This window comes from Microbacterium proteolyticum (genome assembly GCF_014192415.1).
Taxonomy (GTDB): Bacteria; Actinomycetota; Actinomycetes; order Actinomycetales; family Microbacteriaceae; genus Microbacterium; species Microbacterium proteolyticum.
The window spans coordinates 57,384-114,815 of the sequence record NZ_JACHXY010000003.1; the positions used below are offsets into that span (position 1 = coordinate 57,384).

The following is a 57,432-nucleotide window of genomic DNA, read 5'->3' on the forward strand; positions in this document are numbered from 1 at the left end:
GAGGGCATCTCGAGCTTCAAGATGTTCATGGCCTACCCGGGCGTGTTCTACGCCGACGACGCGCAGATCCTGCGGGCGATGCAGGTGGCCGCCGACACGGGGCTCTTGACGATGATGCACGCCGAGAACGGGCCCGTCATCGACGTGCTCGCCGAGCAGCTGATCGAGAAGGGCAAGACGTCGCCGTACTTCCACGGCGTCGCCCGCGCGTGGCAGATGGAGGAGGAGGCCACGCACCGCGCGATCATGCTGTCGCACCTGACCGGCGCCCCGCTGTACGTCGTGCACGTGAGCGCGAAGCAGGCCGTCGAGCAGCTCGCATGGGCGCGCGACAACGGTCAGAACGTGTTCGGCGAGACCTGCCCGCAGTACCTGTATCTCTCGCTCGAAGATCAGCTCGGCGCCTCGAGCGAGGAGTGGGGCGACTTCGAGGGTGCCAAGTGGGTGTGCTCCACCCCACTGCGCTCGAAGCACGAGGGCCACCAGCACCACATGTGGCAGGCCCTTCGCACCAACGACATCCAGATGGTGTCGACCGACCACTGCCCCTTCTGCATGAAGGACCAGAAGACTCTCGGTCAGGGCGACTTCCGCGCGATCCCGAACGGCATCGGCTCGGTCGAGCACCGCATGGACCTCATGTACCAGGGCGTCGTCACGGGCCAGATCACCCTCGAACGGTGGGTGGAGCTGACCAGCACCACCCCCGCGCGCATGTTCGGCATGTACGGCAAGAAGGGCGTCATCGCGCCCGGCGCCGACGCCGACATCGTCGTCTACGACCCCGCCGGGCACACCTCCATCGGCCTCGGTACGCGGCCGGACGGCTCGCCCACCGGCAGGTCCCACCACATGAACATGGACCACTCCGCGTGGGAGGGCTACGAGATCGACGGACACGTCGACACCGTCATCTCCCGCGGAAAAGTCGTCGTCGACGACGGCGCCTACGTCGGCGCGCCGGGCGACGGCCGGTTCGTCAAGCGCGGCCTGAGTCAGTACCTGATCTGAGAGGAGACCCCATGGACTTCGGTGTCGTCCTGCAGACGAATCCCCCGGCCGCCCGCACGGTGCAGCTCTCGCAGCTCGCCGAGGCGCACGGCTTCAGCCACGTGTGGACCTTCGACTCGCATCTGCTCTGGCAGGAGCCGTACGTCATCCACTCCGCCATCCTCGCGGCCACCCGCCGGGTGACCGTCGGCCCGTTCGTGACCAACCCGGCGACCCGCGACTGGACGGTCACGGCGTCCACCTTCGCCACGCTCAACGAGATGTACGGCAACCGCACCATCTGCGGCATCGGCCGCGGCGACTCGGCGGTGCGCGTCACCAACGGGCGCCCGACCACTCTGAAGGCGCTGCGCGAGTCGATCCACGTCATCCGCGAGCTGGGCAACTCCCGAGCGGTGGAGTACAACGGCGCGACGCTGCAGTTCCCCTGGAGCCGCGGGTCGGAGCTCGAGGTGTGGGTCGCGGCCTACGGCCCCCTCGCGCTGAAGCTCACCGGCGAGGTGGGCGACGGCTTCATCCTGCAGCTGGCCGACCTCGACATCGCCGAGTGGATGATCGCGACGGTCCGCGCGGCGGCGGAGAACGTGGGACGCGACCCCGACGAGATCGCGTTCTGCGTCGCCGCACCCATGTACATCGGCGAGGACACCCCCGAGTCGCGCGCGCACATGATCGAGCAGTGCCGCTGGTTCGGAGGAATGGTCGGCAACCACGTCGCCGACATCGTCTCGAAATACGGAGGCGACTCCTCCGTTCCCGCCGCGCTGACCGACTACATCGCGGGGCGCACCGGATACGACTACAACTCGCACGGCAAGAGCAACAACGACCACGTCGACTTCGTGCCCGACGAGATCGTGGAGCGCTTCTGCGTCCTCGGCACCGCCGAGGAGCACATCGCCAAGCTCGAGAAACTCCGCGCGCTGGGGGTCACCCAGTTCGCCGGCTACCTCCAGCACGACAACAAGGAGGAGACGATGCGGGTCTACGGCGAGACCGTCATCCCGGCGCTCACTCCCCCGGTGACGGCGAAGCGGTGACACGCCCGTGACCGACCAGGTGATCGCCCCCGGTACGGCAGCGCCCGTCGAGACGGCGGACGACGGGCGGATGCCGGGGGCTTCCGGCATCCGCCCCTCCCGCACCCGCGCCGCCGCGGTGCGCGCGGGATGGGGCATCGCCGGGATCGCCGTCGTCGTCACGCTCTGGGAGCTGTACAAGACGTTCGGCCCCGCCGACGGCCTCACGGTCGGCAGCGACGGATCGGCCGGGTCCGGTGTCATCCTGCTCCCGCGCACGAACGAGCGCGCCATGCCGCACGTCTGGGACATGATCACGCGCATGTTCGCCCCGACCAGCGGCGGCGACACCCCGCCGTTGATCGTGTCGGTCGCGGGAGCGGCCGGGATGACGCTGGGGCTGGCCGCCCTCGGTTGGGTGATCGGCGTCGTGGTCGGCTCGCTCCTGGGCATCGCGATGCAGCGGTGGCGCCTGGTCGAGGCGGGGCTGCTGCCCTGGATCGTGGTCAGTCAGATCGTGCCGCTCATCGCCTTCGCACCGGTGGTCAACGCCATCGGCACCCAGGTGGACCGCTCGGGCTTCCCCTGGCCCCCGTGGTTGTCGGTGGCGCTCATCGCGTCGTACCTGGCCTTCTTCCCCGTCGCCGTCGGCATGCTGCGCGGCCTCTCTTCGCCCGACGCCCTGCACCTCGACCTGATGCGGGCGAACTCCGCCGGCTGATGGCAGACGCTCGTGCGGCTGCGCCTCCAGGCGGCCGTGCCGCACCTCCTGCCCGCGCTCCGCCTCGCCGCCGCCTCCGCGGTCGTCGGCGCCGTCGTCGCCGAGGTCTCGATCGGCCTCCGGGGCGGCATCGGGCGCATGCTCATCCAGCTCGCCGGCCAAGCCTCATCCGACCCGGCCGCCCCCTGGGCTCCCACCTTCGGCACCGTCGCAATGGGACTCGTCGCAGCCTTCGGCGTCACGCTCGTCGGGGTCGCTCTGCACCGTTTCCGTCGCGGGGAGGACACCGCATGACCACCCAGACCGCCACCGACCTCGCCGTCCGCGCCACGGGCGTCGGCAAGGTGTTCCCCAGCGCCGGCGGCGAGGTGAACGCCCTCACCGGGGTCGACCTCACCGTCGCCGCGGGCGAGTTCGTCTCGCTCATCGGGCCCTCCGGCTGCGGGAAGTCGACGCTGCTGCGGCTCATCGCCGACCTCGACAGCCCCACCGGCGGCGAGCTGACGCTGTACGGCAAGTCGGCGCGTCAGGCGCGCCTCGACCAGGACTACGGCATCGCCTTCCAGCAGGCGGCGCTGCTGCCCTGGCTGACCGTGGCCGCGAACATCGCGCTCCCCCTCGACCTGCATAAGTGGCCGCGCGCCCGCCGCGACGCCCGCGTGGCGGAGCTCGCCGAACTCGTCGGACTCACCGATTTCGTCGGCCGCTACCCCGACCAGCTCTCCGGCGGCATGCAGCAGCGCGTCGCCATCGCCCGCTCCCTCGCCGCTCAGCCGAAGCTGCTGCTGATGGACGAGCCGTTTGGCGCGCTCGACGAGATGACCCGGGAGCGGCTGCAGTCCGAACTCGCGCGCATCGCCGCCGAGACCGGGGCCGCCGTGGTGTTCGTGACCCACTCCATCCCCGAGGCGGTGTTCCTCTCCGACCGCGTCGTGGTCATGAGCCCCCGGCCCGGACGGATCACCCATGTCGTCGACACCCGCCCCGACCGCGAGCGCGACGACGACCTGCGCGAGTCGCCGGAGTTCTTCGCGCGGGTCACGGCCGTACGCGAGGCTCTGCACGGAGCCCCCGTCCAGCGGGCGAACGAGCGATGAGCGGGGTCCGACGCGCGGCGCGACGGCCCGCGGCATCCGCGATCCCCCGACGGAGCACGGATGCCGTGTGCGGGCGCGCCGTGGCATCCGTCACCGTGGGAGGTCGGCGATGAACGCCACGCCCCTGCCCGGCTGGGCGCGTCTGGCCGCCCCCGTCGTCGTGGGGCTCGCGGGACTGCTCGCCTGGTACGCGTTCGTCGCCTCGGGCAGCGCGCCCCGGATGCTGCCCGATCCGATCGCGGTCGCGACCGAACTCGTGGAGCGCTTCCCCCTGGTGTGGGAGGCGGCCGGCATCACGGGCACCAACGCCCTGGTGGGACTGCTGGCCGGAACCGTCGTCGCCGTGCTGCTCGCCGCCCTCGCCGCGACCTGGCGGCCGGTCGACGGAATGACCGCACCGCTCGTCGCCGCCCTCGCCGTGGTGCCGATCGTCGCACTCACCCCCATCCTCAACACGATGTTCGGAGCCTCCAGCCAGTTCGGCCGGCAGGCCGTGGCCGGGATCGCCGCTTTCGTGCCGGTGTTCGTCAACACGCTCCGCGGCCTCCGACAGACCCGCCCGGTGCAGCGCGACCTGTTCCGGGCCACCGCCGCGACCGGCGGGCAGACGTTCCTGCGCCTGACCCTCCCCACCGCGCTGCCCTACCTGCTCACGGGCGTGCGGGTCGCGGCATCCCTCGCCGTCATCTCCGCCCTGGTCGCCGAGTACTTCGGCGGCCCCGCCGACGGAATCGGCACCGCCATCGCCACGTATGCGAAATCGGGCCGCGCGGCCCTGGCCTGGGCGTTCGTCGGCGGAGGCATCGCGATCGGCCTCGTCTTCTTCGTCGTCACCGCCCTGCTCGAACGCGTCGTCGCGAAGCGACTCGGCGCCCTGCGCACATGACCGCGGCCCCACCCGGAACCTGCACCACCCGACACGCGCTCCACACGAATCGGAAGGACCTTCCATGAGACACAGCACCCGTCGCGCCGTCAGCGCGATCGCGGGGGTCGCGGCCGCGACCCTCGCCCTCTCGGCCTGCTCGGGCGGCGGTTCCGAACCCGCGGCGTCCGACGGCGATTTCACGCCCCTCACCTCGGTGAAGCTGCAGCTGCAGTGGCTGCCGCAGGCGCAGTTCGCCGGCTATTACGTCGCCCTCGACCAGGGCTACTTCCAGGAGGAGGGCTTCGACGACGTCGAGGTGCTGCCCTCCGGCGGCGACATCGTGCCGCAGGACGCCCTCGTCGCGGGCGACGTCGACTTCGCCGTCGCATGGGTTCCCAAGGTGCTCGGGACGCTGGAGAACCAGGGCGTCGAGCTGACCGACATCGCGCAGGTGTTCCAGAAGTCGGGCACCACCCAGGTCTCCTGGAAGGACTCGAGCATCACGGGCGTCGACGACTTCGAGGGCAAGCGCATCGGGTCGTGGGGCTTCGGCAACGAGTGGGAGATCTTCGCGGCCATGGCCGACCAGGGCCTCGACGCGTCGACCGTGCAGATCACGACGCAGGACTTCTCGATGAACGCCCTGCTCGACCGCGACGTGGATGCCGCCCAGGCGATGACCTACAACGAACTCGCGCAGCTGTTCGAGACGGTGAATCCGGCCACCGGCGAGCTCTACACGATGGACGACGTCGATGTGATCTCGTACGAGGACACCGCCGGTGCCATGCTGCAGGATGCCATCTGGGCCGACACGCAGCGACTGGCCGACGATCCCGCCTACGCCGACGCCGCCACACGCTTCCTCAAGGCCGTCGTGAAGGGGTGGGTGTACGCCCGCGACAACCCCACCGAGGCGGCCGAGATCACCTACGCCGCGGCGACCGCCCCGGGTGTCGACGCGTTCCCCGTGGGCCCCACCCATCAGCTGTGGCAGATGAACGAGGTCAACAAGCTCATCTGGACCGGCGGCGAGTTCGGCATGATCGACTCCGCCGCGTGGGACAAGACGGTCGAAGGGGCGCTGAAGGCCGTCAACCAGGACGGCCTCAACCTCATCACCGAGGAGCCGGGCGAGTCGGCGTACTCGAACGTCTACATCGAGCAGGCGCTCTCCGCGCTGAAGGACGAGGGGATCACCGTCGACGGCGAGTACACGCCGATCGAGGTGACGCTCACCGAGGGCGGCAAGTAGTCCGCGGTACGCGACGGTGGGGCGGTCTCGACTCGGGGCCGCCCCACCGTCGCGTCGGTGTGGCTGTGCCCAGCGGCGCGGTCACCTCGCACACCCGACCCGCCGTCGTGTCCGTGCGGCGGTGTCCGGCGCCCCGGGTCTGCAGTGCGCTCCGCGGCCGCGAGGCGGGCGCCGCGCGGGAGATCCCGCACGCCGAGCCGCCCGCGGTCGACCGTGATTGACTACCCCCATGCCCGTCACCCCTCCGGCCCACCACGCGCGGCGCCGCCCCGACTCGGGCGTGCGGCGCGGTCTGAAGCTGGCGGCGATCGCCCTGGCCGTCCTCGTGGTGGCATCCGTCGCCGTCGGCGGGTTCTACGCGTGGTCGCTCACCCAGCGCCTGCAGGAGGCCGCGGTGCCGCTTCCGGACGCGCCCGCCGAGCCCCCCGCGCTCAGCGCCTACTCAGGGCCCTTCGCGGTGCTGGTGGTCGGAACCGACGAGTGCGACGACGTCGTCGCCGGAGCGTTCGGCGACCGCTGCTCCGACCCCGAGAACGCCGGCACCCGCAACGACGTCAACATGCTCGTGCACGTCTCCGCCAACCCCCGACGCGTCACCGTCGTGTCGTTCCCGCGCGACCTGCAGGTCGAGATCCCGGAGTGCACGGCCGAGGACGGCAGCGCGTTCCCGGGCGCCTTCAAGGCCTCGATCAACACCGCCTTCGAAGCCGGGGGGTTGACCTGCGTCGCCGAGACGGTATCGGAGCTGAGCGGCCAGAGCATCCCGTTCGCGGCCAAGGTCAGCTTCGGCAACGTCGTCAACATCACGGATGCCATCGGCGGTGTGGAGGTCTGCATCGGCGGCGACGGGATCGACGACCCCGACGCCGGCATCCAGTGGGCGGCGGGACCGCGCACGGTGAAGGGTTTCGACGCCCTGGCGTTCCTGCGCACGCGCAAGGGCATCGGCGACGAGAGCGACCTCGCCCGCATCGGCAACCAGCAGCAGTACCTCTCGCGTCTGCTCAACAAGCTGCGCAGCGACGAGGTGCTCTCCAACCCCGGAACGCTGCTCGGACTCGCCAACACCGCCGTGAACAACATCACGCCGAGTGAGAGCCTCGCCGACCCGGTGCGGATCGCTCAGCTCGCCTACACGTTGAAAGACGTGCCCTTCGACGACGTCACGTTCGTGCAGTACCCGGTCAACGACGATCCCGACGACAACAACCGTGTCGTCCCCGACGAGACCTCGGCCGACGTCCTCTGGGCCGCCCTCGACAGCAACGCGCCGATCACCCTCACCGGCGACGCGGGCCGGGGCGTGATCGCCGACCCGTCGGTGCCGACCGAGGCACCGTCCGAGGCGTCCACCGAGCCCGGCACCCCCGCTCCGGATGCCACGGATGCCGCGGCGGCCACGCCCGCGCCGGAGGCGGTCGAGCTGCCCAGCAACATCAACGGCTCGAAGGCCACGCAGGCCACGTGCTCGCTCGGGAACGGCTGAGGTCCGGCGGCGGCGTCCCCGACGTCAGCGATCTGCGTAGAACCAGTCCCTCCGCACCGCATTCGCCGAGGGTGCGCAGATCGCGGAGGTCACGCGGATCGCGGAGTTCGCGCAGATCGCCGAGCCTGCGCAGATAGTCAGCGACGCAGAGCCCGCCGAGACCGATGAAGGACTCGGCATCCGGGGGTCCGGCCCCCGTGGTCGGAGATCCATCGGTGAGGAGTCGGGACCAGCGGCGGTCGACGCGGCGGCGCAGTCACGCGCCGGGATCGTTCAGGCCCATGAGCGAGCATCGAGGGGTGAAGAGTCCCGCGCGTCCGACCACCCTGCTGCTGCTCGCGGCGCTGACGCTCACCGCGTGCGCGCCCACGCCGGCGCCCGCCGTCTCGCCGACCGCGACGATCACGCCCACACCGTCGCGTACACCCACCCCGACCCCTCCCCCCACGCCCGACCCGCTCGCGGGCATGAGCGTGGCCGACAAGGTGGGCCAGATGTTCATGGTCGGAACGTCCGTGGACGGCGCCGACCCGACCACGCTCGCCGCCGTGGCCGACGACCACATCGGCGGAGTCTTCCTGCACGGGCGATCGGATGCCGGAACCCCCGCGATCACACAGCTGGTGGCCCAGTTCACCACGGCGATCGGTGCCGACCACCCCGAGCTGTGGGTGGCCACCGACCAGGAGGGCGGCACGGTGCAGGTGCTCTCGGGGCCGGGCTTCGACGGCATCCCCTCGGCCGTCGAGCAGGCCACGCGACCCGACGACCAGCTCCGCGCGAGCGCCGCCGTCTGGAGCGGGCAGCTCGCACAAGCGGGGGTGAACATGAACCTCGCGCCGGTCGCCGACGTCGTGACGAGCCCGGACTTCGCGGCATCCAATCCTCCGATCGGCGAGCTCGCGCGGGAGTACGGATACGACGGCGCCGCCGTGACCGCGAAGGTCGGCGCGTTCGCGGCGGGCATGCGCGACGGCGGGGTGCTGCCGACGCTCAAGCACTTCCCCGGCCTCGGACACGTCACCGAGAACACGGACACCCGCACGGGCGTCACCGACGAGACCGTCACCTCCGACGGTCCGGACGTCGGGGTGTACGCCGGCGTCCTTCCGCAGGGCGACGCGATCGTCATGATGTCGACCGCGACCTACGCGCTCATCGATCCGAGCGCCCCCGCCGCCTTCTCGCCCGCCGTGGTCAACGTGCTCCGCGACCGGGTGGGCTTCGACGGCGTGATCACCGTCGACGACCTCTCGGCGGCTCGCCAGGTGCAGCCGTGGTCGCCCGCCGACCGTGCGACCCTCGCCGTCGACGCGGGAGTCGACCTGTTGCTGGTGTCGGCCGACCCGTCCGTCTACCCCGAGATGCACCAGGCGGTTCTCGCTCGCGCGCAGAGCGACCCCGCGTTCGCGGCGAAGGTGGATGCCGCGGTCACCCGCATCCTGGCTCAGAAGGCGTCGATGCCGTGAGACCCGGCGCGCGTCACGTCGTCGCGGGTGATCGAGAAACGCGTTCTGCGGCGAGACACGGCACGACGTGGCGTTTCTCGCGCGAGGAAGCGTTTCTCGATGGCGATACGACGACGACGACGCGCGCCCCCGGGCGCGGCTGCGCGATAAGCTGAAAGGCTGTGTCTGTCGAACCCGTCATCGTCTACCCGCCCGAGCTGCCCGTCAGTGCCGCGCGGGAGGAGATCGCGCGCGCCATCCGCGACCACCAGGTCGTGATCGTCGCGGGTGCCACCGGCTCCGGCAAGACGACGCAGCTGCCGAAGATCTGCCTCGAACTCGGCCGCACCTCGATCGCCCACACGCAGCCCCGCCGCATCGCGGCGCGCACGATCGCCGAGCGCATCGCCGACGAGATGAAGGTGCCCCTCGGCTCCACCGTCGGCTACAAGGTGCGCTTCACCGACAAGGTGTCGGCCGACACCCGAGTGGCGTTGGTGACCGACGGCATTCTGCTCAACGAGATCCACCGCGACCGACTGCTGCGCCGATACGACACGATCATCGTCGACGAGGCGCACGAGCGCTCGCTGAACATCGACTTCCTGCTGGGGTACCTGCGCCGCATCCTGCCGAAGCGCCCCGACCTCAAGATCATCGTGACCTCGGCCACGATCGACCCCGAGAGTTTCGCGCGGCACTTCGCGGCGGCCCCGACCGAACCCGGCGGCGATCCGGTGCCGGCGCCTGTCATCGAGGTGTCGGGGCGCACCTACCCGGTCGAGATCCGATACCGGCCGTCGGGTGGCGACGCCGACGCGGGCGAGAATACGGATGACGACGGCACCGACGCCCCGGCATCCGGCGGCCGCGAAGCCTCCGGGCCGCAGAGGGTCCGGCCTTCGACACGTCCCGCCCCGAAGGCCGGTCGCTCCGACGACGACGTCGACGAGGTCGGTGCCGTAGTCGCCGCCCTGCGCGAACTCGACCGGGAGTCCGCGGGCGACGTGCTCGTCTTCTTCCCCGGCGAGGCCGAGATCCGGGATGCCGCTGATGCCATCCGCGGGGCGTACCAGAAAGACGCCGCCCCCACCGAAGTGCTCCCCCTCTTCGGCCGCCTCTCCGCCGCCGAGCAGCACCGCGTCTTCGAGCGCTCGAGCGTCGCGGGCGTCCGCCGCCGCGTCATCCTCGCCACCAACGTCGCCGAGACGAGCCTCACGGTCCCCGGCATCCGGTACGTCGTCGACACCGGCACCGCGCGCATCTCCCGCTACAGCAACCGCTCGAAGATCCAACGGCTGCCGATCGAGGCCGTCTCGCAGGCGTCGGCGCAGCAGCGCTCCGGGCGCGCCGGCCGCACGTCGCCGGGCATCGCGATCCGGCTCTACTCCGAAGACGACTTCGCGCGCCGCCCGGAGTACACCGAACCGGAGATCCTTCGAACGTCTCTGGCGTCCGTCATCCTGCAGATGCTGTCGCTGGGCTTCGGCGACATCCAGGCGTTCCCGTTCCTGACCCCGCCCGACTCGCGGGGCGTGAAGGCGGCACTCGACCTGCTCGTGGAGCTCGGCGCGGTGAAGCTGCCGGCACCGGGGGCACGGGGCGGGAGCGAGTCATCGCGGGAGCGCGACGTGCGCGACGACGGCGATCCGTCGCGCCGGCGCTCGAGCCGCCATGACGAGAGCGGCCCGCGGCTCACCGAGATCGGCCGCGAGATCGCGCGGCTGCCGATCGACCCGCGCTTCGCCCGCATGCTCATCGAGGCGCGACGGCACGACGTGCAGCCCGAGGTGCTCGCGATCGTGTCGGGCATGTCGATCCAGGACGTGCGCGAGCGCCCCGAGGAGCGCCGCGAGGAGGCCGACAGGTTCCACGCGCGTTTCACCGACCCCACCAGCGACTTCCTCTCCCTGCTGAACCTCTGGGATTACCTGCAGGAGAAGCAGGCCGAGCTCGGATCGAGCGCCTTCCGGCGCCTGTGCCGCAGCGAGCACCTCAACTACGTGCGCGTGCGCGAGTGGGTCGACGTGCACCGACAGCTGCGGTCGCTGGGCAGCGAGGGCGGGCGCGGCGAGGGTCGTTCGCAGAACCACATGGTGGGTTCACACCGCTCTCAGCAACACCATTCGGGACATGCACCGGCACAGGTGGCGCAAGGGCCCGCCGCCACCAGCCGGAAGGGACATCCACCGGCGCAGGCGCGAGGAGGGCACGGCGACACCGCCCCCGAGGGCCACGCCGCCGGCGACGCCATCCACCGCGCGATCCTCTCCGGACTGCTGTCGCACCTCGGCATCCTGGATCCCCGCACGATGGCGCAGACCAAGGACCGCAAAGCCCCCACTGACGCACGACCCGTCAAGGGCGAGTACGTCGGGGCGCGCGGCGCGCGGTTCGCGATCTTCCCCGGCTCGGGATTGAAGAAGAAACGCCCCGCAGCCGTCATGGCCGCCGAACTCGTCGAGACTTCGCGCCTGTTCGCCCGCACGGTCGCCGCCGTCGACCCCGCCTGGGCGGAAGACCTCGCTCCCGATCTGGTGAAACGCTCGCTCAGCGAGCCGCACTGGTCGAAGGATGCCGGCTCCGCCGCCGCCTACGAGAAGGTCACCCTCTTCGGGGTCGAGCTCGTCGGCCGCCGCCGCGTGCAGCTCGCGCGCTTCGACCGGCCGCTCGCGCGCGAGATGTTCGTGCGCCACGCGCTGGTCGAGGGCGAATGGGACCCGTCGGTGCTCGACAAGCGGCTCACCGCGTTCCTGCGCCGCAACGTCGAGCAGCGCCGCCTGCTCGAGAAGATCGAGGAGCGGGAGCGTCGCCGCGACATCCTCATCGGCGACGAAGCGGTCTTCGCGTTCTACAACGCGCGCATTCCGGCCGACGTCACCGACGTGCGCTCGTTCGAGACCTGGTGGAAGGATGCCGTCGCCCGCACGCCCCACCTGCTCGATCTGCGGGAGTCCGACCTCACCGGCGACCGCGCGCAGGGGGATGACCGGGCGTTCCCCGCGCGCTGGCGTCAGGGCGATCAGACGCTGAACCTCGCCTACCGCTTCGAGCCCGGAGCCCCCGACGACGGTGTCACGGTCGTCGTGCCGCTCCCCCTGCTCGCCCAGCTGCGCCCGGACGGCTTCGACTGGCAGGTGCCGGGCATGCGCGACGAACTGGTCACGGCACTGCTCCGGGCGTTGCCGAAGACGATCCGCCGCAACGTCGTACCCGCCGCGGATTGGGCCGAGAAGTTCAGCGCCGAACTCGCCGAGAAAGGCCCCGAGCACGCGAACGGTCTGCCGAAGATGACCCTGGTCGACGCTCTCGCCGCCCTCGTGCAGCGGGTGGCGAACCAACGGGTGAGCGCCGCCGACTTCGAGCTCGACCGCGTGCCCGCGCACCTCATGCCGTCGTTCCGCGCCGTCGACACGCGCGGTCGCACGATCGGCAGCGATCGCGACCTGGGAGCGCTGCAGCGCCGCTTGGCCGAGAAGGCCCGCTCGAGCGTCGAGTCGGCCATCACCCGCGAGCGTCCCGCCGCGCGTTCCGCCGCGGCGAAGGTCGCCGAGGCCTCCCCCGCGTTCGCCTCGCGTACGACGCTCACCACGTGGGACTTCGACGAACTCACCGAGGTCGTCGACACTCCCGTCGCCGGGGGCGTCGTGCGCGGGTATCCGGCTCTCGTCGACGAGGGCGACAGTGTGGCTCTGCGCGTCGAGGCCACCCCCGAGGATGCGGCGCGGTTCACGCGCGCGGGCGTCCTGCGCCTCATGCTGCTCGCCGTCCCCTCCCCCGCCAGCTACGTGCTCGACCACCTCACCGCGAACGAGAAGCTCGCACTCGCGGCATCCCCGTACCAGAACGCGAAGGCCCTGATCGAGGATGCCCGCGTCGCCCTCGCCGACGACCTGCTGGGGCGCGAGAACCCGAGCGGGGTCGTGCGGACGAAGGCGGATTTCGAGCGGGTGCGCGACGCGTTCTCGGCCGCTTCCGTCGAGCGCACGTTCCAGACCGTCTCGCTCGCGGCGAAGATCCTTCTCGCGCAACGCGAGGTGGAGCGGGCCATGAAGGATGCGGCATCCATCACGCTCCTCGGCGCGCTCAACGACGTGCGGGGTCAGGTGAAGGGTCTGCTGTTCCCCGGCTTCCTCTCGCGGGCCGGCCTCCCGCGCCTGCAGCACTATCCGCGGTACCTGGCGGGCGCGCTCGAGCGCGTGAAGACCCTGACCGACAACCCGGGCCGTGACCGCCAGCGCATGACCGAGTTCGAACGCGCCGCCGCGGGCTTCGTCGAGGCCGGGGGCACGCTGCCCCTCCCATCCGGCGCCCCGGCTCATCTCGTGCAGACGCGCTGGTTGCTCGAGGAGCTGCGGGTGAGCTTGTTCGCCCAGCGGCTCGGCACCGCCGAGCAAGTGTCGCCGCAGCGCATCGCGAAGGCCCTGAAGGGCTGAGGGCCTGGGGCGCGCGGAGGTGGCCGAAGCGCGGAGGATGCCATGACGGGCGCGCCCGGTTGCGGACATGGCCACAAATGGACGTTGCGCCCGATGGGGGATGTCCGCCACGGTGAGACGAACGACCGACGGCGGTCGAGCCGTTCCGACGGATAAGACGCCGCCGTTCACCCTCGCCATGTCGTCGTGGCCGTCTCGTCCTCCGCACTCCGCGGCGGACATCCGAGCCGGCCGGCGACCGACTCCGACTCCGAAAGATCCCATGAAACGCATCACGCAGCTCGTCGCCCTGGTCACCCTGACGACTCTTCTGGCTGTCGGCGGCGGCACCGCGGCCTCGGCACGCGGCACGGCTGCCGTGAGCGCGAACCCCAGCACGGTTGCGGTCAACGAGACCACGACGATCACCGCAACCGGGCTGGGCGGGCTGGAGGACGCCTTCTTCGGTCTCGCCGGTTCACCGGGGGGCCTGCTCTCGACGCAGTCGGGTGGGGCCGGCTCCACCGACGTCAGCAGCCCGGCGACCGACGGCCAGGCCACGGCGTACTTCCGCGCCACGCAGGCGGGGACCTTCACCGTCGCCGTCGGTGACGGCGAGACCGTGCTGGGCACCGTATCGGTGACGGTCAGCGGGTCGGCACCGCAGCCCACCGCCACGTCGCAGAGCCCCATCATCGAGGTCGATTCCTCGCTGGTCGTCGGGCAGAAGACGCAGGTGGAGGCGAAGGTCGACGGCCTCCAGACGGTCGGCTTCGGCCTCGACTCCGCGGACGGCGGGTCATTCTCCGACGGAGGCTCCACCGGCCCGTCGATCACGACCGCCGTCACCGACGGGACCGCCACCGTCGAGTTCACACCCGCACGCGCGGGATCGGTGACGATCGCCCTGTCGGACGGAGAGACCGTGCTCGCGTCCGCCGTCGTCCAGGTCGCGGCCGCACCGGCCACCCCCTCAGCGACCCCCACCCCCAGCGCCACACCCTCAGCGAGCCCGACGCCCGCTCCGGTCGCGGACTCGGCTCCGGTGCTGCCCTGGATCTTGCTCGTCGTCGCGATCCTCGTCATCGCCGGTCTCATCGTCTGGCTGGTCGTTTCCCGTCGACGGGGCTCCGGCGCACGTCGCAACGGTCCGACCGCGGACTGACCAGCAACATGTGAGGGGTCACTCTCTGTCGCCGAACCGGAATCCGGGCGACAGAAAGCGACCCCTCACGTGCGCCGTCAGGAGCGAAGCCTCACCGACCCCATCGTCGCGGTCACGTCGACCGTGGCCGTGGCCGACGAACTCGTGCGCAGGCCGTTGTCGACCGCGCCCAGCCCGTCGTCGACGCGCACGCGATACTCGTCGTCGGGCAGCGTGATGTCGGCGGAGCCGGCGGTCACCTCGACGTCGGTGCGCGTCGGGGCGACCCCGCTGAGCGTCGCCGTCAGCTCGCCCCCGGCCACCTCGAACGCGGCCGCCTCGGCATCCATGATCGCGGCCATGGCCGATCCGCCCGTCACCGTCACGTCGATGTCGCGCGCCGCACCGTCGAGAGTGGCGACGCCTCCGGCGACCTCCACCGTGACGTCGCCGAAGCCGCCGGTCAGTTCCAGCGCACCGCCGGTGACCCGGATGTCGGCGGTGATCCCGGACCCATCGAGCTCCCAGGGCAGGATGAGCGTGGCACGCGGCCCGCGCCCCGCGTCGACGAACGAGCCGGAAGGTGAGGCGACGCGCAGGGAATCCCCGACCTGGTCGAACGTCCACCCCTGCGGGCCGCGGCCGTCCGCATCGAGCTGAGCCGACTCGACATCGCCGTACTCGACCGTGAGCTCACCCCCGGCCAGGTCTATCTCCAGGTCGGTGAGCGATGACGCCGAACTGTCGGGCGGCACCTCGTACGACGACGTGTCGCCCCGCCAGTCGGCCATCCTCGCCACCGCCGACACCCCGGTGCCGGCGAGGGTGGCGAGCGCGACGCACGAGCCGACGACGATCGTCATCACCGACACGACGAACGCGGCGCCGCGGCGGCGGGGCGGCTCGGGGGCCACGGGGGTCGGGAGGGTGGTCTGCGAGGTCATGAGGTCGCTCCGGTGTGGTCGTGGCCGAGGTGCACGAGGGCGGCGATGACGCGGCGGTTGCCGGTCTCGTCCTGCTCGAGGCCGAGCTTGGTGAAGATGGCGGTTATGTATTTCTCGACGCTGGCCTCGCTCACGAACAGCGCACCGGCGATGGCCTGGTTCGACCGGCCCTCGGCGATCAGCGCGAGAACGCTCCGCTCGCGGTCGGTGAGACTCTGCAGCCTCTCGTCACGACGTCGCCGGGTGAGCAGCTGCGCCACGACCTCGGGATCCAGCACCGTGGCGCCGCCGGCGATGGATGCGACCGCGGCGAGGAAGTCGGCGACGTCGGCCACCCGGTCTTTCAGCAGGTAGCCCAGGGCGCCCTGTCCGTCGGCGATGAGGTCGCTCGCGTACCGCTCCTCGACGTACTGCGACAGCACGAGCACGGCGAGCCCCGGATGCCGGGACCGCAGCGCGATCGCCGCGCGGATCCCTTCGTCGGTCCAGGTCGGCGGGAGCCGCACGTCGAGGATGCACAGTTCCGGAGCCGTCTCGGCGACCGCGGCCTCGAGCCCGGCGGCATCCGGAAGGGCGGCGACGACCTCGTGGCCGTCGTCGGCGAGCAAGCGCACGAGCCCCTCGCGCAGCAGCACCGAGTCCTCGCAGATCAGGACGCGCACGGGACGTTCACCTCCACCGTGGTCGGACCGCCCTGCGGGCTGTCGATGCGCGCCGTGCCACCCGCGGCGGTCACGCGGTTGACGATGCCGTCGAGGCCTCCGCCCGGGACGATCCGTGCGCCCCCGAGCCCGTCGTCCTCGACGCGGGCCCAGAGCGAGCCGTCCTCGCGCACCCGCACGTCGACACGACAGGCGGCGGCGCGGGAATGCTTGGCGGCGTTGGTGAGGGTCTCGGCGATCGCGAAGTACACGGCCTCCTCCGCGGCACGACCGCACCGCCGTGGCAGGCGCACATCGAGCGTCACCGGGATGTGGGAGCGGGATGCCAGGGCCGAGAGGGCCGCATCCAGTCCCCTGTCCTCGAGCACCGAGGCGTGGATGCCGCGGGCCAACTGGCGCAGTTCGGTGATGGCCGACTTCGTCGAGGCGTGGGCCTCGGCGACGAGGGCCTTCGCGGCCTCGGGGTCATCATCGATCTTCGTCTGCGCCAGGCCCAGCGTCATGCCGATCGACACGAGCCGCGGTTGGACGCCGTCGTGCAGGTCGCGCTCGATGCGCGTGCGCTCCACCTCGGCGGCCCGGACGGCGCCGGCCCGGCGGGTGTCGGAGGTGCGGGCCTGCTCGACCAGCTGCGCCTCGCGGGAGGGCACGAAGATCGCCCGCACGATGACACCGTGCAGGATCGCGAGGCCGACGATCACACCGAGCGCGACGATGACCGCGGCGATCCCGGTCAGGGGCGCCGCGATCCCGGGAAGCGGCACGATGCCGAGCAGGCGCGTGTCGGACCACCCGAAGATCGGGCTCGCCGTGAGACCGATCCCCCATGACACGACACTGATCGAGGCGATCGTGGCGAGACCCAGGACCGTCGCGATGGCGAAGGATGCCACGGCGCGCCACTGCAGCGGGTCGATGGCCTGCAGCCAGATGGTGTGCAGCACCCCGACGAAACCGGGCTTCGGGCTGCGGCGCGGGCGGATCGGCGCGAGCCCCAGGCCGTAGAGGCCGTCGACGCGGGCCCGCTCGAACCACGCCACCGCGAAAAGGGCATAGACGAAGGCGACGAGGACCACGACGCCGATGAGCAGAGCGGGGAGTAATCCGAAGCCCGAGCCGAACAGACCGAGAAGCGCCGTGAAGACGGCCGGGCCGACGACGCCGAGGGCGGCGAGGTGCGCGGCCGCACCGGCGACGCGGCCGGCCGAGGCGACGCGTACCTTCGGGGGCACGGGCGACGGGAAGGTGGGCCGCTCCGCCCGGGGGCCGGAAGCGTCGACGGCCGGAGAGGAGCCGGGGAGCGGCGGCGGGGGCGGGAGAACGGATGCCGTGGTCATGGCATCCACGCTAGGACTCCGGCCCTCGCGACACCTCCCGGTCAGCCCCCGGCTGGATTCGGGTTATCCCGAAAGTCCCGGCACCCGCGCGTGAGGGGTCACGTCCTGTCGCCGCGCACGATGCCAGGCGAGAGAACGTGACCCCTCACGCGGGAACATCCCTGAACGCGCGAACGCCCCGCCGCACGAGGCGACGGGGCGTTCGAGGAGGGCGTGGATCACCCGCGCGTGCGGTTCTTGTTCCACACGTCGAAGGCGACGGCCAGCAGGAGCACGAGGCCCTTGATGAACTGCTGCACGTCGGTCGAGATGCCCATGAGCGACATGCCGTTGTTCAGCACACCCATGACCAGACCACCGGCGATCGCGCCGACCACGCGGCCGACACCACCCTGAACGGCAGCTCCACCGATGAAGGATGCCGCGATGGCATCCAGTTCGAAGAGGTTTCCGGCACCGGGTCCGGCGGAGTTCAGGCGGCCCGTGAAGACGATGCCGGCGAGGGCCGCGAGCACGCCCATGTTCACGAAGAGCATGAAGTCCACGCGGCGGGTGTTGATGCCCGACAGCTTCGCGGCGGTGCGGTTTCCACCGATCGCGTAGATGTGGCGCCCGAAGACGCTACGGCTCATGACGGTCGAGTACCCGATGATCAGCACGGCGAGCACGACGAGGACGATGGGCGTGCCACGCGAGCCGGGAGCCACACCGAGCAGGTACGTGAGGTACGCGATGAGCGCGCCGCCACCGATGAGCTTGACCAGGAAGGCGACCTGGGGCTCGTTCTGCAGTTCGAGCGCGGCACGCTTCGCCCGCTGGCGCACCTGCGACACCACGAAGAGCACGAGGGTCAGGACGCCGAGCGCGACGGTGATCCACTCCGCCGGCGACGAGGCGGCCGGGAACAGGTCGGGGAAGAGATAGCCGCCGCCGAGCTGGCGGTACTCGGCCGGGAAGGGCGTGATCTGGGTGTTGCCCAGGGTCATCTGCGTGAGACCGCGGAACAGGAGCATGCCCGCCAACGTCACGATGAACGCCGGGATGCCGATGTAGGCGACCCAGAAGCCCTGCCACATACCGACCACCGCACCGAGCAGGAGCGACAGCGCGATACCGAGCCACCAGGGGAAGCCCCACTGCACGATGAGCACACCCGACACGGCACCGACGAAGGCGGCGACCGAGCCGACCGACAGGTCGATGTGGCCGGCGATGATGATCATCACCATGCCGATCGCGAGGATCAGGATGTAGCTGTTCTGGACGATGATGTTCGACACGTTGCCTGCGGTGAGCAGACGCCCGCCGGTCAGTGCCTGGAACAGCAGCACGATGACGATGAGGGCGATGAAGATGCCGATCTCGCGCAGGCGCGAGGTGAAGAACTGCACGATGCCCCCGGCACCGCCGCCGGCGCCGCCGCCGACGGGACCCTTCGGCGTGGCGGGACCCTTCGGGGTCACGGTGTTGTCAAGCGCTGACATGGTCGGCTTCCTTTTCCTTCGTCATGAGCACCATGAGTGCCTCGGGAGTTGCCTCCTCGATGGGCAGCTGGCCGGTGATGTGGCCTTCGCTGAGGGTGTAGATGCGGTCGCAGATGCCGAGGAGTTCGGGCAGCTCCGAGGAGATGACCAGCACCCCCTTCCCCTGCGCCGCGAGGGCGTTGATGATCGTGTAGATCTCGTACTTCGCGCCGACGTCGATGCCGCGGGTCGGCTCGTCGAGGATCAGCACCTCCGGGTCGGAGAACAGCCACTGCGACAGGACGACCTTCTGCTGGTTGCCGCCCGAGAGCTTGCCGACGACCACGTCCACGCTGGGGGCCTTGATGTTCATCGACTTGCGGTAGCGGTTGGCCACCAGGTACTCCTCGTCACCGTCGACGAAGCCGCCCTTGACGAGCTTGCGCATTCCGGCGAGCGAGATGTTGCGCTTGATCGTGTCGATGAGGTTGAGGCCGGCGCCCTTGCGGTCCTCGGTCACATACGCGAGACCGCTGCGGATGGCGTTGGGCACCGTGGAGGTGTCGGCCTTCTTGCCGTTGATGTAGACGGAGCCCGAGATGCGCGAGCCGAAGCTCTTGCCGAACACGCTCATCGCCAGCTCGGTGCGGCCGGCGCCCATGAGACCGGCGATGCCGACGACCTCACCGGCGCGGACGTTGAGGTTCGCCTGGTGGATGACGGTGCGCGCGGCGTCCGTGGGGTGACTGACGTTCCAGTCCTCGATGCGCAGGACCTCCTCGCCGATCTCGACGTCGCGGTCGGGATAGCGATTCTCGAGCTCACGGCCGACCATGCCGCGGATGATGCGGTCTTCGCTCGTGCCGCCGGTGGCCACGTCGAGCGTCTCGATCGTGCGCCCGTCGCGGATGATCGTGACCTCGTCGGCGATCGCGCGGATCTCGTTCAGCTTGTGGCTGATGATGATGCAGGTGATGTTCTGGCCGCGCAGGTGCCGGATCAGGTCGAGCAGGTGCTCGGAGTCGTCGTCGTTGAGCGCGGCGGTCGGCTCGTCGAGGATGAGGAGCTTGACGTCCTTCGACAGAGCCTTGGCGATCTCGACCAGCTGCTGCTTGCCGACGCCGATCTCGTTGACGGGGACGTCGGGGCTGTCGCCCAGACCCACGCGGGCGAGGAGCTTGGCCGCCTCGCGGTTCGTGGCATCCCAGTCGATCAGCCCGCGGTGGGTGATCTCATTGCCGAGGAAGATGTTCTCGGCGATCGAGAGGTACGGGCTGAGCGCCAGCTCCTGGTGGATGATGACGATGCCGGCCGCTTCGCTGTCGCGGATGTCCTTGAACTCGACGGTCTTGCCGTCGAAGACGATCTCACCGCGGTAATCGCCCGCGGGGTACACACCGCTGAGCACCTTCATGAGGGTCGACTTGCCGGCGCCGTTCTCGCCGCAGATGGCGTGAACCGTTCCGCGCTCGACGGTCAGCGACACGTCGGCGAGCGCGATGACGCCGGGGAACTCCTTGGTGATCGAGCGCATCTCGAGGATGGTGCTCACGAGGTCCTCCTTGCAGAACCGGCTCGTCGCCGGTCGGGATGATGGGGGGCGGGTGCGCGTCGCGCATCTCCGCGGGAGCCTCCGCCGCGACCCGGTCGGGCCGCGGCGGAGGCGGGGCGGGAGGGCCGGAGCCCTCCCGGAGGGATCAGCCCAGGTCGGCCTCGGTGTAGTAACCGCTGTCGATCAGGATCTCCTTGTAGTTGTCCTTCGTCACGATGGTCGACTCGAGCAGGTACGACGGGACGACCTTCTCGCCGTTGTCGTAGGTCTCTTCGTCGTTGACCTCGGGGGTCTGACCCTTGCGGATGTCGTCGACCATGGTCACGGCCTGCTTGGCGAGCTCGCGCGTGTCCTTGAAGATCGTCGAGTACTGCTCACCGGCGATGATCGACTTGATCGAGCCGACCTCGGCGTCCTGACCCGTGACGACGGGCAGGTCGCTGACCGAGTAGCCACCCGAGGTGAGTGCCGAGATGATGCCGATCGACAGACCGTCGTAAGGCGAGAGCACACCCTGGAGCTTGGTGGAGCCGATGACCGTGAGGATGTTCTCCATGCGCTCCTGCGCCGTCTCGGGCAGCCAGCGGAGGATCGCGGCCTGGCCGAACTCGGTCTGACCCGACGGGACGACGAGCGTGCCCTTGTCGAGGTAGGGCTGCAGCGTGTCGATGGCGCCCTGCCAGAAGAACGTGGCGTTGTTGTCGTCGGGGCTACCGGCGAACAGCTCCACGTTGAACGGACCCGCGGCGCCCGTGTCGGCGCCCGACGCGTCGAGCACGCCGAGACCCGTGAGCAGCGACGTGGCCTGCTGCACGCCGACCTTGTAGTTGTCGAACGTCGTGTAGTAGTCGACGTTCGGCGTGCCGTTGATCAGGCGGTCGTAGGCGATGACGGGGATGTCGGCGTCGGCGGCCTGCTGCAGGACGTCGGTGAGCGTGGTGCCGTCGATCGAGGCGATGATCAGGGCGTTGGCGCCCGAGGAGATCATGTTCTCGATCTGCGAGACCTGGGTGGGGATGTCGTCGTTGGCGTACTGCAGGTCGACCTGGTAGCCGAGCTCCTCGAGCTGCGCCTTGACGTTGTTGCCGTCGGCGATCCAGCGCTCCGACTGCTGCGTGGGCATCGCGACGCCGATGATGCCGCCGGCCTCTTCTTCGCCGCCACCCGCGTTGCCGCCGGTACGGTCGCCCGCGCAACCCGCGAGACCGATGCCGAGCGCCAGGACGCCGGCTCCGGCGACCGCCTTGAGCATGCTGTGCTTCTTCACTCTGGTTCCCTCCATTGGGTGTTAGTCGCGATGTCTCCCCCTGGAGGCCACCGCAGGCACTGCTGACGGACACTCCGAGCACGCACGGCCTCCGGGGCGAAACGAAGGGCCGGTCGATGGCGTGGGAGACCCGCGTCGTTCGAAACGTCTTCGTCTCGACGGATCCGCTCCGCAGCGAGTCCCGTCGGCCGTGTGACCCGGTCATGTGACCGTTCACATTGTGTGTGTGATGCTACCCCGCCCGGCGGTCGACCTGTCAAGTCCCGGTGCGATTGACATCCAGCCGTTGCCGAAACGTGACGAAGTCAGCGCGACGGGGGCGCGGTCGACGACCGCACGATCAGCCGCAGGTGGTCGGGCTCGGCAGCGGGCACGTCGCCCCGGAACTCGCCGAGCGTCGTGAGCAGGTCGGCGACGGCGCGCGTGCCGATCCCCACGAAGTCCTGCCGAACGGTGGTGAGAGGCGGCCACAGATGGGCCGACTCGGGCACGTCGTCGAAGCCGACCACCGAGATGTCCTCGGGGACGGAGCGACCTATGGCTCGAACGGCATGCATGAACCCCAGCGCCATATGGTCGTTCCCCGCGAACACGGCCGTGACGTCCTCCGTGCGCAGCAGCTCCCGTCCTGCCTCGTAGCCGAACTGCGCCGTCCAATCGCCGAGTATCGGCGGTCGCGGCGGGAGGTCGCTCGCATCCATCTCGGCGAGATAGCCCCGCATGCGATGGTCGGCCTCGACCCAGTCCCGGGGGCCGGCGATGTGCAGGATGCGGGTGTGCCCCAGCTCGATCAGATGGCGCACGGCGGCACGCGCTCCGGCGGCCTGATCGTTGTGCGAGGTCGAGACACCCGTGGATGTCACGGTCTGCACCGGCACCGGAAGCTGCAACTCCTCGAGGATCGGGATCACACGGGTCTGCGGCGCCACCGCGATGAGCCCCTCGATCGACTGCTGCATGAGGTGGTCGATCGAGGCGCGGACGTCGTCGGGGTCGCTCGTCGCGAGATTCGTGACGGTCAGCCGATACCCCGCGGCGCGTGCGGCGGACTCGACCGCCTGCACCATGGATGCCACGCCGTGGGTCGTCACGCGCGGGCCCAGCACGCCGATGAGACGCGACCGGCTGGTCGCCAGTGCTCGGGCGGCCTGGTTCGGCACGAACTTCAGCTCGGCGATCGCCGAACGCACTTTCGCCGCCGTCTCGGGGCGCAGCTGCGAACTGTTGTTGATCACCCGCGAAACGGTCTGGTACGACACCCCCGCCACCCGGGCGACATCGCGGATGCTCGGGGCGCGCCCTGTCGCCTCCGGGATATCGGTGTCGCTCATCGTCCGCCTCATTGCGGGTCCCGCGCTGCTGCGTGACCGGTCACACGAGGATAGCCGACGACGACGAGGGGGTGCGCGCGGGGGTGAAGAGCGTGTCGACCGGGGCGGGCGTGGGGTGCCCGCGGGGTGGAGCGGCTTCGCGGCGCGAGACGGCATCTCGCCGACGCCGCGGCTGCGAGCCACGGCCGGGACGGCGGCGAGATGCCGGCGCGGAGCGGCGCCGCGGCGGCGCAGGAGCCGGATGCCCCCGGACGGCCCGGGAGCTCGACTCGCGCCGATACGGTGGATGCCATGACCGGACTGCACTGGGGCATCCTCGCGACGGGCGGCATCGCCCACGCCTTCACCTCCGACCTGCGCACAGCGGGCCTCCACGTCGCCGCCGTGGGCTCCCGCCGCATCGACAGCGCCCGCGAGTTCGCGGCGCAGTACGGCATCGCGAACGCCCACGGCTCGTATGAGGAACTGGTGGCCGACCCCGATGTCGACATCGTCTACATCGCGACCCCGCACCCGGGGCACGTCGACAACGCCCTGCTGGCGCTGGATCACGGTAAGCACGTGCTCGTCGAGAAGCCCTTCACGCTCAACGCCACCGAGGCCACGATCGTCCGCGACCGCGCCGCCGAGAAGGGTCTGCTCGCCATGGAGGCGATGTGGACGCGCTACCTGCCGCACATGGTCCGCATCCGCGAGATCCTCGCCGCCGGCACCCTCGGCGAGGTGCGAGTCGTCTCGGCCGACCACACCCAGAAGCTCCCCACCGACCCCGCCCACCGCCTGAACGACCTCGCGCTCGGCGGCGGCGCCCTGCTCGACCTGGGCATCTACCCCATCTCCTTCGCCGTCGACGTGCTCGGACTGCCCGAGCGCATCACCGCCCTCGCCCGCCTCTCGGATGCCGGGAGCGACGCCGAAGTGGCGACGACCTTCGTGCACACCGGCGGCGCGATCTCGACCACGGTGTCGTCTTCGCGAGGTGCCGGCATGAACGCCGCCCAGATCGTCGGCACCGAGGCGCGCATCGAGATCGATCGGGTCTGGTACACGCCCACCTCGTTCCGGGTCGTGTCACCCGAGGGCGACGTGCTCGAGGAGTTCTCCTCCGAGGTCGAGGGGCGCGGCATGCAGTACCAGGCGATCGCCGCCGAACGATTCGTGGACGACGGCGCCGCCGCAAACGACGTCCTCCCGATCGACGAGACCATCGCGATCATGGGCGTGCTCGACGAGGTGCGCCGCCAGATCGGCGTCGTCTACCCCGGCGAGCGCTGAGCACCGACGCCCCCGTCCGTCGCGGGACGGCCGTTTCCGCCTTCACGGGCGCGGGGTTTCCTCCCCGTCCGGCGGACGGGCCAAACTGGAGTCATGCCCGACACCCAGACCGCCCGCGTCGCCGTATACCTCGACTTCGACAACATCGTCATGTCGTGGTACGACCGCGTTCACGGGCGTAACGCCTATTCGCGTGACCGGCAGAAGATCGCCGACAGCCCGGTCGACCCCGAGATCACCGAGCGGCTGACGAAGGCGACGATCGACGTGGGCGCGATCATCGACTACGCGGCGTCGTTCGGCACCCTCGTGCTGACCCGGGCGTACGCCGACTGGTCGGCTCCGGTGAACGCCGAGTACCGCTCGCAGCTGGTTGCCCGCGCGGTCGACCTCGTGCAGCTTTTCCCCGCGGCGGCGTATGCGAAGAACGGCGCCGACATCCGCCTGGCCGTGGATGCGGTGGAAGACATGTTCCGCCTCCCCGACCTGACGCACGTGGTCATCGTCGCCGGCGACAGCGATTACGTTCCGCTCGCGCAGCGGTGCAAGAGGCTCGGTCGGTACGTCGTGGGCGTCGGCGTCGCGGGCTCCACCGCGAAATCGCTCGCCGCGGCCTGCGACCGATTCGACGCGTACGATTCCCTGCCCGGCATCCCGAATCTGGCTGAGACCAAGAAGGATTCCCCGCCCTCGCGGCCGCGGACACGCAAGCGGTCGAAGGACCCGGCGGTCGACCTGCTGGAACGGGCGATGCAGCTGGAGGGCGAGCGCGCCGACGGAGAGTGGCTGCACGCGTCGGCGGTGAAGGATCTCATGAAGCGTCTCGACCCGTCGTTCAGCGAAAAGGCGCTGGGGTTCCGCAGCTTCTCGGATTTCCTGAAGGCGCAGACCGAGCACGTCGAGGTGGACGAGGAGTCCAACGTCGTGCAGGTGAAGGCGGTCGTGCGGGGCTGACGGAGAGGGCCTCGGCGATCAACGGCGGGCCTCGGCGATCAACGGCGCTCGGCGCCGGGGGCGACGTGTGCCAGGACGCGCTCCCACACCGAGGTGAGGGTCACGTGTCCGTTGACCGAGGAGATCTCGTCGTCGGGCACGATCTCGGCCTCAGCCGACCGCATCCGGTCGACGTACCACTCGGCGTCACCGGAATCGGCCGGACCGTCACCACCGACGACGACGAGCGTCGCGGCGTCGAGATGGTCGAGCAGAGGCGTGCGGAGATCGCGGCTGAGGGGGTCGGACGGACTCTGTACCCCGACGATGGCCAGCCGGTCCACGATCGGGCCCAGGGCCGCGGCGAGATAGATCGCGATCGGGCCGGCTGAGCGCTCCCCCACCAGTCCGACGGTGGCGCCGGGCGCCTCACGATCGACCAGCTCTCGCAGCGCCTCCACGGTGAGACCGGCGGGGGTCTGCCCACCGAAGACCGGTGGGTCCTCCAGCTCGGGGGCGTCGAGCCCCACGGCGACCACGCGCACGTCGTAGGCGGAGGTGACGCGCGCGTCGGGGTCGGTGGTGGCCACATCGCCGGTGCGGAGAACGAACACCGCGCGCGGCGCTCCGGGTGTTCCGAAACTGCGGTAGTCGAGCTGGCCGTCGAGCCAGGGTGCGAGACTCATCACTTCGTCCTCTCGGCCTCGCGCCATGCGGCGAGGCGATCTCTTCGCCGAGCCGGCGCCTGCTCTCTGCGTGCTGCCCACGGCATCACACCTCACCCGCCTCGTCGGAGTCGGCCGACCCGCCGCCCCCGGGGAGGAGGGACCGGAGCGTATCGATCGAGTCGGCCTCGGCTGCGGGCTTGTCGGAACGGTAGGCCTTCACGCGCGCGAAGCGCAGCGCCACGCCGCCGGGGTATCGCACCGATCGCTGGACGCCGTCGATCGCGATCTCGACGACCGTGTCGGGCACGACCCGGATGCCGCCGGGGATCTCCCCCGCCTCGCGCTCGGAGAAGTGCGCGGTCTGCCAGGTCAGGAGCTCGTCGGTGAGGCCCTTGAACGTCTTGCCCACCATGACGAAGCCGTCAGGCTGCCCGAAACGACCCTCGGGATCCCGCGCCGCGAGGTGCAGGTTCGAGAGCCAGCCCGAGCGTCGCCCCGAGCCGCGCTCGACGCCGACGACGACGAGGTCGAAGGTGTGCACGGGCTTGACCTTGAGCCAGCTCTTGCCGCGACGACCAGCCGTGTAGGAAGCGTCGAGGCCCTTCACCATCACGCCCTCATGACCGGCCGCAAGGGCATCGCGCGCGAACGCGTCAGCGGTCTCGACGTCGTCCGTGGTCACGGCGGGGATGCGCCACGGCGCGGCAATGCGCTCGAGTTCCTCCAGTCGGGCGGACAACGGCTCGTCGACGAGGTCGCGCCCGTCGACGTGCAGGACGTCGAAGAACCACGGTCGCAGGGCGATCTCTCGCGCCGTCTCCGCACCGAAGCGCGCCATCGTGTCTTGGAAGGGGCGTGGACCACCGTCGTCGTCGAGCGACAGCGTCTCTCCGTCGAGGATGACGTCGTTCACCGGCAGACCGCGGACCACCTCGACGATCTCGGGCACGCGGTGGGTCACGTCGGCCAAGGTGCGGGTGAACACGTGCACCTCGTCGTCGTGCCGGTGCACCTGCACGCGGGCCCCGTCGAGCTTGTACTCCACCGAAGCCCGACCGGCGATGCCCAGGGCGTCGGCGACCGACGTGGCGGTGGAGGCGAGCATCGGCTGCACCCCGCGACCGACGACGAGGCCCACGGCGGCGAGATCGTCGACCGTGCCGGTGAGTGCCACGCGAGCCGTCTCGCCGAGGTCGCCCGAGAGCATCGCGGCGCGCCGCACCGCGGCACCGTCGCGGTCGGAGGCGCGAGCGACGGCATCGAGGAGCACCCCCTCCAAGGCTCCCGTGCGCAGTTCGCCGGTCATGATGCGAATGAGAAGCTGCCACTCCGCCGCCGTCGCCCGCTCGGCCAGCGTGTCGAGGAGCGCCGCGCGGACCGCCGCCGACCCCGCACCGCCGATCCCGGTCAGCCGCGAGAAGCCTCGGTCGACGTCGTCGACACTCAGCGACGGCTCCTCGGCGTGGGATCCGCCGCGGCTCGAGAGCGTACGCCAGCCGACACCGAGTCGGCCCTGGCGTGGCGACGCCGTGAGCAGGCCCACCGCCGGCACGATCTCGTCGGGCGCGAGCGACCGCAGCACCGCGGCGAGGGCGTCGACCTTCGCCAGCCGCGAGCGGGTGTTCGTCACCGCCGCGAGGGCCGTCTCGATATCGCTGAAGAGCATTTCGGCATCCTGGCACTCCCCTCCGACATCGCCGGTGCGCTTGCGTCGTCACGGCACCCGTGGCATCCGGGATGCGACCCGCACCGCGGTCGGCATCGCGTGCCCGGGGTGTCGGTCGCAATCGCGTCGGTTCGCCGAGACCGCACACGTTCGCCGAATCCGCGCGCGTTCGCTGAGCCCGCGCGTCCGGGAGGTCGCTCGGGTCAGGTGGCGCAACCGCGGGATGCGGGTTCGACGACGCGGCCCCGCCGCGGTGACGGTCGCCACTCACCACACGTCGCCGTCGGTCGCAACCCCCGCGTCGATGTCGGAGGTCTGAGGTGTGCTGAGGGCTCCCCCAGGAATGAGGCATCCGTGAACGCTCCCGCAACCCTCGAACAGTCCGCCCGCACCGCCCGCGAGGTCTTCGGGTGGGACGACCTGCTGCCGGGTCAGGCCGAGGCGATCGATGCGGTCGTCGGCGGGCGAGACACCCTGGTCGTCTTCCCCACGGGTGCGGGCAAGTCGGCGGTGTACCAGATCTCCGGTTGCGAACTCGGCGGCGTGACCGTCGTGATCTCCCCCCTTCTGGCCCTGCAGCGCGATCAGATCGACTCGATCGACGCCGCACCCGACGCCCCCGCCGCCGTCGCCCTGAATTCCCGCACGAGCGCGGCGGCCAAGAGGGCCGCTTGGGCGGCGATCGAAAGCGGCGACGCCGTATACGCCTTCCTCGCGCCGGAGCAGCTGGCGAACAGCGAGGTGTTCGACCGTCTCGCGAAGGCCGATGTGCGTCTCGTCGTCGTCGATGAAGCGCACTGCGTCTCGGCGTGGGGCCACGACTTCCGACCCGACTACGCGCGGATCGGCGACGCCGTCGAGGCACTAGGGCATCCGCCGGTGCTGGCGTTGACGGCCACGGCATCCGCCCCCGTCCGCGACGACATCGTGTCGAGTCTCGGCATGCGCGAGCCGCACCTCGAGGTGCGCGGAATGGATCGCCCCGAAATCCACATGGCGGTACGCCGCCACGAGCACGATGCCGACAAGCGCCGCGCCGTCATCTCGGACGTCCAGGATGCCGGCGGCCCGGCGCTGCTGTACGTGGCGACGCGCAAAGCGACCGACGCGTACGCCGACGAACTCACCGCCCTCGGCCTCCGCGCGGCCGGCTACCACGGGGCGATGACGCAGAAGCGGCGCGACGAGGTGCACACGGCGTGGAGCGCGGGCGAACTCGACGTCGTCGTCGCGACCTCGGCGTTCGGCATGGGGGTCGACAAGAGCGACGTGCGTCTCGTCGTGCACGCCGACGTGACCGAGTCGCTGGATTCGTACGCGCAGGAGATCGGCCGCGCGGCGCGCGACGGCCGACCCGCCCGGGCCATCCTGCACTACCGGGCCGAAGACTTCTCGCTGCGTTCCTTCTTCGCGGGCGGGCATACCAAACGAGCCGACATCGCCGGGGTGTGGGACGCTCTGCTCCGCGCGACGTCGCCCCTGCGCGCGAAGGGCATCGCCGACGAGAGCGGACGCTCGACTCGCGCCATCGGTCGGGTGCTGAACCAGCTCGTCGCGTGCGGGCTGGCCGTGTCGGGCCCCGAGGGCGTCTCCGTGCGCGAGCGGGTGTCGGCAGGCGACGCCGTGAGCGCGGTGCGCGAGCGAGATGACGCCGAAGAGCGCATCCGCGCGTCGCGCATCGAGATCATGCGCGGTTACGCCGAGACCACCCACTGCCGTCGGCGCGCGCTGCTGGAGTACTTCGGCGTCGCGACTCCCGAGCAGTGCGCGACGTGCGATCGCTGCGACCGCGGTTCCGTGGCAGCGATCGAGGTCGACGGCCCCACGGACGCCGACGCGGGCGGCATTCGCATCGACTCCGTCGTCGCGCACGGCGAGTTCGGCGCCGGGACGGTGATGGGGATCGAGGACGACCGGCTCACGGTGTTCTTCCCCGAGCACGGCTACAAGGTGCTCGCGCGCGCGGCGTTCGAGAACGGCATCCTGGAGCTCGGCGAGGCGGCGTAGGCGCGCGTCTCCGCGCGGTTCGGCGCCGCGCGGGGGGCGTCGGGGGTGTGGGGCGCGTATCGCAGTTTGGGGCGCGCGTTGAGCTTTCGGCAGGTCTCGTGCGTTGGGGCGCGAATCGCGCTTTGGGGCGCATTCCGCCCGCCCCAACGTGCAGAACGCGCCCCGAACCAGCTGCCGCCTCGCGGCAGTCCATGCGTTCAGGGGTTGTTCTGCCTGGTTGGACGCGCGCACCCCTTCCGCATGGGGTTTGGGGCACGTTTTAGGCAGCGGGGCGTACGTCGCCCGCCCCGATGCATGAAACCCGCCCCAACCTCCCAGTCACCGCGCGACGTTCCCCACGCTCCGTCGTTCGGGGCGTGATTCGTGCATCGGGGCGAACGTCGCCCGCCCCGATGCATGGAACCCGCCCCAACCTCCCGGTCACCGCGCCCCACGCTCCGTCGTGCGGGGCGTACTTCGCTCACGCCATCGTTCGGGGCGTACTTCATGCGCAGGAGCGCCCCTCGCCCGCCCCCACACACAACGCGTGCCCCAATCCCGAACTGCCCGCGCGGCCCGAGGGGCCTCACTACGGTTTGGGGCATGTTCTCCCCTTTGGGGCGCAAGAGATGCGCCCCAAAGGGCGGATCGTGCCCCAAACGCAAGGGCTTAGCCCTCTAGTGAGGCGTCAGCGCTCGCGCGTCGCCCACCACGCCCATGCGACGAGCGGCACCTGAAGGAACAGGCGGATGAACCGCGCACGGTCGGTGTTGAGGCCCGGTGCAGAGCGACCCGTACGCCACTGGTGCACGTTGCCGGGGAACACGGCGACGAAGAACGCGGCTATGACCGCACCGATGCGGCGGCGTTCTCGTGGCAACGTGACCAGCGCCGTTCCGAGGAGCACCTCCACGGCTCCGGATGCCACCACGATGGCGTCCTTATCCGTGTGCAGCATCCGCGTGGCCCAGCCCGGCACGACGATGCGATACCCCCGCCGCCCCCACGTGAGATGGCTCGCGCCCGCCCCCACCAGCAGCAGGGCCAGCGCCCCGCGTGCGATCGAGCGGACGGTCAGACCTCGGCGACGTGGCATCCGGTCAGTCTTCCACCCACCGGACAAGCGCGGGCCGTAGGCACCGGACACGGAGCCGCGCAGGGCCGACGTCGTCGCGATTCGCGCGGCCCGAACACAGGACGCCGAGGCCATCGCGACGGTTCACGCGACGTCGTGGCCCAAGGGCCACGCACGCCGGATCTCCCCCGCTCAGCCCAGCGACGGCGCCGTCTGACGGACGAAGTCGAGGTACGCCTCGACCGTGTCGTCGGGCACGACCGCGCGAAGCACGATCTCGTCGACCGCGGCGGTGTAGGCCTCGAGCGCGCCGTCCAGCGCGGTGGCGTCACGGATGGTGGTGTCGGCGGCATCCACCCCCATCCGTTCGAAATTGGCGGCGTAATTCGGGAACGACGCGTAGCGAGCGGTCTCGGCGTCGAGGCGTTCCCGCGCGGCGGGGACGATCGCGGTGCGCACGTAGACGGCGACGTGCGCGGAGGGTGAGATCGCGTGCAGCGCGTCGGCCTGGACGCGCGACTCGGTGGGCGGCACCCAGTTGAGCAGCACCCCCTCGGCGCGCTCGGCTCCCGTGCGCCGCATCTTCGGCCCCAGCGCCCCGACGACCACGCGCGGCACCCCGGCGTCGTGCAACACGTCGATGGCCCGACGGACACGCGCGAGCGCCCCTTCTTTCGCCACGCCCGAGCCGATACCGAGCGTCAGCCGATCGAGCGGAAGACCCAGGGATGCCACCTCGGCGGCGATCGTGTCGGCGGAACGACGATCGACGGGCACGACGCCGGTGGCGAGGCGCAGGCGTTCGGTGACGCGCGCGACCGCGGCCAGGGCGGCGAGAGCGTCACCGTCGGGGGTGTCGTTGACCCAGAGCGTGTGAAACCCGGCGTCCTCCACGGCCGGGGCGATACGGGCTATCTCGTCGGGACCGAGCGATCCAGCGAGCCCGAGCGAGACCGCGCCTCGCGTCACGACACGCCACCGGCGTTCGGCACGGCCACCGCGACCTGGCCCACGGCGGCGTAGAACGCCGCCAGGTCGACCTCGTCGGTCGGGAGCAGCACCACGTCGTCGACACCCACCGCCTGGAATCGGGCCACGCCCTCGGCGACGTCGTCCACGGAACCCGCCAGCACACGGTCTGCCGCGTCGGGGCGGTCGCGCAGCGACGCGGTCGCCCGATCGTGCGCATCGGGGCCGAAGGCGGTGAGAACGTAGGCCACGACATCTGCACGGCCCTCGCGTGCCGCGGCGGTGCGCGCCGCCTGCACCGTCTCGACCGCGGCGGCGATCTCGGCGACGGTATGCCGGCTGTCGAGCACGACTCCATCGGCCACGGCGCCCGCAAGGGCGAGCGTCTTCGGGCCCTCGGCCGCGGCGTACACCCGCGGCGGCGAGGCGGGCGGCCAGTCGAGCGCGACGGCACGGAGCTTCACATAGCGCCCCTCGGTGCTGACCGTCTCTCCCGCCAGGAGCGCCCGCAGGGCGGGGAGCTGCTCCTGCATCAGAGTGAGTGGCGACGCCGCTTTGGCGCCGATCTGTCGCATCCAGTCCTGTACGCCGTGGCCGAACCCGGGCAGCAGGCGACCGGGGAACATCCGCTCGATGGTGGCGACCTCCATTGCCGACGCGGCGACGTTGCGCAGGGGGAACGGCGCGATGCCGACCCCGATGCGCAGATGATCGGTGACCGCGAGCGCCGCGGCGGCCGCCGCCCACGCCGACGAGCGGAAACAGTCTTCCCACAGCCACAGTTCGTCGACCCCGGCGTCTTCGGCCGCGCGCGCGGCGTCGCGCAACTGCTCCGGCGGGTGCGGGTACGGGCTGAAGATCGTGCCGATACGACTCATGCGTCTACTCTGCCCCGAACCTCCGACATCCCGTCAGGGGTGGCGCGCGAACGCGTGCCCCGGCCAGCGAGTGTCGACGACGCCCGGAAGATGCCAGGAGACGTCCGGGTGTCGGGGACGCCCAGGGGGATCGACGGTCCCGACGCCCGCGCGCCCGCGCCCGCCCCACGCGCAATGCCCCGAAGCCGACGCCTGCGGGCTCGGACCGGGGGCTCAGACCGGAGGCGCCACCCCACCGGACGCACGCGCGACGCCCCCGGCACAGACGCACCGGGGGCGCGGCGCTCAGGCCGCGAGCGCCGTGGCGGCGGCCCGCACGACGACGCCCGCGTCGGTGGCATCCACCGTCACCGCTCCCCCGTCGGCCAGCTCACCCGAGACGAACAGGTCCGCGATGCGGTCGTCGACCTCGCGCTGGATGACGCGGCGCAGCGGCCGCGCGCCGTACTCGGGCTCGTAGCCGACCTCGGCCAGGCGCTCGATCGCTGCATCCGTGACCTCGAAGGTCACCCCGCGAGCGGCGAGCCGTCGCGACGTGGCTCCGAGCAGCAGCCCCACGATCTCGCGCAGCTGCGCCTTCTCGAGCTTGCGGAACAGGACGATGTCGTCGATGCGGTTGAGGAACTCCGGCCGCATCGCCTCACGCAGCTTGCCCATCACCCGGTCGCGCAGATCCGCATCGGCGAACTCACGACCCGTGGTGGTGAAGCCGATCGCACCGGATCGGGATGCCAAGAACTCGGCGCCCAGGTTGGAGGTCATCACGATGACCGTGTTGCGGAAGTCGACCGTGCGCCCCTGGCCGTCGGTGAGGCGTCCGTCGTCGAGCACCTGGAGCAGCAGGGTGAACACATCGGGGTGGGCCTTCTCGATCTCGTCGAACAGCACGACCGCGTAGGGGTTGCGGCGCACGCGCTCGGTGAGCTGGCCGGCCTCGTCGTAGCCGACGTATCCCGGAGGGGCCCCGATCAGGCGCGAGACCGTGTGGCGCTCGCCGAACTCGCTCATGTCGAAGCGGATCACCGCGCCGTCGTCGTCGAAGAGCGATCCGGCGAGCGCCTTCGCCAGCTCGGTCTTGCCGACACCGGTGGGTCCCAGGAAGAGGAACGATCCGACGGGTCGGTTCTCATCGCCCATGCCCGTGCGATTGCGGCGCACAGCCTTGGCGACGGCCGCCACGGCGTCGTCCTGCCCGATGACCCGGGCGTGGAGTTCCTCTTCCAGATGCGACAGCCGACCCCGTTCGGTCGCGGTGAGGCGCGCGACCGGAATCCCGGTGGCGCGGCTGATCACCGCGGCGATCTCGGGCTCGTCGACGACCGCTGCGGCGCGCGGCGCGCTGGTCGCGGCGTCGAGGCGCGTCTGCACCGCGGCGATCTCGTCACGCAGGCGTGAGGCCTCTTCGTAGTGCTCGGCCGAGACGGCGGCGTTCTTATCGGCCTCCAGGGTCGCCAGTCGTTCGAGCAGCGCCGACGTGTCGACGCTCACGCCGAGGCGGAGCCGCAATCGCGCCCCCGCCTGATCGATGAGGTCGATCGCCTTGTCGGGCAGCACCCGATCGCTGAGATACCGGTCGCTGAGCTCCACCGCGGCGCGCAGCGCGTCATCGGTGTAGGTGACGGAGTGGTGCTCCTCGTACGCCGGACGCAGTCCGCGCAGGATCTCCACGGCATCCGGGATCGACGGCTCCCCCACGCGCACGGGCTGCAGGCGCCGCTCGAGCGCGGGGTCCTTCTCGATCGTGCGGTACTCGCGCAGGGTCGTCGCACCGATGAGGTGCACGTCGCCGCGGGCGAGGCGCGGCTTGAGGATGTTGCCGGCGTCCATCGAGCCCTCACCCGTGCCGCCGGCACCCACCAGCGTGTGCACCTCGTCGATGAAGACGACGAGCTTCTCGGATGCCGAGACCTCGTCCATCGTCTGGGTGAGCCGTTCCTCGAAGTCGCCGCGGTAGCGGGCGCCGGCGAGCATGGCGGCCAGGTCGAGCGACACCACGCGGGTCTCGCGCAGTTGCTCGGGCACCTCGCCCGCGACGATGGCCCGGGCGAGTCCCTCCACGACGGCGGTCTTGCCGACTCCGGCTTCGCCGATGAGCACGGGGTTGTTCTTGGTGCGACGGCTGAGGATCTCGATCGTCTGCTCGATCTCCTCGGTGCGCCCGATCACGGGGTCGAGCTCGCCTGCCGCGGCGCGCGCGGTGAGGTCGGTGCCGAAACGATCGAGGTGGGGGGTGACGGATGCCGACTCTCCCGGCGTCTCGTCCTGCTCGCCGCCCATGACGTTCTCACGCACGCCCTGTGTCAGGGCTTCGGCGGTGACGCCGGCCTGGGCGAGGATCTGACCCGCCGGGGCGTCCTGCGCGAGCACGAGCGCGAAGAAGAGGTGGTCGGGGTCGACGTAGGTCGATCCCGCCGCACGCGCCACCTGGAACGCGTGGAACAGGGCGCGCTGCACCGAGCCCGCCACGACCGCGCCGTCGACGTCGGCGGCGGGTGACGCAGCGGGAAGCCTGCTCTCGGCGGCCCGGGCGATGGCGACGGGGTCGGCCCCGAGGCGGCTCACAGCCTCCCGCGCGGGCGAACGGCCGACGAGCACGTGGAGCACGTGCAGCGCGTCGAGTTCGCGCTGGCCGCGGCTGAGGGCGAAGCGACCGGCCTCTTGCAGGGCGTCCTGCGTGCGGGCGCTCAGGAACCGGCTGAGGTCGATGGAACGCTCGGCGCGGGCCTGCTCGCCCGCCAGGTAGCGAGCGAGGAATTCGTCGAACGACTGCGCGCCGTCGCCGGCACCGGGGGTGACATCTTCGGGCAATTCCGTCTCCTGTGATACGCGGGGGTGGCAACTTGAGTGCCGCCGTATCAACTTCAACGTGAAGTCGTCGCGGCTATTCCCGCAGGCCCGGGTCGGCGTCGTTCCAGAACTCGACGGTCTGCACCACCCAGAACACCCCGAACAGCGCGAGGGCGATCGACTCCCCCACGAACACGACGGGGAACCCGGTGCGCTCGACGCCCGTCACGATGCCGACGACGAGCAGCACCAGCGTCACGATGATCCCTCCCGCGACGACGCCGTACGCGTGACGCAGCCCGGCACCGCGACGACCGCTCGATTGCGGCCGCCACGCGGCGAGGGCTGCGACCGCCGCGATCAGGACGAAGAACGACACGGCGGCCACCTCGTGCGCCATCGCGAAGAAGCCCTCCGGTGCGGTCGACGCCCACACCACGGCCCCGAGCGTCAGCGACACGATCACCCCGATCGTCGCCGCCACCCCACGGCTCGCCGTCTTCTGCACCCGCGCGAGGATCGCCCCGGAGATCGCCCCGAGGAGGACCACGGATGCCACGGCCACGCCGTTGTTCGCCACGGTCGCCCGCACCTCGGGCGGCACGCACCGCAGCACCGGCTCGCAGACACCCGCGGCGATCGTGGTGGGAACATACGCCACGGCGAGCGCGAGGACCGCGGCGATGTCGAGCAGACCCTGCTCGAGGCTCCTCCCCGACAGTCCCAGCAGCGCCAGGGCGATCGCGCTGAGCGCACCGACGAACACCGGCCCCGCCGGGCCGTAGTACGCGGCGCTGACGGACGGAAGCGCCGCACCGCCCGCGACCTCGAGCGCGACGCCGATCGCGAGGAACACGGTGGCGCCGATGATCGCCAGCCGCACGTACCGGTACGTGCGCTGCGTCGACGTCGTGCGGATGCGCATACCGGCATCCTCTCAGTGCCCTCCGACACGGGCGTGAGACCGTGCGGCTGCAGCAGCTCCCGTCATCCTGATGCGCGTCGCGGCCGCCGAGGCGAGCGGCCCGGTGTACGCGGGTCTGCCAAACTTCCGGCATGCGCGAATTCCTCACCGGTGCGGGGCTCCTGCTCCGTGGTCTCGGCCAGTGGCGTCGCACCCCGGGGGCGATGGCCCTCGGTCTGATCCCCGGGACCGTGGTCGGGCTCCTCTTCGCCGCCGCACTGGTGGCGTGGGGCCTCATGCTGCCGGGCCTGGTCGACGACTGGACGCCCTTCGCCGACTCGTGGCCGTCGTTCTGGGCCGATGTCGTGCGCACGGCGATCGGCGTCGCATCGTTCGGTGCGGCACTGCTCCTGGTCGTGGTGTCGTTCACGGCGGTGACCCTCGCCGTCGGCGAGCCGTTCTACGACCGCATCTGGCGCGCCACCGAGCGCAGCACCACCGGCACGGTGCCCGACGCCGATTACGGCTTCTGGCGGGCGGTCGGCGACAGCATCCGTCTCATCCTCCGTGGCATCCTGGCCGCCGCGGTGGCGTGGCTCATCGGACTCATCCCGTTCGTGGGAGGTGCGCTCGGCTTCGCCACCGGCGTGATGTTGACGGGTTGGTTGCTCGCCGACGAGCTCACCTCGCGTTCCCTGTCGGCGCGCGGGTTCGACCGCTCCGCGCGACGCGCGATCATCCGCGCGCACCGCTCGCGAGCCCTGGGCTTCGGCGTCGCGACCCAACTGTGCTTCCTCATCCCCCTCGGCGCCGTCGCGGTCATGCCCGCCGCAGTGGCCGGGAGCACCCTCTGGACGCTCTCCGCCCTGGGCGGCACGCGACCGCTCGGGCCGCCCGCCGACACCGCCCGACCGCTCGCGGCACCCGCCGAAGCCGGCCCACCGCTCACGGCACCCACCGACGCCGGCCCACCGCTCACGGCACCCACCGACGCCGGCCCACCGCCCGCCGAAGCCGCCCCGCCGCGCGCCGCCACGCCGACCTCTCCCGCGAACCGCCCGGTCGACCCGGCACGATAACCTGGAGCGACCGAAGGGATCTTCATGTTCATCGTCTCGCTCCTCCTGTTCGTCGGCGGCATGCTGCTGACGGGACTGTCGTTCTCGCTCGCCGCTCCCGCGCTCTTCTTCGCGCTCGGCATCATCCTCGTGTCGGCCTCGCTGGCCCTCCCCTTCCACTTCGGCACCCGGTAAGCGGCGCGGCGGCCATGACGACGTACACGGTCGCCGACTACCTGCTCGACCGTCTCGCCGAGGCGGGTGTGCGCCACCTGTTCGGGGTGCCGGGAGACTTCACGCTCGACTTCCTCGACCACGTCGAACGCCACCCCGTCGTCGAATGGGTCGGGTGCGCCAATGAGCTCGGCGCCGGGTACGCCGCCGACGGCTACGGACGCCTGCACGGCCTCGGTGCGCTCAGCACGACCTTCGGCGTCGGTGAGCTCTCGGCGATCAGTGCCGTTGCCGGCAGCTACGCCGAGCATGTGCCCGTCGTCCATGTCGTGGGCGCACCGACCACCGCCGTGCAGGCCGCCGGTCGGGCGAGTCACCACTCCCTCGGCGACGGCGACTTCGGACACTTCGCCCGCATGACCGCCGAGGTCACCGCCGCGCAAGAGGTGCTGTCGGCCACCGACGCCCCCGCGCAGATCGACCGCCTCCTCGCCGAGGTGCGTCACCGGCGCCTGCCCGGCTACCTCCTCATCCCGGCCGACGTCGGCGGGGCCCCGGTCGAACCGCCGTCCTCGCCGCTTCCCGACCCCGACGTCGTCACCGATCCCGTCGTCCTCGCGCGTTTCCGCGACGCCGTCGCCGCCCGCCTCGAGGCGTCCGACACCGTCGCGGTGCTCGCCGACATCCTCGTGTCGCGTCTCGGCGCCGAAGACGCGCTCCACGGCCTGCTCGGGCATGGGCTCGCCCACGCCTCACTGCTCTGGGGCCGCCGCGTCGTCGACGAGTCGGCATCCGGATACCTGGGCTCCTACCTCGGGGCCGCCAGCGCCCCCGCGGTGCGCACCGGCATCGAAGGGGCCGACCTGCTCGTGCTGGCCGGCGTGCAGTTCACCGACCTCACCACGGGATTCTTCTCGCAGCGCATCGATGCTGCCCGTACGGTCGAGATCCGCGGCGAACACGCGCGGGTCGGCGACGACGACTACTGCCCCCTGGCGATGCGCGATGCGCTCGACGCCGTCTCCGCCGAGGTGGCGGTGCGCAGCGACCGCCTCCGTGCACACGACTCCCCGTCGACGCCGACTCCCCCGCGCACTCCGGATGCCGACGGCCCCCTCTCGCAGCGAGCCCTCTGGCATGAGGTGGCGGCGTTCCTGCGGGAGGGAGACACGGTGCTGGCCGATCAGGGCACCTCGTTCTACGGCATGGCCGGAGAACGGCTCCCCCACGGCGTCGTCTTCGGCGGCCAGCCGCTGTGGGCTGCGATCGGCTTCACGCTCCCCGCGATCCTCGGTGCCGCCCTCGCGCGGCCCGAGCGACGCCCGGTGCTGCTCATCGGCGACGGTGCGGCACAGCTGACCGCGGCCGAGCTCGGCACGCTGGTGCGCCATGACGTGCCTGCGGTGATCGTGGTGGTCGACAACGCCGGCTATACCGTCGAGCGCGTGATCCACGGGCTGCACGAGGAATACAACGACATCGCCGCGTGGGACTGGACGACGCTGTTGGCCGCCATGGACCCTCGGGGCGCGACGACGGGCGTGCGGGTGGACACCGTCGAAGATCTGCGACGGGCACTGACCGACGCGCGAACGTCGTCGTCGTTGACGCTCATCCAGGCCGTCGTGCCGCAGGACGACGTGCCTCCCGTGCTCGCTGATCTCGCCGCGGCGGCCGCCGCCGCGAACCACCGCGCCTGAGCACCGTCCGTCGCCGGCGCCGCGAGCCCACGCCGGCGGCGAACCCGCCCACGCGCCCGACGGGACGAGCGTCGTCGAACGGATGCCACTCAGACGCCCGCGCCGCGGAGGCACCCCACCCGACACGGGTACCGTTGCACGATGCCTTTCTCGTTCGATGCCCTCCGCCGCCGCCCCGACCTCGAGGGCCCCGACCTCGTGGCCGTCGACGCCGCTGACCGCCTGATCCTCGACGAGTCGGCCGACGCGCGCGCGGGCCTCTCCGAGGGGGCCCTGGTCGTCATCGGCGACACGCACGGTGCGCTGACACTGGCCGCGGCGGATGCCGGCGCGCGCGGCATCCGGGTCCATCAGGACGAGCTCCTCGGCGAGCAGGCCCTCGCCGCCAACGCCGCCGAAGCGGGGCTCGACTCCGCGTTCACCTCGCACCCCCTCGACGCCGCGCTGCTCGCGGGGGCGCGCGTGGTGCTCCTGCGCCTCCCGCGTTCCCTGCGGGCGCTCGCGGACATCGCGGGACTCATCGCCCTGCACGCCGACCCCGACGTGGTGGTGTTCGCCGGCGGACGACTCAAGCACATGACCGTCACCATGAACGACGTGCTGCGCGCCCGCTTCGATCGCGTCGACGTCTCGCACGCCCGGCAGAAGTCCCGTGTCCTCATCGCCCGTGGTCCCCACGACGGCGGCGAGCCCGTCCCGGAGGCTGCCGAGGTCGACGGTATCCGGGTGCGGGCCTTCGGCGGCGCGTTCGCGGGGGCGTCGATCGACATCGGCACCCGTCTGCTCCTCGCGCACCTGCCCGAGCCGCGAGCGTCCGAGGCCATCGACCTCGCCTGCGGCACCGGTGTGGTGGCCGCGGCGCTGGCCGTCCGGCATCCCGCGCTCCGGGTGCTCGCCTGCGATCAGTCGGCGATCGCGGTCGCCTCGGCGCGGGCGACGGCGGCCGCCAACGGCGTGGAGGATCGCGTGCGGGTGCAGCGCGACGACATGCTGCAGGCGCAAGCGGATGCCACGGCCTCCTTCATCGCGCTGAACCCGCCGTTCCACGCGGGAGCCGCCGTTGCCGACGGTCTCGCGCCGCGCATGTTCGCGGACGCGGCGCGGGTGCTGCGCGCGGGAGGTGAGCTGTGGACCGTGTGGAACTCCGCCTTGCAGTACCGCCCGACCCTCGAGCGCGTCGTCGGTCCCACCCGGCAGGTCGCGCGGGACCGCAAGTTCACCGTGACGGTGTCGACGAAGCGCTGACGGCGACCGGCTCCGCCCGCATCCGTCTCACCCGGGACGCTCCGCGACGAGGGAGCACCGTGGCGCGTCCGCTGGCGCCGCGCTGCGGCCGAGCGTAGATTCGCAGTCGTCCACGAGGAGGTGCGGCATGCGGGTGCGCACGATCGCTGCGACGCTCAGCGCCCTGGGCCTGGTCGTCGGTCTGCTCGCGACCGGCCCCGCGGCCACGGCGGGCATCCCCCGCATTCCTCTGTCGGAGAGCGTGTCGTCACCGCTGCTCGCCGACTGCTCGAGCATCACCGGGAACGGTCGCGGCTACGCCCGGCTCCACGACATCGCGTTGTGCGGCGCCGACACCATCCCGCCCGATGAGCCGCTGCGCGTCGAGGCCGTGGGCGGCGAGGAGTGCGGGTCGGCCACCCTCACTCTGACCAGTCGGGGCGGTGGGCTTGCGACGGTCTCGTGGCGTGTGGCATCCACCTCGGGACCCATCCTCGACGTCGAACTCGACGCATCGTTCTCGGGCCGGGCGGGCGGTGCGATACGCCGGTTCTCGGTGCGCGAGCCCTCGCTGCACGCGACGGGTTCCTCGATCGCGCTCCTCGGTCCCGGCCAGGCGACGGCGACGTTGTCGGGCACCGTCGAGACCTTCACGGCCACCTGCCGCATCGCCCCGGCGAGTGTGCGGGTACACCTGCGCTGACGCCCGGCGCCCTCGCCCGCGACACAACGCAGGAGTTCCGACGGCACGGGGGCTCGGACCCGCCACGTGCCCACAGCAGATCGGCGGCGTTCCTGCGTCGTGTCCGTCGTGGCGCGCGACCCCTCACGGAACCCGCGCCGTATGCGGATCCCGTCCGGCCGGGCTCAGCCTTTGCCGCCGGGCGGCCCCACGACGAGCAGCACCACGAATACCACCGCGACGACGGCGACCAGCGCGAGCGCCAGGGCCCACGGACGCCGCAGGAAGAAGCGCAGCATCCGATCGATCGGCCGGCGGTCACGCGGGTCGGCGGTCTCGTCGAGCCGCCACGCACCGCGGAGTCGTCCGGTGCGGTGCAGCCAGATCTCGGTCGGGACCGTCGCGTAGGGGATGACCGCGCTCACGATGGCCAGGGCCGTCGGTCCGATCCCCCACCGCTGGTTCAGCGCGACGAGCACCGCGGTGGCTCCGTAGGCGAGGAACACGAACCCGTGGATGCCACCCCCGATCGTGACCGCGAGGGGCAGGTCGGCAACGGCGCGCAGGATCAACCCGCCGATCAGCAGGGTCCACGAGACCGCCTCGGCGATCGCGAGCGTACGGAACAGGTTCAGGGGCGTGCGGAACACGTCTCTCCTCGGGCGGGTCGGGAGCTTCCCACCCTACGCAGGGGCGTCGCGCCCGTGCGGACGCTCGCCTCGACGTCGAGGAGTCACTCGATGGGCTGATCGTCTCCGTCCAGCGACGGATCGGACTTCGCCCCCTCTGCGGCGGTCGTCGTGTCGGGTTCGGGCCCGGGCTCGATCGGGGGCCACTCGCGTTCGGCATCCATGGACCCACCCCACCAGAGATGGTCGAGCGGATGCCACCGCCTTGACGCGCAGACGCTCATCGGCCTGCCGTGGGTGGAGCCGAGGCGGAGCGTAGGGTGGACGGGTGGCGGAAACCCGGGGACGCGTGTGGACCGGGGTCATCCGGGTCGGACCCCGCGCGGGTGATCATCGCGTGGCCGTCCGCGCCGTGCTCAGCGTCTGCGTCCCCCTTCTCGTCCTGCTGCTGATCGGCCGTCTCGACCTCAGCGTCTACGCCAGCTTCGGCGCCTTCGCCGCGCTGTACGGTCGTGCCGACACGCCCCGCACGCGCGTGCGTATGCAGGCGACGGCTGGCGGCATCCTCGTCGCAGCGATGCTCGTCGGCACCGCCCTCTCGGTCCTCGCGATCCCCGCGCTGGCCAGTGTGGCGGTCGTCGCCGCCCTCGCCGCCGCGGTGACGCTCTTCGCGTACCGGGCGCAGTGGCATCCGCCGGGGGCGCTGTTCGCCGTCTTCGCGGCGGGCGCGACCGCCAGTTTCCCCGCCACCGGATCCACCTTCGCGACCGTGCTGATCGTCGGCGGCGCGAGCGTGCTGTGGAGCCTGCTGGTCACGGTCGTCTTCGTGCTGGCGCGCCGCGGCTCGTGGGCGCGCCCGAGACGGCCCCGCCCACCCATCGGCGCCGTCGCGTGGGAGATGACCGCCACCGTCGGTGTCGCTGCCCTTCTCGCCGGCATCGCGGGGGCGCTCCTCGTGGGCACGCACTGGTACTGGGCGATGGTGGGAGCCGTCGCGGCCGTCGGCGGGGCGCACGTGACGGCACGACTGATCCGCGGGACGCAGCGCCTGGTCGGAACTCTCGTCGGGGTGCTGATCGCGGCGGGACTCCTCGCCCTGCAGCTCCCTCCGTGGCTCACGATCGTCGTCGCCGTCGCCCTGCAGGCCGGGGCCGAACTGTTCGTCGGACGCAACTACGGCATCGCGATGCTCTTCATCACCCCTCTGGCGCTGCTGATGATCTCGCTGGCCTCTCCCGCGACGCCCGAGATGCTGCTGCGCGACCGCGTGATCGAAACGATCATCGGTGTGGCGGTGGGTACGGTCGTCGCCGTCGTCTCCGCTGTTCTGCGACGTCGATCCTCGAGGAGCTGATCCCCATGACCGCCGCGACCGCCAAGCCTCTGGGCCACATCGCCGCCGAGCGCATCAGCGCGGGGTGCTACGGCGCGCTGGTGTCGGCATCCACACTCGTCGGTCTCGGCGGCTCCGATCTCGGGCTGGTCGTCGCGGTCGTCGCGTTGACGAACGTGGTGTACTTCGCGACCCACGTCTTCGCCTACTCGGTCGGCGATACGTCGGCGGAGCGGCCCTCGAGGATCGTCGCCCACCACCTGCGCGTCAGCGCGCCGATGGTGTCGGTGACGTTCCTGCCGCTCCTCGTCGTGGTGGTGCTCGTCGCGTTCAGGGTCGACCTGCCGACGGCGCTGCTGTGGGGCGTCGGCGTCGCGATGTCGTATCTCGTCGTGGTCGCCACCGCCGGAGCACGCCTACGCGGCTCTTCCGGACTCGGCGTCGTGCTGACGGCCATCGGTGCGGCCCTGGTGTCGACCTTGCTGATCGTGGCGAAGCTGCTCCTGCACTGACGACGCCGGTCGCACGGCCCCGGCCCGGCGGGAGGGCGACCGGCCGGCGCCGCGGACCGCGTGCCGTGGTCACACGGCGGTCGCGGTGTGGTCGCCGTGACGGTGGACGATGCGCCAGAGGCCGTCCTCCCGACGCCACACGTGCGTCACCCGCACCACGAACGTGCGTGGCTCGTCCCCGTCGACCGACAGGATCCCGCGTTCCCGCCCGGCCGTCATCGCCCAGTCGTCTCCGACGAGCACGCGATCGTACTCCGGTACGAGAGCTCCGCCGTGGAACCGCCGGGCCACCGCCCGCAGGGTCGACTCCACCTCCGCAGCGGTCGTCGCGTGCGTGCCGAATCCGCCCATCAGGGTGGCATCGTCGGTCGGCGTCCACAGCGCTGCGAACGGTCGCGGGTCGCCGTGGCCCATGGCGTCCAGAGCGTCCGCGACCGCGCGCAGCGCATCGTCGAAGGGCTGCGGCGACTGCGCTGCCGACGTGTCGCCGAGGTGTCCGCTCGTCATGGACACATCATCCCGTGTCGCGGCGCGGAGCACCTCGGCGCGTGACAGGGTGGATTCCCGTGACCCCTCCTCCCCCGATGCCCGAACTCACCGTGGTCGGCGCGATCAACGTCGACCTCACCGCCCGCGTCGAACGGGCCCCCGCGGCCGGCGAGACCGTCGCCGACGGCGTACTGCACCGCGGACCCGGCGGCAAGGGCGCCAATCAGGCCGTCGCCGCCGCCCGGCTCGGAGCCGCCGTGCGGTTGATCGGTGCCGTGGGCGACGACGCCGAGGGGCGTGGCATCCGGGAGCGGCTCGCCCGCGACGGTGTGGATGCCACCGGCGTCCAGACCTCGGATGCCGCCACCGGCACGGCCCTCATCGTCGTCGATGCGACGGGTGAGAACTCGATCGTCGTGTGCGCCGGCGCGAACGCGGCGATCGACGCCGGTGCGCTCGACGTCGAGGCCGGTGCCGCGGTGCTCATGCAGCTGGAGGTGTCGGATGCCGTGGTCGCGGCCGCCGCAGAGGCCGCCGGATTCTTCGCCCTCAACGCCGCCCCCGCACGTCCGCTCCCCGCGGGGGTGTTCGAGCAGTGCGACCTGGTCATCGTCAACGAGACGGAGTACGCGCAGCTGCCCGAGGTCCACGACGCGCCTCTTCTGTGCGTCACCCTCGGCGCCGAGGGGGCGCGGCTGTACCGTCACGGCGAGCTTGCGGCATCGGCCCCCGGGGTGGTGACGACCGCGGTCAACACCGTCGGGGCAGGAGATGCGTTCTGCGCGGCGCTCGTCGTGAGCCTGCTGCGCGGCGACACTCCCGACGACGCGCTGACGCGAGCGTGCGCCGTCGGCGCGGTGGCCGTCGCCGACGAGGCCTCGCAACCCGCGCTTGAGCACCTCGACGCCTACGGGGTGCAGCGATGACCCGCCGCCCGATCCTCGTCGACTGCGACACCGGCATCGACGATGCCCTCGCCCTCGCGTATCTGCTCGCCGAGCCCGCGGTCGAGATCGTCGGCGTCACCACGGTCTCCGGGAACACGGATGCCGCCCGCGCGGCCGCCAACACCCTGTCGCTCTTCGAGTTGGCCGGCGCGGACGACATCCCGGTCGCCGTCGGCGCCCACGACTTCCGCGGCCGCGCGTACGCGGGCGGCGCTCCCCACGTGCACGGCGACGACGGGGTCGGCGGCATCGCCCTGACCGCGTCGGCACGTGCCCACGATGCTCGCGCCGCCGTCGAGCTGATCGACCACCTGGCATCCCGGCATCCGGATCTCACCGTGCTCGCGCTGGGGCCCCTGACAAACCTCGCGGCCTACGCCGAGGCGCCGGGCGTCGCCCGATTCGATCGCCTCGTCGTCATGGGCGGCGCGTTCGCGCATTCGGGCAACGTCACGGCATGGGCCGAGGCGAACATCCACAACGACCCCGAGGCCGCCGCCGTGGTGTTCGCCCAGGACTGGGACACCACCCTCGTCCCCCTCGACGTGACCATGACGCAGACCCTGGATGCCACCGACCTCGTTCGTCTCGAAGCGATCCCCGGTGCGCTGCCCCAGGCGTTGGCCGCGATGCTGCCGCTCTACCTCGACTTCTACGCCGGGCGCGTCTTCCCCGACCGCCGCTGCGCCCTGCACGATCCGCTGGCGGCGATGGTCGCGGCGGGGGTGCTGCGGGGCGTGAGCGTCTCGTCGGGTCACGTGGACGTGCGGCTCGAGCGTGGTGAGCGCGGACGCACGGTGTCGTCGCGCGGCTCGTCGACGCAGCGGTGGGTGCGCGGCATGGAGGGGTCGGCCGTCGAAGTTCTGCTGGGGCGGCTGGAGGGGCGGGAGTGGCCGGGCTGATGCAGCCGGCCGGAATGACGAAGGGCGCCGCGCGCTTGTTCGCGCGGCGCCCTTCGTCATTTTCGGATCAGAAGTCCCAGTCGTCGTCTTCCGTCGCCTCGGCCTTGCCGATGACGTACGACGAACCCGAGCCGCTGAAGAAGTCGTGGTTCTCGTCGGCGTTGGGCGAGAGTGCCGACAGGATCGCCGGGTTAACGTTCGTGACCGACGACGGGAACATCGCCTCGTAGCCGAGGTTCATCAGCGCCTTGTTGGCGTTGTAGTGCAGGAACTTCTTGACGTCCTCGCTCAGGCCGACCGAGTCGTAGAGGCTCTGCGTGTACTGCACCTCGTTGTCGTAGAGCTCGTACATGAGCGAGAACGTGTAGTCCTTGAGGTCCTGACGACGCGCCTCGTCGACGGTCTCGAGACCACGCTGGAACTTGTAGCCGATGTAGTAGCCGTGCACGGCCTCGTCGCGGATGATGAGGCGGACCAGGTCGGCCGTGTTCGTCAGCTTCGCCCGGCTCGACCAGTGCATGGGCAGGTAGAAGCCCGAGTAGAACAGGAACGACTCGAGCAGGGTCGAGGCCACCTTGCGCTTGAGCGGATCGTCGCCACGGTAGTAGTCCATGACGATGCGCGCCTTCTTCTGAAGGAACTCGTTTTCGCTCGACCAGCGGAACGCCTCGTCGATCTCCTTCGTCGAGCACAGCGTCGAGAAGATCGACGAATAGCTCTTGGCGTGCACCGACTCCATGAACGCGATGTTCGTGTACACGGCTTCCTCGTGCGGGGTGAGCGCATCGGGGATGAGCGAGACGGCGCCGACCGTGCCCTGGATCGTGTCGAGGAGCGTGAGCCCCGTGAACACGCGCATGGTGAGCGTCTGCTCCTCGGGGGTGAGCGTGTTCCACGACTGGATGTCGTTCGACAGCGGCACCTTCTCGGGGAGCCAGAAGTTGTTCACCAGACGGTTCCAGACCTCGAGGTCCTTGTCGTCTTGGATGCGGTTCCAGTTGATGGCCTGCACGTGGTTCAGCAGCTGCAGCTTCTCAGCCATGGCGTTCCTGCGTCCTCTATCGGTGTATCAGTCGGGGGGTGTCAGCGGCTCAGAGCATGCACGAGACGCACTCGGTCATGTCGGTGCCCTCGAGCGCCAGCTGGCGGAGGCGGATGTAGTAAATGGTCTTGATGCCCTTCCGCCACGCGTAGATCTGCGCCTTGTTGATGTCGCGCGTGGTGACAGTGTCCTTGAAGAACAGCGTCAGCGACAGGCCCTGGTCGACGTGCTGCGTCGCGGCGGCGTACGTGTCGATGACCTTCTCGTAGCCGATCTCGTACGCGTCCTGGTAGTACTCCAGGTTCTCGTTCGTCATGAACGGCGCCGGGTAGTAGACGCGACCGAGCTTGCCTTCCTTGCGGATCTCGATCTTCGACGCGATCGGGTGGATCGAGCTCGTGGAGTTGTTGATGTACGAGATCGAGCCGGTGGGGGGAACCGCCTGCAGGTTCTGGTTGTAGATACCGTGCGCCTGCACCGACGCCTTCAGCTCACGCCAGTCGTCCTGCGTGGGGATCTGCACGCCGGCGAAGAGCTCCTTCGCCTTGGACGTCTGCGGCGCCCACACCTGGTCGATGTACTTGTCGAAGAAGTCGCCCGACGCGTACGTGGAGTTCTCGAAGCCGTCGAAGGCCGTGCCGCGCTCGATCGCGAGACGGTTCGAGGCGCGCAGCGCGTGGAACAGCACCGTGTAGAAGTAGATGTTCGTGAAATCGATGCCCTCTTCAGAGCCGTAGAAGACGTGCTCGCGGGCGAGGTAACCGTGCAGGTTCATCTGGCCGAGGCCGATGGCGTGCGAGCGGTCGTTGCCGTCTTCGATCGAGCGCACCGATGCGATGTGGCTCTGCACGCTGACGGCGGTGAGGGCACGGATCGCCGTCTCGACCGTGAGGCCCAGGTCGCCGCCGTCCATCGCCAGCGCGATGTTCATCGAGCCGAGGTTGCAGGAGATGTCCTTGCCGATGGTGTCGTACGAGAGGTCCTCGTTGTACGTCGTCGGGGTGTTGACCTGGAGGATCTCGGAGCACAGGTTCGACATGTTGATGCGGCCGGCGATGGGGTTCGCCTTGTTCACCGTGTCTTCGAACATGATGTACGGGTAGCCCGACTCGAACTGGATCTCGGCGAGCGTCTGGAAGAACTCCCGCGCGTTGATCTTCGTCTTCTTGATGCGGGGGTCGTCGACCATCTCGCGGTACTTGTCGGTGACCGAGATGTCGCCGAACGGCTTCTTGTAGACCTTCTCGACGTCGTACGGCGAGAAGAGGTACATGTCTTCGCCGTTCTTGGCGAGTTCGAACGTGATGTCGGGGATGACGACACCCAGCGACAGCGTCTTGATGCGGATCTTCTCGTCGGCGTTCTCACGCTTGGTGTCGAGGAAGCGCAGGATGTCGGGGTGGTGCGCATTGAGGTACACCGCGCCGGCGCCCTGACGGGCACCCAGCTGGTTGGCGTAGCTGAAGCTGTCTTCGAGCAGCTTCATGACGGGGATGATGCCCGACGACTGGTTCTCGATCTGCTTGATCGGGGCCCCCGCCTCGCGGATGTTCGACAGCAGCAGGGCGACGCCGCCACCGCGCTTCGACAGCTGCAGCGCGGAGTTGATGCCGCGGGCGATCGACTCCATGTTGTCTTCGATGCGCAGAAGGAAGCACGACACGAGCTCGCCGCGCTGAGCCTTCCCGGCGTTCAGGAAGGTGGGGGTGGCGGGCTGGAAACGACCCGAGATGATCTCGTCGACCAGCTGCACCGCCAGGCGCGGGTCGCCGTCTGCGAGGGCGAGGGCGGTCATGACGACGCGGTCCTCGAAGCGCTCGAGGTAGCGCTTGCCGTCGAAGGTCTTGAGCGTGTAGCTCGTGTAGTACTTGAACGCGCCGAGGAACGTCTCGAAGCGGAACTTGGCGCCGTAGGCGCGGTCGTTGAGCTCCTGGATGAACTCCATCGAGTACTTCGCGAGCACGGTCGGCTCGTAGTACTCCTTCTCGACGAGGTAGTCGAGGCGCTCCTTGAGGGAGTGGAAGAACACCGTGTTCTGGTTGACGTGCTGCAGGAAGTACTCCCGCGCGGCGCGCTTATCGGCGTCGAACTGGATCTTGCCGTCGGCGTCGTACAGGTTCAGCATCGCGTTGAGGGCGTGGTAATCCAGTCCCTCGAAGCGCACCTCGGTCTTGAAGTCCACGTCGGTCAGCTCAACTTCCACCATCGTTCCAATCCCTCGGTGACCCGCTCGACATCGTCGGGGGTGCCGAAAACTTCTAGCCGGTAAAGGTGCGGCACCGCGCACTTGCGCGCGACGATGTCGCCGGCGAGGCAGAAAGCGTCGCCGAAGTTCGTGTTTCCCGCGGAGATGACCCCGCGGATGTTGCGTCGGTTCCGCTCCTCATTGAGGAACCGGATGACCTGCTTGGGGACCGCGCCCTTCTCGACGCCCCGGCCGGCACCCCCACCGTAGGTGGGAGTGACCAGCACGAAGGGTTCGTCGATGTCGAGGGCCGGATCGGTCGGTAGCAGCGGAATGCGCACGGCCCGCTTTCCGAGCTTCTCGATGAAACGTGCGGTGTTGCCCGACACGCTCGAGAAATAGACCAGCAGCGGAGCCTCGGTCGCCGACATGACAGCGCTCATGACAGGGGTCTGAGAGCGTGTCGAGGGGTCAGGCGAGACGTGACGCCAGCTCGTCGATCTTGTCGGGGCGGAAGCCCGACCAGTGGTCCTCGTCGGTGATGACGACGGGTGCCTGCAGGTACCCGAGCGACTTGACCTGCTCGAGCGCAGACGCATCTTCGGACAGGTCGAGCACGTTGTACTCGATGCCCTTCGAGTCGAGTGCGCGGTAGGTCGCGGTGCACTGGACGCAGGACGGCTTGGTGTAGACCGTGATCGCCATGTCGTTCTCTCTTTCCCCTGGAAAATCGTCGTCCGGACGGGCAGGGCTCGCCGGGACCTCAATACTACATATGGGGACGGACATCGGAAGGCACCACAAGGGGTAGTAGTTACATCCGTGTGATTTTCCACCGTCTCTCCCCAGATACAACACAGGTTGTCCACGTTTTCATCCACAGACCGGACCCCCTTCCGACGTCTTGTTAACACGCGCGATTCCGCGGTTGTCGCGATGCGCGTTCGATGTTGTCCACAGTTCGGACGCTAGACGGGGGTTCCGACATCGCACAGGTCGACGATTTCGGTGACCGGCGTGTCGCGGCGTGTCGCGGCATCCGGTGTCGAACGGGTCCGAAGCGCGTGTCGGAGGTCGGTTGTAGCGTGGTGCGGTGGCCGGCTACCGCGTACTCCTTCGAACCCCTGGCGTGGGGCGCATCATCGCCGCGCAGTTGACGGCACGCTTCCCCAACGGCATGACGAGCCTCGCGGTGCTGCTGCACATCGAGCACGTCACCGGCTCGTACGGGGCCGCCGGTCTCGTCCTCGCCGCCACGAGCATCGGCCAGGCCGTCGCCGGCCCCGTCACGAGCCGGTGGATGGGCATCTGGGGCATGCGGCGCGTGCTGTCGGTGACGCTGCTGGTGTGCGCGGCCGCGATCGCGACCCTCGCCCTCATCGAGATGCCCCTGCCGCTCTACATGGTGCTCGGGCTCGTCGCCGGGCTCTCCACACCCCCCGTCCAGTCGGCGGTGCGCACCATCTACCCCAAGATGGTGCCGTCGAAGCAGCTCACGCCGCTGTACTCGCTCGACGCCTCGTTGCAAGAGATCATCTGGGTGCTCGCGCCCGTTGTGATCACCCTCGTCGCCACGCAGGTCGGCACCGTTCCCGGTCTGCTGCTGATCGTCGTCATCCTGCTCGGCGGCGGCGCGTGGTTCATCTTCAGTCCCGAGGTGGGCCGCGTCCGCATCCCCCGCAGCCGCCGCGCCCTCGGCAAGGTGCTCGCCAAGCCGCCCGTCATCCTCGCCACCGCCACCGGATTCCTGCTTATCGGCGCGTGCGCGGCCGTCGAGGCCGGTGTCGTGGCGACGTTCGACCACGGCGGCCTCGAGGCGGGGCTCATCCTCGCCGTCTTCGCCGTGGGCAGCCTCGCGGGCGGACTCTCGTTCGGGCACATCCCCATCGGCCCGTGGGCCATGGCCCGTCGTTTCGCGATCGTCGCCCTCGGCCTGTCCCTGACCATCGTGTCGCTGAACGCGTGGTGGCTCGGGGCCACGCTGATCGTCGCCGGCGCCGGCATCGCGCCCGCGCTCGCGGTCATGTTCGCCATGACCTCGGCGAGCGTGCGCTTCAGCGAGACCGCCGAGGCGTACGGCTGGATCGGCACCGGTCAGCTCATCGGTGCGGCCGCAGGATCCGCTGTCGCGGGCTTCCTCGTCGACGGCGTCGGCCCCACCGGCGCCTACGTCGCCGCGGCCGGTTTCGCGGTCGCCGGGTTCATCGTCTCGGCCGTGTTCGTGCGCGGCTTCCCCGACCTGCGGCACCGCGACTCGAGCCCGATCCCCGACACCGAACCGGTCGAGACGATCACCTGAGCCGGGATGCCGCTCCGCCCGGCATCCGCTTCCCCTCAGGCGCGGACCGTGTCTCGCCGGAGCCGCTCGCGTTCGCCTCCTCGTGGTTCGGGGCGGAATCGGGTGGTTTGGGGCGGAATCGGCCCCTCGGGGCGCGAAACTCCCGCCCCGAACACACGGATCCGCCCCACACCGCAGGCCCCCGGCACACCACGGCGCCTCGAAAACCCGCGCCGCGCGTCAGTGCGTGCGACGCAGCAACTCGAGGACGGCGAGTGCGTAGGCGTCGGCCGGCGCCGGGTGATCGAACACCAGCGTCGCCCCGCCGATCGAGATCTCGACCTCGTAGGTGTCGGACAGTCGGCGCAGCGACCGGAACGTCGCGCGCAGCAACTCGCGCAGCTGCGACTCCGACGGCAGCCACAGGGCGTCTTCGGTGGCGACGGAGTCCAGCGCCCACTCCGTCGTGCCGTTGAAGGCGAGGATGCGCCCGGTCGGGTAATCGCGAGGCTCGACCGTCATGTCGCTCATCGTGAAGATGTCGGCCTCGAACTCCGGCTCGTCCAGCTGGAAGCGGTCGCCGGATCGCGGGTGCCACACGAGTCCCGCCGCGCGGAGCGCCTGAGCCATCTCGGTCGAGATCATGGCATCCATTCTGGGGGCGATCCGCGGGCACGGGTCCGCGCGCGCCCCCTGGGCGAGGGAAGAATGGATGCCATGCCCGCACCCGTGACCCTCCCCCGCCTGTCGTGGGGCTCCCCCGGCGCCCCTCGCGCCCTCCTCGCCCACGGCCTCGGTTCGGACGGCGCCCTCATGTGGCGGTACGGTGCAGCCCTGGCCGATGCGGGGTGGCACGCGGTGGCGGTCGACCTGCGCGGGCACGGCGCCGCACCCCGCGCCCTGGACTACTCCCTCGCCGCGTACGCCGCCGACCTCGCCGCGACGACGCCCGAGGCGGACGCCCCGTGGGACGCCGTGGTCGGGCACTCCTTGGGCGGCGCCGCGGCGACGGTCGCGGCGGCGGGCGATCCCGGATGGACGCGCCGACTCGTCCTGATCGACCCGGCCATCGCGCTGTCCGACGACGACCGCGAGATCGTGCGCGTGAGCCAGGAGCAGGCGTTCGGCGACCCGAGCGTCGAAGCGGTGCGGGCGGCGCACCCCGCGTGGCATCCGATCGACGTGGAGTTGAAGGCTCGCGCCACGCAGCGCGCGAGCCGCTGGGCGGTCGAGCAGACGAGCCTGCAGAACGCCGAATGGGATGTGCGGGCCGCAGCGGCCGCGCTCACGGTTCCCACGCACGTGATCGGCGCGGATCCGGCGGTGCACTCGATCTTCACGGACGATCTCGCCGCGGAGGTGCTGCGCAACCCGAGGGTCACGATGAGTGTCATCGCGGGCGCGGGGCACTCCCCGCACCGTGACCGACCCGAGGCCGCGGTGGCGGCGCTGCTCGACGCGCTGGGCTGAAGCGGAAGGCGGCTTCCGATCGCGCGACGCCACGCGAAACGGACACCATCGCGAGATGCCGGAGCGCGGATGCCACGAGCGCGATCGGCCGAGCACGGTGACCTTCTGCGGAATCGCTGTCACCCCCGGGCCGCGATGTCGGTTGTCCCGAGCAGAATGGATGCCATGACCTCGTTCGATCCGGCTCGGTATCTGCCCGACGATCTCCTCGCGCGCATCCACGAGCGGGCGGCGGTGCACGACCGCGAGAACACCTTCCCCCACGACGACCTCGATGAGTTGCGGGCGGCGGGGTATCTCGGCGTCCTCGTCCCGGAGGCCGCTGGGGGCGCGGGTCTGAGCCTGGCCGACGTGTCGTTGCTGCAGCAGCGTCTCGCGGGCGCCGCCCCGGCGACGGCTCTGGCGGTCAACATGCATCTCGTGTGGACGGGCGTCGCCAAGGTCCTGCGCGACCGCGGTATCGACGACCTCGCCTTCGTCGAGGAGGCCGCAGCGGCCGGCGAGGTGTTCGCCTTCGGTATCAGCGAGGCGGGCAATGACCTCGTGCTGTTCGGCAGCGACACCGTCGCCGAGCCCGACGGGGAGGGTGGCTACACCTTCACGGGCACGAAGACCTTCACCTCGCTCTCTCCCGTGTGGCAGCACCTGGGCGTGCACGGGCTCGACTCCGCCGCGTCCGACGGGCCGAAGATGGTCTTCGCCTTCCTCGACCGCAGCGACGCGGTGGTCGCACGCGACGACTGGGACACCCTCGGCATGCGCGGCACCCAGAGCCGTACCACCGAGCTCCGCGGCGCACACGCCCCCGCCGAGCGCGTCGTGAGGCGGATCGACCCGGGCCCGCAACCCGATCCTCTGGTGTTCGGCATCTTCGCGGTGTTCGAGATCCTCCTCGCCTCGGTCTACACGGGGATCGCGCGGCGCGCGCTCGACCTGGCCGTCGAGGCGGCGACGTCACGGCGGTCGAAGAAGACGGGCACGACCTACGCGAACGATCCCGACATCCGCTGGAGGGTGGCCGACATGTCTCTGGCCTACGAGGCCCTCCCTCCGCAACTCGCCTCGCTCGCGCGAGACGTCGACGACCTCGCCGATCACGGTCCGCGGTGGTTCTCCCTGCTGTCGGGTGTGAAGCACCGAGCCGTCACCATGGCGAAAGACGTCGTCGACGACGCCATCCTCGTCGGGGGCGGGGCCGCCTACTTCACACGCAACGAGCTCAGCCGCCTGTACCGAGACGTCCTGGCCGGCATGTTCCACCCGTCCGACGCCGAGTCGGCCCATTCGACCGCCGCGTCCGCGTGGCTCGGACCGGTGACGGCCTGATGGCCCGCACCTCGACGGCGGCGCTGAGCCCCGCCGACCAGGAGCGCCGTCGCGCGCTGCGCGTGATGAAGGGCGTCGCGCTGGGCGCGCTGCTCGGCATGGCGATCGTCTTCGCGGTCTCGTTCTCGCTGCAGCGCGAGGCCGAGTGGCTGCAATACGTCCGCGCGGCCGCCGAGGGCGGCATGGTCGGCGCCCTCGCCGACTGGTTCGCGGTGACCGCACTGTTCCGCCACCCTCTCGGATTGCCGATCCCGCACACGGCGATCATCCCGCGACGGAAAGACGAGATCGGCCGTCAGCTCGGCGAATTCGTCGAGACCAACTTCCTCGAGGGCGACGTCGTGCGGGCCAAGCTCGAGTCGACGCCCCTCTCGGCGCGCGCGGGTGCGTGGTTGGCCGAGCCCGCACACGCCGATCGTGTCGCCGCCGAGGCCGCCACGCTGGCGTCGAGCGTCCTCACCGCGCTCGATGACGACGACGTACAGGGCCTGATCGAAGACCTCGCGCGCGAGCACCTGCTGTCGCCCGACTGGGGCCCGTCGATCGGCGGATGGCTTCAGCGGGTCGTCGCCTCCGGCGCCCACCACGGCGCCGTCGACCTCGCCCTCGACAACATCGCGGTGTGGCTCGGGAACAACCGCGACACCTTCCAGGGTCTCGTGTCACGGCGCCTGCCGGCGTGGGTGCCGGGAGTCGCCACCCGTCTCGTCGACGACACCGTGTACCGCGAGGCCGTGCAGTTCGTCGACGCCGTACGCGCCGACCCGCGGCACCAGGCGCGCGGCGCGATCGACGGCTACCTCACGCGCCTCGCCGACAACCTCCAGAACGACCCGGCCACCATGGTGCGCCTCGAAGAGGCGAAGGCGGCCGTCTTCGACAGCCCGCGGGTGCGCCAACTCGCCGCCGACGCCTGGAACACCGCCAAGACGGGACTGCTGCGCTCGCTCGCCGACCCCGGGAGCGGACTGCGGCGACGCGCCTCGGCGGCCCTGGCCGAGGTCGGCGAACGCCTGCAGCGCGACGAGATCCTGCAGAAGCGCGTCGATGGGTGGGTGACCGACGCGGCCGTCTTCGTCGTCGGCCGCTATCGCCACGACATCGCGTCGATCATCACCGACACCGTCGAGCGGTGGGATGCCGAAGAGACCACCGAGAAGATCGAGCTCATGGTCGGCCGCGACCTGCAGTACATCCGCTTGAACGGCACGATCGTCGGAGCCCTCGCCGGTCTGGTGATCTTCACCGTCGCCCACCTGGTCTGGGGCTCATGACCGTCGCCGTGGCCGGTAAACGAAGGGCCTCGGGTCGCGACGCCTCGTAGCCGTGTGGGGGTGAGTAATCTGAGCCTCGTGAGCGACGGTTCGGGGACCGTGGAGCCCCTCTTCACCTACGGAGTGCTGCAGACGCCCGACGTGCAACTCGACACCTTCGGTCGCCTCCTCCACGGCGACCACGACACCCTGCCCGCCTTCCGCCTCGATGAGGGCGAGAGCGGTGATGAGCGGGGCGCGCCCGCCGCGAGTTCCCACCGCCGCCGGGTGCTGCGACACAGCGGTGACCCGCGCGATCGCGTCTTCGGCACGGTCGTGCGCCTGAGCCCCGACGAGCTCGACGCGGCCGACGAGTACCTGATGACGGGGTCGCGCCGTATCTCGGTCGTCTTGGCGAGCGGTCTGAGCGCCTGGGTCTACGTGGGCGCATGAGGGCGCTGTCCGTCGACCCGCTCTGGCCGCGCGCCGGGGACTGGCCCGCCCCGACACGCGAAGAGGCACCCGACGCCGTGCTGCTCGGCATACCGGCGTGGCGCACGTCGCTCTCGCCGACGGGTGCGGGCGAAACCCCCGCCGCCGTGCGGGAGGCACTGCGTCGGTACTCCCCCACGATCATGGGCCCACCGCCCGTCGATCTGAACGCCGTCCTCCGCATCGCCGATGCCGGCGATGTCGCCGAGCCCGACGGGAGGGAGGGCGAAGCACGCGTCCGGGCCGCCGTGGCCGAGCTCGCTTCGGCACGACTGCTGATCGCCCTCGGCGGAGACAACTCGGCCACCTACGCCGTCGCGCAGGGTCGGCGGGCACGCGGGCTGGTGACACTCGACGCACACTTCGACCTGCGCGACGGAGAATCCAACGGCTCGCCCGTGCGTCGGCTGCTCGCCGAGGGACTCGACCCCCGACGGGTCGTGCAGATCGGCATCGCCGACTTCGCCAACTCCGCGGCGTATGCCCGACGCGCCCTCGACGCGGGCATCACCGTCATCACGCTCGACGAGGTCCGCCGCCGCGGCATCGAGGCGGTCGTCACCGACGCCCTGCGCATCGCGAGCGGAGGCGACTCCCCGCATGACGCGGGAGCCCCCGACGCGGGCCCGGGCGTCGCAAGAACGGACGCCGACGCCGAGGAGTACCTCGATACCCCCGGGCGCACCGTCCGAGGCGGCGATGCCGGCACCGATATCGCGGCTCCCGCACCCACGCAGGCACGACCGGCCGAGCCCGGCGGCATCCACCTCGACATCGATGTCGACGTGTGCGATCGATCCGTCGCGCCCGGCTGCCCGGCGAGCGTTCCGGGCGGGCTCGCCGCGTGGGAGCTGCGGGCGCTGGTGCGCGGGATCGCCCGCGACCCCCGCGTCACCAGCGCCGACATCGTCGAGGTGGATGCCACGGCCGACGCCGCTGACGCCCGCACCGTGCGACTTGCCGCGCTCTGCGTTCTCGAACTCCTCGCTGGATTGGCGGATAGACCATGATTCAACTCATCCTCGCGCGCCACGCGAAGTCGGACTGGGCCGATGAAGGCCTCGACGATCACGACCGTCCCCTCAATGACCGCGGGCGGCGCGACGCGCCCGCGGTCGCCCGCACCGTCCAGCGCGCGGGGGTGCGCCCCGCCGTCATCCTGTCGAGCACGGCCCTCCGGGCGAAGCAGACCGCCGACGCGTTCGCGGAGGCTTTCGAGGTCGAGGCCGTCGAACGGCGCGAGCTCTACCTCGCCGCACCCGATGGTCTGCTGGACGCCGCCCGCACCAGCGGAGTCGACGAGGTGATGGTCGTCGCGCATGATCCCGGCATGAGCTCGCTGGTGTCGCGACTGGCCGACCGCGACGAGCGCATGGTGACCTGCGCGGTCGCCGTCTTCACCTGGCACGACGGCACCTGGGACGACGTCGACGCGACTGCCCCCGACGAGTTCGACCTCTATACGCCGTAGGCCCGCCTCGATCGTCGCAGCGGCCCCTCGCCAGAACCGGATCCTTCTTCCGCGCACTGTCGGGGACGCACGAGATCACGTCCGGGGACCCCCGTGGCAGCGAA

Annotated in this window: 51 protein-coding genes (1 of these 51 cut by a window edge); 30 read left to right on the forward strand and 21 right to left on the reverse strand. The window is 70.7% G+C overall.

The annotated features are described in order from the left end of the window. From hydA to FHS07_RS12475, 11 genes are all read left to right on the forward strand, one after another. Positions 1-1,011 carry the 3' portion of a dihydropyrimidinase gene (gene hydA / locus FHS07_RS12430; protein ID WP_183420233.1) on the forward strand. 453 nt of this gene lie to the left of the window's left edge, so only the last 1,011 of its 1,464 coding nucleotides appear in the window; its start codon lies off the left edge, out of view; it ends in the stop codon at positions 1,009-1,011. Positions 1,012-1,022: 11 nt separating this feature from the next. After that, positions 1,023-2,051 carry a TIGR03842 family LLM class F420-dependent oxidoreductase gene (locus tag FHS07_RS12435; protein WP_183420234.1) on the forward strand — a complete coding sequence of 343 codons (1,029 nt, stop codon included), beginning with the start codon at positions 1,023-1,025 and terminating at the stop codon, positions 2,049-2,051. A gap of 7 nt (positions 2,052-2,058) precedes the next feature. Further along, positions 2,059-2,751, forward strand: coding sequence for an ABC transporter permease (locus FHS07_RS16520; protein ID WP_246383576.1), 693 nt, complete (start codon positions 2,059-2,061; stop codon positions 2,749-2,751). Between the two features lie 12 nt (positions 2,752-2,763). Beyond that, the gene (locus FHS07_RS16525; RefSeq protein ID WP_246383578.1) at positions 2,764-3,045 is read left to right on the forward strand and encodes a hypothetical protein; all 282 of its coding nucleotides are present in this window, start codon (positions 2,764-2,766) and stop codon (positions 3,043-3,045) included. Beyond that, a complete protein-coding gene (locus FHS07_RS12445; protein ID WP_183420235.1) occupies positions 3,042-3,848 on the forward strand; it encodes an ABC transporter ATP-binding protein in 807 nt (268 codons plus the stop codon). Before FHS07_RS16525 ends, FHS07_RS12445 begins: the two co-directional genes overlap by 4 nt. A 109-nt stretch (positions 3,849-3,957) precedes the next feature. Continuing rightward, the gene (locus FHS07_RS12450) at positions 3,958-4,734 is read left to right on the forward strand and encodes an ABC transporter permease (RefSeq protein ID WP_183420238.1); all 777 of its coding nucleotides are present in this window, start codon (positions 3,958-3,960) and stop codon (positions 4,732-4,734) included. Between the two features lie 64 nt (positions 4,735-4,798). Beyond that, entirely contained in the window at positions 4,799-5,971 is a 1,173-nt protein-coding gene (locus tag FHS07_RS12455; RefSeq protein WP_183420239.1) for an ABC transporter substrate-binding protein, read from the forward strand. A 229-nt stretch (positions 5,972-6,200) separates the two neighbouring features. Next, on the forward strand, positions 6,201-7,457 hold the full coding sequence (locus FHS07_RS12460; RefSeq protein ID WP_183420241.1) for an LCP family protein: 1,257 nt from the start codon (positions 6,201-6,203) through the stop codon (positions 7,455-7,457). Positions 7,458-7,756: 299 nt separating this feature from the next. Continuing rightward, entirely contained in the window at positions 7,757-8,926 is a 1,170-nt protein-coding gene (locus tag FHS07_RS12465) for a glycoside hydrolase family 3 N-terminal domain-containing protein (RefSeq protein WP_343054714.1), read from the forward strand. A 161-nt stretch (positions 8,927-9,087) separates the two neighbouring features. Beyond that, a complete protein-coding gene (locus FHS07_RS12470; protein WP_183420245.1) occupies positions 9,088-13,341 on the forward strand; it encodes a DUF3418 domain-containing protein in 4,254 nt (1,417 codons plus the stop codon). Positions 13,342-13,603: 262 nt separating this feature from the next. Beyond that, on the forward strand, positions 13,604-14,485 hold the full coding sequence (locus tag FHS07_RS12475) for a hypothetical protein (protein ID WP_183420247.1): 882 nt from the start codon (positions 13,604-13,606) through the stop codon (positions 14,483-14,485). Between the two features lie 77 nt (positions 14,486-14,562). On the opposite strand, the gene FHS07_RS12480 is transcribed toward FHS07_RS12475, so the two are convergent. The 7 genes from FHS07_RS12480 to FHS07_RS12510 all read right to left on the reverse strand — a co-directional run bounded on the left by FHS07_RS12480 (position 14,563) and on the right by FHS07_RS12510 (position 23,020). Further along, a complete protein-coding gene (locus FHS07_RS12480) occupies positions 14,563-15,408 on the reverse strand; it encodes a hypothetical protein (protein ID WP_183420248.1) in 846 nt (281 codons plus the stop codon). After that, positions 15,405-16,070 (reverse strand): LuxR C-terminal-related transcriptional regulator, encoded by a 666-nt coding sequence (locus FHS07_RS12485; RefSeq protein WP_183420249.1) that lies wholly within the window; start codon positions 16,068-16,070, stop codon positions 15,405-15,407. The genes FHS07_RS12480 and FHS07_RS12485 overlap by 4 nt, the downstream gene beginning before the upstream one ends. Continuing rightward, a complete protein-coding gene (locus FHS07_RS12490; RefSeq protein WP_183420251.1) occupies positions 16,058-17,407 on the reverse strand; it encodes a sensor histidine kinase in 1,350 nt (449 codons plus the stop codon). Before FHS07_RS12490 ends, FHS07_RS12485 begins: the two co-directional genes overlap by 13 nt. Before the next feature lie 218 nt (positions 17,408-17,625). Continuing rightward, positions 17,626-18,891, reverse strand: a complete 1,266-nt coding sequence (gene mmsB / locus FHS07_RS12495) for a multiple monosaccharide ABC transporter permease (protein WP_246383580.1) — start codon at positions 18,889-18,891, stop codon at positions 17,626-17,628. Continuing rightward, positions 18,878-20,404 carry a multiple monosaccharide ABC transporter ATP-binding protein gene (gene mmsA / locus FHS07_RS12500; RefSeq protein ID WP_183420772.1) on the reverse strand — a complete coding sequence of 509 codons (1,527 nt, stop codon included), beginning with the start codon at positions 20,402-20,404 and terminating at the stop codon, positions 18,878-18,880. The genes mmsB and mmsA overlap by 14 nt, the downstream gene beginning before the upstream one ends. Before the next feature lie 163 nt (positions 20,405-20,567). Beyond that, entirely contained in the window at positions 20,568-21,674 is a 1,107-nt protein-coding gene (gene chvE, locus FHS07_RS12505) for a multiple monosaccharide ABC transporter substrate-binding protein (RefSeq protein ID WP_183420774.1), read from the reverse strand. A gap of 320 nt (positions 21,675-21,994) precedes the next feature. Further along, positions 21,995-23,020, reverse strand: a complete 1,026-nt coding sequence (locus FHS07_RS12510) for a LacI family DNA-binding transcriptional regulator (RefSeq protein ID WP_183420253.1) — start codon at positions 23,018-23,020, stop codon at positions 21,995-21,997. Positions 23,021-23,311: 291 nt separating this feature from the next. On the opposite strand from FHS07_RS12510, the gene FHS07_RS12515 reads away from it, so the two are divergent. Both FHS07_RS12515 and FHS07_RS12520 read left to right on the forward strand, forming a co-directional pair. Then, positions 23,312-24,295, forward strand: a complete 984-nt coding sequence (locus FHS07_RS12515) for a Gfo/Idh/MocA family protein (RefSeq protein ID WP_183420255.1) — start codon at positions 23,312-23,314, stop codon at positions 24,293-24,295. A gap of 93 nt (positions 24,296-24,388) precedes the next feature. Continuing rightward, on the forward strand, positions 24,389-25,249 hold the full coding sequence (locus tag FHS07_RS12520; RefSeq protein ID WP_183420257.1) for an NYN domain-containing protein: 861 nt from the start codon (positions 24,389-24,391) through the stop codon (positions 25,247-25,249). A gap of 38 nt (positions 25,250-25,287) precedes the next feature. Here the strand turns inward: FHS07_RS12520 and FHS07_RS12525 are convergent, their stop codons facing one another. Next, positions 25,288-25,914: a hypothetical protein gene (locus FHS07_RS12525; protein ID WP_183420259.1), complete on the reverse strand. Its 627-nt coding sequence runs from the start codon at positions 25,912-25,914 to the stop codon at positions 25,288-25,290. 85 nt (positions 25,915-25,999) lie between these two features. Then, positions 26,000-27,562, reverse strand: coding sequence for an ATP-dependent DNA ligase (locus FHS07_RS12530; RefSeq protein WP_183420261.1), 1,563 nt, complete (start codon positions 27,560-27,562; stop codon positions 26,000-26,002). Between the two features lie 354 nt (positions 27,563-27,916). On the opposite strand from FHS07_RS12530, the gene FHS07_RS12535 reads away from it, so the two are divergent. Beyond that, positions 27,917-29,569 (forward strand): RecQ family ATP-dependent DNA helicase, encoded by a 1,653-nt coding sequence (locus tag FHS07_RS12535; RefSeq protein ID WP_183420263.1) that lies wholly within the window; start codon positions 27,917-27,919, stop codon positions 29,567-29,569. 667 nt (positions 29,570-30,236) lie between these two features. Here FHS07_RS12535 and FHS07_RS12540 read toward each other — a convergent pair. From FHS07_RS12540 to FHS07_RS12560, 5 genes are all read right to left on the reverse strand, one after another. Beyond that, positions 30,237-30,644 (reverse strand): DoxX family protein, encoded by a 408-nt coding sequence (locus FHS07_RS12540; protein ID WP_183420265.1) that lies wholly within the window; start codon positions 30,642-30,644, stop codon positions 30,237-30,239. A 171-nt stretch (positions 30,645-30,815) separates the two neighbouring features. Further along, the gene (locus FHS07_RS12545; RefSeq protein WP_183420266.1) at positions 30,816-31,592 is read right to left on the reverse strand and encodes an LLM class flavin-dependent oxidoreductase; all 777 of its coding nucleotides are present in this window, start codon (positions 31,590-31,592) and stop codon (positions 30,816-30,818) included. After that, positions 31,589-32,470 carry an LLM class flavin-dependent oxidoreductase gene (locus tag FHS07_RS12550; protein ID WP_183420267.1) on the reverse strand — a complete coding sequence of 294 codons (882 nt, stop codon included), beginning with the start codon at positions 32,468-32,470 and terminating at the stop codon, positions 31,589-31,591. The genes FHS07_RS12545 and FHS07_RS12550 overlap by 4 nt, the downstream gene beginning before the upstream one ends. 285 nt (positions 32,471-32,755) lie before the next feature. Further along, complete coding sequence (locus FHS07_RS12555) at positions 32,756-35,278, reverse strand: ATP-dependent Clp protease ATP-binding subunit (protein ID WP_183420268.1); 2,523 nt, start codon at positions 35,276-35,278, stop codon at positions 32,756-32,758. A 73-nt stretch (positions 35,279-35,351) separates the two neighbouring features. Continuing rightward, on the reverse strand, positions 35,352-36,182 hold the full coding sequence (locus tag FHS07_RS12560) for a hypothetical protein (protein WP_183420269.1): 831 nt from the start codon (positions 36,180-36,182) through the stop codon (positions 35,352-35,354). Between the two features lie 131 nt (positions 36,183-36,313). Here FHS07_RS12560 and FHS07_RS12565 point away from each other — a divergent pair, with 131 nt between their 5' ends. The 5 genes from FHS07_RS12565 to FHS07_RS12585 all read left to right on the forward strand — a co-directional run bounded on the left by FHS07_RS12565 (position 36,314) and on the right by FHS07_RS12585 (position 41,020). Further along, entirely contained in the window at positions 36,314-37,240 is a 927-nt protein-coding gene (locus FHS07_RS12565; RefSeq protein WP_183420270.1) for an EI24 domain-containing protein, read from the forward strand. 24 nt (positions 37,241-37,264) lie between these two features. After that, the gene (locus tag FHS07_RS12570) at positions 37,265-37,414 is read left to right on the forward strand and encodes a hypothetical protein (RefSeq protein WP_183420271.1); all 150 of its coding nucleotides are present in this window, start codon (positions 37,265-37,267) and stop codon (positions 37,412-37,414) included. Between the two features lie 14 nt (positions 37,415-37,428). Continuing rightward, entirely contained in the window at positions 37,429-39,093 is a 1,665-nt protein-coding gene (locus FHS07_RS12575; protein ID WP_183420272.1) for an alpha-keto acid decarboxylase family protein, read from the forward strand. A gap of 141 nt (positions 39,094-39,234) precedes the next feature. Continuing rightward, the gene (locus tag FHS07_RS12580; protein WP_183420273.1) at positions 39,235-40,338 is read left to right on the forward strand and encodes a class I SAM-dependent methyltransferase; all 1,104 of its coding nucleotides are present in this window, start codon (positions 39,235-39,237) and stop codon (positions 40,336-40,338) included. A 127-nt stretch (positions 40,339-40,465) separates the two neighbouring features. Beyond that, positions 40,466-41,020, forward strand: coding sequence for a hypothetical protein (locus tag FHS07_RS12585; protein ID WP_183420274.1), 555 nt, complete (start codon positions 40,466-40,468; stop codon positions 41,018-41,020). Between the two features lie 164 nt (positions 41,021-41,184). On the opposite strand, the gene FHS07_RS12590 is transcribed toward FHS07_RS12585, so the two are convergent. Further along, positions 41,185-41,649 (reverse strand): DUF3817 domain-containing protein, encoded by a 465-nt coding sequence (locus FHS07_RS12590; protein WP_183420275.1) that lies wholly within the window; start codon positions 41,647-41,649, stop codon positions 41,185-41,187. 307 nt (positions 41,650-41,956) lie between these two features. Here FHS07_RS12590 and FHS07_RS16830 point away from each other — a divergent pair, with 307 nt between their 5' ends. Together FHS07_RS16830 and FHS07_RS12600 are read left to right on the forward strand one after the other, a co-directional pair. Further along, complete coding sequence (locus FHS07_RS16830; RefSeq protein WP_183420276.1) at positions 41,957-42,982, forward strand: FUSC family protein; 1,026 nt, start codon at positions 41,957-41,959, stop codon at positions 42,980-42,982. Positions 42,983-42,987: 5 nt separating this feature from the next. After that, entirely contained in the window at positions 42,988-43,473 is a 486-nt protein-coding gene (locus FHS07_RS12600) for a hypothetical protein (protein WP_183420277.1), read from the forward strand. 69 nt (positions 43,474-43,542) lie between these two features. On the opposite strand, the gene FHS07_RS12605 is transcribed toward FHS07_RS12600, so the two are convergent. Then, the gene (locus FHS07_RS12605; protein ID WP_183420278.1) at positions 43,543-43,980 is read right to left on the reverse strand and encodes a YybH family protein; all 438 of its coding nucleotides are present in this window, start codon (positions 43,978-43,980) and stop codon (positions 43,543-43,545) included. Positions 43,981-44,057: 77 nt separating this feature from the next. On the opposite strand from FHS07_RS12605, the gene FHS07_RS12610 reads away from it, so the two are divergent. Then, positions 44,058-44,888 carry a PfkB family carbohydrate kinase gene (locus FHS07_RS12610; protein ID WP_183420279.1) on the forward strand — a complete coding sequence of 277 codons (831 nt, stop codon included), beginning with the start codon at positions 44,058-44,060 and terminating at the stop codon, positions 44,886-44,888. Further along, positions 44,885-45,811, forward strand: coding sequence for a nucleoside hydrolase (locus FHS07_RS12615; RefSeq protein WP_183420280.1), 927 nt, complete (start codon positions 44,885-44,887; stop codon positions 45,809-45,811). The genes FHS07_RS12610 and FHS07_RS12615 overlap by 4 nt, the downstream gene beginning before the upstream one ends. A 67-nt stretch (positions 45,812-45,878) precedes the next feature. Here the strand turns inward: FHS07_RS12615 and nrdF are convergent, their stop codons facing one another. From nrdF to nrdH, 4 genes are read right to left on the reverse strand one after another with little or no spacing between them, the layout of a single operon-like run. Next, positions 45,879-46,853: a class 1b ribonucleoside-diphosphate reductase subunit beta gene (nrdF, locus tag FHS07_RS12620; RefSeq protein WP_055956927.1), complete on the reverse strand. Its 975-nt coding sequence runs from the start codon at positions 46,851-46,853 to the stop codon at positions 45,879-45,881. A gap of 49 nt (positions 46,854-46,902) precedes the next feature. Next, positions 46,903-49,059 carry a class 1b ribonucleoside-diphosphate reductase subunit alpha gene (gene nrdE / locus FHS07_RS12625; protein WP_183420281.1) on the reverse strand — a complete coding sequence of 719 codons (2,157 nt, stop codon included), beginning with the start codon at positions 49,057-49,059 and terminating at the stop codon, positions 46,903-46,905. Then, positions 49,041-49,481, reverse strand: a complete 441-nt coding sequence (nrdI, locus tag FHS07_RS12630) for a class Ib ribonucleoside-diphosphate reductase assembly flavoprotein NrdI (RefSeq protein WP_055956923.1) — start codon at positions 49,479-49,481, stop codon at positions 49,041-49,043. Before nrdI ends, nrdE begins: the two co-directional genes overlap by 19 nt. Positions 49,482-49,509: 28 nt before the next feature. Next, positions 49,510-49,743 (reverse strand): glutaredoxin-like protein NrdH, encoded by a 234-nt coding sequence (nrdH, locus tag FHS07_RS12635; RefSeq protein WP_183420282.1) that lies wholly within the window; start codon positions 49,741-49,743, stop codon positions 49,510-49,512. 388 nt (positions 49,744-50,131) lie between these two features. Between nrdH and FHS07_RS12640 the strand changes: the two genes are divergently transcribed. Then, entirely contained in the window at positions 50,132-51,337 is a 1,206-nt protein-coding gene (locus FHS07_RS12640) for an MFS transporter (protein WP_183420283.1), read from the forward strand. Between the two features lie 219 nt (positions 51,338-51,556). Here the strand turns inward: FHS07_RS12640 and FHS07_RS12645 are convergent, their stop codons facing one another. Further along, positions 51,557-51,961 (reverse strand): pilus assembly protein CpaE, encoded by a 405-nt coding sequence (locus FHS07_RS12645; RefSeq protein WP_183420284.1) that lies wholly within the window; start codon positions 51,959-51,961, stop codon positions 51,557-51,559. 72 nt (positions 51,962-52,033) lie between these two features. Here FHS07_RS12645 and FHS07_RS12650 point away from each other — a divergent pair, with 72 nt between their 5' ends. The 6 genes from FHS07_RS12650 to FHS07_RS12675 all read left to right on the forward strand — a co-directional run bounded on the left by FHS07_RS12650 (position 52,034) and on the right by FHS07_RS12675 (position 57,328). Beyond that, positions 52,034-52,786 carry an alpha/beta fold hydrolase gene (locus tag FHS07_RS12650; protein ID WP_183420285.1) on the forward strand — a complete coding sequence of 251 codons (753 nt, stop codon included), beginning with the start codon at positions 52,034-52,036 and terminating at the stop codon, positions 52,784-52,786. A gap of 165 nt (positions 52,787-52,951) precedes the next feature. After that, complete coding sequence (locus FHS07_RS12655; protein ID WP_183420286.1) at positions 52,952-54,112, forward strand: acyl-CoA dehydrogenase family protein; 1,161 nt, start codon at positions 52,952-52,954, stop codon at positions 54,110-54,112. Next, positions 54,112-55,386, forward strand: a complete 1,275-nt coding sequence (locus FHS07_RS12660) for a DUF445 domain-containing protein (RefSeq protein WP_183420287.1) — start codon at positions 54,112-54,114, stop codon at positions 55,384-55,386. Before FHS07_RS12655 ends, FHS07_RS12660 begins: the two co-directional genes overlap by 1 nt. Positions 55,387-55,464: 78 nt before the next feature. After that, positions 55,465-55,818: a gamma-glutamylcyclotransferase family protein gene (locus FHS07_RS12665; protein ID WP_183420288.1), complete on the forward strand. Its 354-nt coding sequence runs from the start codon at positions 55,465-55,467 to the stop codon at positions 55,816-55,818. Further along, positions 55,815-56,867, forward strand: coding sequence for an arginase family protein (locus FHS07_RS12670; protein WP_183420289.1), 1,053 nt, complete (start codon positions 55,815-55,817; stop codon positions 56,865-56,867). Before FHS07_RS12665 ends, FHS07_RS12670 begins: the two co-directional genes overlap by 4 nt. Further along, complete coding sequence (locus FHS07_RS12675) at positions 56,864-57,328, forward strand: SixA phosphatase family protein (protein ID WP_183420290.1); 465 nt, start codon at positions 56,864-56,866, stop codon at positions 57,326-57,328. The genes FHS07_RS12670 and FHS07_RS12675 overlap by 4 nt, the downstream gene beginning before the upstream one ends. Positions 57,329-57,432: the final 104 nt, after the last annotated feature.

Excerpts from the sequence above, each read along its gene's own strand:
- FHS07_RS12525 (WP_183420259.1), bottom strand. The coding sequence starts at position 25,914 with ATGAGTCTCGCACCCTGGCTCGACGGCCAGCTCGACTACCGCAGTTTC.
- FHS07_RS12480 (WP_183420248.1), bottom strand. The coding sequence starts at position 15,408 with ATGACCTCGCAGACCACCCTCCCGACCCCCGTGGCCCCCGAGCCGCCC.
- nrdI (WP_055956923.1), bottom strand. The coding sequence starts at position 49,481 with ATGAGCGCTGTCATGTCGGCGACCGAGGCTCCGCTGCTGGTCTATTTC.
- FHS07_RS12540 (WP_183420265.1), bottom strand. The coding sequence starts at position 30,644 with ATGCCACGTCGCCGAGGTCTGACCGTCCGCTCGATCGCACGCGGGGCG.
- mmsA (WP_183420772.1), bottom strand. The coding sequence starts at position 20,404 with ATGCGCTCGATCACCAAGGAGTTCCCCGGCGTCATCGCGCTCGCCGAC.
- FHS07_RS12520 (WP_183420257.1), top strand. The coding sequence starts at position 24,389 with ATGCCCGACACCCAGACCGCCCGCGTCGCCGTATACCTCGACTTCGAC.
- FHS07_RS12660 (WP_183420287.1), top strand. The coding sequence starts at position 54,112 with ATGGCCCGCACCTCGACGGCGGCGCTGAGCCCCGCCGACCAGGAGCGC.
- FHS07_RS12675 (WP_183420290.1), top strand. The coding sequence starts at position 56,864 with ATGATTCAACTCATCCTCGCGCGCCACGCGAAGTCGGACTGGGCCGAT.
- chvE (WP_183420774.1), bottom strand. The coding sequence starts at position 21,674 with ATGCTCAAGGCGGTCGCCGGAGCCGGCGTCCTGGCGCTCGGCATCGGT.
- FHS07_RS12570 (WP_183420271.1), top strand. The coding sequence starts at position 37,265 with ATGTTCATCGTCTCGCTCCTCCTGTTCGTCGGCGGCATGCTGCTGACG.
- FHS07_RS12605 (WP_183420278.1), bottom strand. The coding sequence starts at position 43,980 with ATGACGAGCGGACACCTCGGCGACACGTCGGCAGCGCAGTCGCCGCAG.
- FHS07_RS12435 (WP_183420234.1), top strand. The coding sequence starts at position 1,023 with ATGGACTTCGGTGTCGTCCTGCAGACGAATCCCCCGGCCGCCCGCACG.
- FHS07_RS12615 (WP_183420280.1), top strand. The coding sequence starts at position 44,885 with ATGACCCGCCGCCCGATCCTCGTCGACTGCGACACCGGCATCGACGAT.
- FHS07_RS12580 (WP_183420273.1), top strand. The coding sequence starts at position 39,235 with ATGCCTTTCTCGTTCGATGCCCTCCGCCGCCGCCCCGACCTCGAGGGC.
- FHS07_RS12560 (WP_183420269.1), bottom strand. The coding sequence starts at position 36,182 with ATGCGCATCCGCACGACGTCGACGCAGCGCACGTACCGGTACGTGCGG.
- FHS07_RS12645 (WP_183420284.1), bottom strand. The coding sequence starts at position 51,961 with ATGATCTCGACCGAGATGGCTCAGGCGCTCCGCGCGGCGGGACTCGTG.
- FHS07_RS12490 (WP_183420251.1), bottom strand. The coding sequence starts at position 17,407 with ATGACCACGGCATCCGTTCTCCCGCCCCCGCCGCCGCTCCCCGGCTCC.
- FHS07_RS12600 (WP_183420277.1), top strand. The coding sequence starts at position 42,988 with ATGACCGCCGCGACCGCCAAGCCTCTGGGCCACATCGCCGCCGAGCGC.
- nrdH (WP_183420282.1), bottom strand. The coding sequence starts at position 49,743 with ATGGCGATCACGGTCTACACCAAGCCGTCCTGCGTCCAGTGCACCGCG.
- FHS07_RS12515 (WP_183420255.1), top strand. The coding sequence starts at position 23,312 with ATGACCGGACTGCACTGGGGCATCCTCGCGACGGGCGGCATCGCCCAC.
- FHS07_RS12585 (WP_183420274.1), top strand. The coding sequence starts at position 40,466 with ATGCGGGTGCGCACGATCGCTGCGACGCTCAGCGCCCTGGGCCTGGTC.
- nrdF (WP_055956927.1), bottom strand. The coding sequence starts at position 46,853 with ATGGCTGAGAAGCTGCAGCTGCTGAACCACGTGCAGGCCATCAACTGG.
- FHS07_RS12530 (WP_183420261.1), bottom strand. The coding sequence starts at position 27,562 with ATGCTCTTCAGCGATATCGAGACGGCCCTCGCGGCGGTGACGAACACC.
- FHS07_RS12655 (WP_183420286.1), top strand. The coding sequence starts at position 52,952 with ATGACCTCGTTCGATCCGGCTCGGTATCTGCCCGACGATCTCCTCGCG.
- FHS07_RS12550 (WP_183420267.1), bottom strand. The coding sequence starts at position 32,470 with ATGAGTCGTATCGGCACGATCTTCAGCCCGTACCCGCACCCGCCGGAG.
- FHS07_RS12510 (WP_183420253.1), bottom strand. The coding sequence starts at position 23,020 with ATGAGCGACACCGATATCCCGGAGGCGACAGGGCGCGCCCCGAGCATC.
- FHS07_RS12460 (WP_183420241.1), top strand. The coding sequence starts at position 6,201 with ATGCCCGTCACCCCTCCGGCCCACCACGCGCGGCGCCGCCCCGACTCG.
- FHS07_RS12475 (WP_183420247.1), top strand. The coding sequence starts at position 13,604 with ATGAAACGCATCACGCAGCTCGTCGCCCTGGTCACCCTGACGACTCTT.
- FHS07_RS12565 (WP_183420270.1), top strand. The coding sequence starts at position 36,314 with ATGCGCGAATTCCTCACCGGTGCGGGGCTCCTGCTCCGTGGTCTCGGC.
- FHS07_RS12650 (WP_183420285.1), top strand. The coding sequence starts at position 52,034 with ATGCCCGCACCCGTGACCCTCCCCCGCCTGTCGTGGGGCTCCCCCGGC.
- FHS07_RS12575 (WP_183420272.1), top strand. The coding sequence starts at position 37,429 with ATGACGACGTACACGGTCGCCGACTACCTGCTCGACCGTCTCGCCGAG.
- FHS07_RS12445 (WP_183420235.1), top strand. The coding sequence starts at position 3,042 with ATGACCACCCAGACCGCCACCGACCTCGCCGTCCGCGCCACGGGCGTC.
- FHS07_RS12450 (WP_183420238.1), top strand. The coding sequence starts at position 3,958 with ATGAACGCCACGCCCCTGCCCGGCTGGGCGCGTCTGGCCGCCCCCGTC.
- mmsB (WP_246383580.1), bottom strand. The coding sequence starts at position 18,891 with ATGTCAGCGCTTGACAACACCGTGACCCCGAAGGGTCCCGCCACGCCG.
- FHS07_RS12610 (WP_183420279.1), top strand. The coding sequence starts at position 44,058 with ATGCCCGAACTCACCGTGGTCGGCGCGATCAACGTCGACCTCACCGCC.
- FHS07_RS12455 (WP_183420239.1), top strand. The coding sequence starts at position 4,799 with ATGAGACACAGCACCCGTCGCGCCGTCAGCGCGATCGCGGGGGTCGCG.
- FHS07_RS12670 (WP_183420289.1), top strand. The coding sequence starts at position 55,815 with ATGAGGGCGCTGTCCGTCGACCCGCTCTGGCCGCGCGCCGGGGACTGG.
- nrdE (WP_183420281.1), bottom strand. The coding sequence starts at position 49,059 with ATGGTGGAAGTTGAGCTGACCGACGTGGACTTCAAGACCGAGGTGCGC.